At 69.7% G+C, this 42236-nt stretch carries 35 protein-coding genes and 1 riboswitch; of the genes, 6 read left to right on the forward strand and 29 right to left on the reverse strand.

Going from position 1 to position 42236, the window contains the following annotated elements; genetic code table 11:
- The coding region (locus tag VGS97_RS15275; RefSeq protein ID WP_326854177.1) for a penicillin-binding transpeptidase domain-containing protein at positions 1-2507 on the forward strand (2507 nt) is incomplete at its 5' end.
- Positions 2508-2537: 30 nt separating this feature from the next.
- Here VGS97_RS15275 and VGS97_RS15280 read toward each other — a convergent pair.
- Positions 2538-3692, reverse strand: a complete 1155-nt coding sequence (locus VGS97_RS15280) for a PP2C family protein-serine/threonine phosphatase (RefSeq protein WP_326854178.1) — start codon at positions 3690-3692, stop codon at positions 2538-2540.
- A gap of 220 nt (positions 3693-3912) precedes the next feature.
- The gene (locus tag VGS97_RS15285; protein ID WP_326854179.1) at positions 3913-4380 is read right to left on the reverse strand and encodes a ribose-5-phosphate isomerase; all 468 of its coding nucleotides are present in this window, start codon (positions 4378-4380) and stop codon (positions 3913-3915) included.
- Between the two features lie 176 nt (positions 4381-4556).
- Between VGS97_RS15285 and VGS97_RS15290 the strand changes: the two genes are divergently transcribed.
- From VGS97_RS15290 to pepN, 3 genes are all read left to right on the forward strand, one after another.
- Complete coding sequence (locus VGS97_RS15290; protein ID WP_326854180.1) at positions 4557-5339, forward strand: response regulator transcription factor; 783 nt, start codon at positions 4557-4559, stop codon at positions 5337-5339.
- Between the two features lie 3 nt (positions 5340-5342).
- Positions 5343-9281: an MMPL family transporter gene (locus tag VGS97_RS15295; protein WP_326854181.1), complete on the forward strand. Its 3939-nt coding sequence runs from the start codon at positions 5343-5345 to the stop codon at positions 9279-9281.
- A gap of 344 nt (positions 9282-9625) precedes the next feature.
- On the forward strand, positions 9626-12184 hold the full coding sequence (pepN, locus tag VGS97_RS15300; protein ID WP_326854182.1) for an aminopeptidase N: 2559 nt from the start codon (positions 9626-9628) through the stop codon (positions 12182-12184).
- A 97-nt stretch (positions 12185-12281) separates the two neighbouring features.
- Here the strand turns inward: pepN and VGS97_RS15305 are convergent, their stop codons facing one another.
- Positions 12282-13136: a 3-hydroxyacyl-CoA dehydrogenase family protein gene (locus VGS97_RS15305; protein ID WP_326854183.1), complete on the reverse strand. Its 855-nt coding sequence runs from the start codon at positions 13134-13136 to the stop codon at positions 12282-12284.
- Positions 13137-13217: 81 nt separating this feature from the next.
- Here VGS97_RS15305 and VGS97_RS15310 point away from each other — a divergent pair, with 81 nt between their 5' ends.
- On the forward strand, positions 13218-13847 hold the full coding sequence (locus tag VGS97_RS15310; RefSeq protein ID WP_326854184.1) for a cob(I)yrinic acid a,c-diamide adenosyltransferase: 630 nt from the start codon (positions 13218-13220) through the stop codon (positions 13845-13847).
- 204 nt (positions 13848-14051) lie between these two features.
- On the opposite strand, the gene VGS97_RS15315 is transcribed toward VGS97_RS15310, so the two are convergent.
- The 18 genes from VGS97_RS15315 to glyA form a co-directional block, all read right to left on the reverse strand.
- Positions 14052-15875 (reverse strand): ricin-type beta-trefoil lectin domain protein, encoded by a 1824-nt coding sequence (locus VGS97_RS15315; RefSeq protein WP_326854185.1) that lies wholly within the window; start codon positions 15873-15875, stop codon positions 14052-14054.
- Between the two features lie 989 nt (positions 15876-16864).
- Complete coding sequence (locus VGS97_RS15320) at positions 16865-17278, reverse strand: hypothetical protein (protein WP_326854186.1); 414 nt, start codon at positions 17276-17278, stop codon at positions 16865-16867.
- Positions 17279-17523: 245 nt separating this feature from the next.
- Entirely contained in the window at positions 17524-17832 is a 309-nt protein-coding gene (locus VGS97_RS15325) for a DinB family protein (protein ID WP_326854187.1), read from the reverse strand.
- A gap of 15 nt (positions 17833-17847) precedes the next feature.
- Complete coding sequence (locus VGS97_RS15330) at positions 17848-18897, reverse strand: tetratricopeptide repeat protein (RefSeq protein ID WP_326854188.1); 1050 nt, start codon at positions 18895-18897, stop codon at positions 17848-17850.
- Between the two features lie 139 nt (positions 18898-19036).
- Entirely contained in the window at positions 19037-19570 is a 534-nt protein-coding gene (locus tag VGS97_RS15335) for a DUF2550 domain-containing protein (RefSeq protein ID WP_326854189.1), read from the reverse strand.
- Positions 19571-19896: 326 nt separating this feature from the next.
- Positions 19897-20301: a F0F1 ATP synthase subunit epsilon gene (locus VGS97_RS15340; protein ID WP_349262147.1), complete on the reverse strand. Its 405-nt coding sequence runs from the start codon at positions 20299-20301 to the stop codon at positions 19897-19899.
- Between the two features lie 30 nt (positions 20302-20331).
- Complete coding sequence (gene atpD, locus VGS97_RS15345; RefSeq protein WP_326854191.1) at positions 20332-21843, reverse strand: F0F1 ATP synthase subunit beta; 1512 nt, start codon at positions 21841-21843, stop codon at positions 20332-20334.
- Between the two features lie 5 nt (positions 21844-21848).
- Positions 21849-22757 (reverse strand): F0F1 ATP synthase subunit gamma, encoded by a 909-nt coding sequence (locus tag VGS97_RS15350; RefSeq protein ID WP_326854192.1) that lies wholly within the window; start codon positions 22755-22757, stop codon positions 21849-21851.
- A 4-nt stretch (positions 22758-22761) separates the two neighbouring features.
- Positions 22762-22917: a hypothetical protein gene (locus VGS97_RS15355; RefSeq protein WP_326854193.1), complete on the reverse strand. Its 156-nt coding sequence runs from the start codon at positions 22915-22917 to the stop codon at positions 22762-22764.
- 5 nt (positions 22918-22922) lie between these two features.
- A complete protein-coding gene (gene atpA / locus VGS97_RS15360; RefSeq protein ID WP_326854194.1) occupies positions 22923-24563 on the reverse strand; it encodes a F0F1 ATP synthase subunit alpha in 1641 nt (546 codons plus the stop codon).
- Between the two features lie 113 nt (positions 24564-24676).
- Positions 24677-25504, reverse strand: a complete 828-nt coding sequence (locus tag VGS97_RS15365) for a F0F1 ATP synthase subunit delta (RefSeq protein WP_326854195.1) — start codon at positions 25502-25504, stop codon at positions 24677-24679.
- Positions 25504-26070: a F0F1 ATP synthase subunit B gene (locus VGS97_RS15370; protein ID WP_326854196.1), complete on the reverse strand. Its 567-nt coding sequence runs from the start codon at positions 26068-26070 to the stop codon at positions 25504-25506. The genes VGS97_RS15365 and VGS97_RS15370 overlap by 1 nt, the downstream gene beginning before the upstream one ends.
- Before the next feature lie 35 nt (positions 26071-26105).
- Positions 26106-26345 carry an ATP synthase F0 subunit C gene (gene atpE, locus VGS97_RS15375; protein WP_326854197.1) on the reverse strand — a complete coding sequence of 80 codons (240 nt, stop codon included), beginning with the start codon at positions 26343-26345 and terminating at the stop codon, positions 26106-26108.
- A gap of 72 nt (positions 26346-26417) precedes the next feature.
- Positions 26418-27233 carry a F0F1 ATP synthase subunit A gene (gene atpB, locus VGS97_RS15380; RefSeq protein ID WP_326854198.1) on the reverse strand — a complete coding sequence of 272 codons (816 nt, stop codon included), beginning with the start codon at positions 27231-27233 and terminating at the stop codon, positions 26418-26420.
- Positions 27234-27344: 111 nt separating this feature from the next.
- On the reverse strand, positions 27345-27623 hold the full coding sequence (locus VGS97_RS15385; protein ID WP_326854199.1) for a hypothetical protein: 279 nt from the start codon (positions 27621-27623) through the stop codon (positions 27345-27347).
- A gap of 136 nt (positions 27624-27759) precedes the next feature.
- Entirely contained in the window at positions 27760-28212 is a 453-nt protein-coding gene (locus tag VGS97_RS15390; protein ID WP_326854200.1) for a hypothetical protein, read from the reverse strand.
- Between the two features lie 189 nt (positions 28213-28401).
- Positions 28402-29766 (reverse strand): MraY family glycosyltransferase, encoded by a 1365-nt coding sequence (locus VGS97_RS15395; RefSeq protein WP_326854201.1) that lies wholly within the window; start codon positions 29764-29766, stop codon positions 28402-28404.
- Positions 29767-30191: 425 nt separating this feature from the next.
- Positions 30192-31529: a serine hydroxymethyltransferase gene (glyA, locus tag VGS97_RS15400; protein WP_326854211.1), complete on the reverse strand. Its 1338-nt coding sequence runs from the start codon at positions 31527-31529 to the stop codon at positions 30192-30194.
- A 373-nt stretch (positions 31530-31902) separates the two neighbouring features.
- Positions 31903-32095: riboswitch (cyclic di-AMP (ydaO/yuaA leader) on the forward strand.
- Between the two features lie 8 nt (positions 32096-32103).
- Here glyA and VGS97_RS15405 point away from each other — a divergent pair.
- Positions 32104-32832, forward strand: coding sequence for a transglycosylase family protein (locus VGS97_RS15405; RefSeq protein ID WP_326854202.1), 729 nt, complete (start codon positions 32104-32106; stop codon positions 32830-32832).
- 130 nt (positions 32833-32962) lie between these two features.
- Here VGS97_RS15405 and VGS97_RS15410 read toward each other — a convergent pair whose 3' ends face one another.
- The 8 genes from VGS97_RS15410 to VGS97_RS15445 form a co-directional block, all read right to left on the reverse strand.
- Positions 32963-33604 carry an L-threonylcarbamoyladenylate synthase gene (locus tag VGS97_RS15410; RefSeq protein WP_326854203.1) on the reverse strand — a complete coding sequence of 214 codons (642 nt, stop codon included), beginning with the start codon at positions 33602-33604 and terminating at the stop codon, positions 32963-32965.
- A gap of 61 nt (positions 33605-33665) precedes the next feature.
- Positions 33666-34574 (reverse strand): peptide chain release factor N(5)-glutamine methyltransferase, encoded by a 909-nt coding sequence (gene prmC, locus VGS97_RS15415; protein WP_349262148.1) that lies wholly within the window; start codon positions 34572-34574, stop codon positions 33666-33668.
- A gap of 100 nt (positions 34575-34674) precedes the next feature.
- Positions 34675-35748: a peptide chain release factor 1 gene (gene prfA, locus VGS97_RS15420; RefSeq protein WP_326854205.1), complete on the reverse strand. Its 1074-nt coding sequence runs from the start codon at positions 35746-35748 to the stop codon at positions 34675-34677.
- Positions 35749-35874: 126 nt separating this feature from the next.
- The gene (gene rpmE, locus VGS97_RS15425; protein ID WP_326854206.1) at positions 35875-36096 is read right to left on the reverse strand and encodes a 50S ribosomal protein L31; all 222 of its coding nucleotides are present in this window, start codon (positions 36094-36096) and stop codon (positions 35875-35877) included.
- 187 nt (positions 36097-36283) lie between these two features.
- Complete coding sequence (gene rho / locus VGS97_RS15430) at positions 36284-38377, reverse strand: transcription termination factor Rho (RefSeq protein WP_326854207.1); 2094 nt, start codon at positions 38375-38377, stop codon at positions 36284-36286.
- Positions 38378-38786: 409 nt separating this feature from the next.
- Positions 38787-39818: a homoserine kinase gene (gene thrB / locus VGS97_RS15435; RefSeq protein WP_326854208.1), complete on the reverse strand. Its 1032-nt coding sequence runs from the start codon at positions 39816-39818 to the stop codon at positions 38787-38789.
- 4 nt (positions 39819-39822) lie between these two features.
- The gene (gene thrC / locus VGS97_RS15440; RefSeq protein ID WP_326854209.1) at positions 39823-40902 is read right to left on the reverse strand and encodes a threonine synthase; all 1080 of its coding nucleotides are present in this window, start codon (positions 40900-40902) and stop codon (positions 39823-39825) included.
- 40 nt (positions 40903-40942) lie between these two features.
- On the reverse strand, positions 40943-42235 hold the full coding sequence (locus VGS97_RS15445; protein WP_326854210.1) for a homoserine dehydrogenase: 1293 nt from the start codon (positions 42233-42235) through the stop codon (positions 40943-40945).
- Position 42236 lies beyond the last annotated feature (1 nt).

The raw sequence follows: 42236 nt of genomic DNA on the forward strand, positions 1-42236 counted from the left end.
CGAGTGCGGCGAGTGCGGACACACCGGATCAGGCGGAGACACAGGTCGTGTTGCTCCCGGTGGACGATGCGGCGAGTGACGATTCGACGAGCAATGACGTCACCCAGCTCGTTTGGCGCATGCCCGCTGAGCTGATCGATCCGCAACCGGTCAAGGCAGAGCCGGTCAAGGCAGAGCCGGTCAAGACGGAACCGGTCAAGACGGAGCCGCCCAAAGTCGGGTCGTCCAAAGCTGAAGCAGCCAAAGCGGAGCTGGTCGAGGCGGAGTCGGCCGAGTCGGAGTCGGAGTCGAGCAGCGAACGCGATCCGAACCTCGATCTCACTCAGGTGTTCCCGATCGCGCCGCCGCGGCGTGACGATGCCGACGGTAAGCCGTCCGCCGATCCGGCAGCGGGAGCGCCGACGCAGGTGATTCCCCCGGCCGGCAGGCCGTATTCGTGGCCCGCCGAGTCGGACATGGCGGTGCGCGGTGACAGCGCACCACGTGAGGGGACACGCTACGGCGAACCGTCGAACTGGAGTCCGCCGGCGGCTCCAAGTCAGGCCCAAGCGAACCAGGCGCAACCGAATCAGGCCCAGTCAAATCAGGTGCGGCCGAGCCAAGCACCGTCACCGCAGCCGCCACAGACACCGCAGCCGCCGTCCATGCAAGTACGGCCGCAGCAGACACAGCCGTTCCGGCAGGAGCCGCCGGCTCAGTCGTCGTACCAACAGTCGTCGTACCAACAAGCGCAGCCGTTCCAGCAGACGTCACAGTACGAGCCACCGCCGTATATGAAGCAAAGGCCCACCGGTCGGCCCACCGGTCGTTCGTCGACGCTTCCGGTGGGCAGCAGCTATGACGGCTACGACGACTTCGACAATTACGACGCCCCGCCCGGCGAGCGGCCGCCGAGCCGGGCCCGCCGCGCGCTGCTGGCGACCGCAGGCGTCCTCGTGCTGGTCGTCGCGGTGGCTGCCGCGCTGGCCTTCAGCGGCAAGATCCACGTGCTGGGGATCGGGGCCAAGCCGGTGCCGACCGTCGGGTTCTCCCCCAGCGGCACCGACGCCGGGTCGGACGCGACGCAGACCGGCACGGCGTTCCTGACCGACTGGCAGAACGGCAGCCTTCAGACCGCCGCGAACATCACCGACAACCCGTCCGCCGCGCTGGCCCAGCTGACCGCGTACAAGAAGGACCTCAAGGTCAGCGGCCTGACCCTGGAGCCCGGCAGCGCCTCCGCGCAGGGCTGGATGACGTTCAGCGTCACCGCTCAGGTCGGCGCGCCCTCCAGTGCCTGGTCCTACAGTTCCGGCCTGGCCGCGTACTCCGCCAACGTCGACGGCTACACCCGCTGGTTCGTCAAGTGGCAGCCCAGCGTCCTGTTCACCTCGCTCAAGACCGGCCAGAAGCTCGCGCTCGGCCTCATCCCGCCGACCGCGGACAAGGTGACCGACAGCAACGGCACCGAGATCACCAGCGCGAACGCGCCCAGCCTGACCGGCATCGTCAGCGCGCTGAAGAAGGCGGCGCCGGACGTGGCGGGCACGCCCGGCCAGCAGATCCAGATCCAGAACGCCGACGGCTCCGTCGCCTCGACCGTCGACAAGGTCTCCGCCCCGGTGGCCACCAGCGCGTTGAAGACGACCATCGACCTGAAGATCCAGGCGACCGCGCAGTCCGCGGTCAATCAGGCGCCGAACAGCTCGATGGTGGTGATCCAGCCGTCCACCGGCAGCATCCTGGCGATCGCCAACAACCCGCCGACCGGCCTGGACACCGCGATGGTCGGCAGGTACGCGCCAGGCTCCACGTTCAAGACCATCACCACGACGCTGGTGCTGAACAAGGGCGTCATCACCGACCTCGGCCAGACCTGGGACTGCCCCGCGACGCTCAACGCCGACGGCATCACGCTGCACAACAGCGAGCAGGAGGCGGGCGTCGGCAGGTCGTTCCTCTGGGATTTCGCGCAGTCCTGCAACAACGCGTTCAGCCGTTTCGAGAGCAAGGTGAGCCGCACGGACCTGGCGTCCGCCGCGCACGACTACTTCGGGTTCAACCAGAAGTGGGACGTGGGCCTCGGCGTGCCGACGACTTACGGCAACGTGCCGGACACCTCGGCGAACAGCCTCGCGGAGGAACTCGTCGGCCAGGACCAGATCACCGCGTCGCCGCTGTCGATGGCCGCAGTCGCGGCCACCGTGGACAGCGGCTCGTTCAAGCAGCCGATCCTGGTGCCGGGCACGCAGCAGATCTCGGCGACCCCGCTGTCCTCCACCACCGACCAGGACCTCAAGACACTGATGCACGAGGTGGTCGTCAGCGGCACGTTGCAGCCCGTCTTCAACGGCCAGTCCGGGGTGTACGGCAAGACCGGGACGGCCGAGGTGCAGGGCAGGCAGCCGAACAGCTGGACCATCGCGTTCAAGGGCGACTACGCGGTCGCCGCGCTCGCGGTCGGCGGCGGATTCGGCGCCTCGACGGCAGGCCCGGAGGTCAGGTCGGTGCTGAACTCGGTGCCGTAGAGCCGCCGCCAAATCCTAAGACTGATCCGGTCAGTCCGTCGGCCGGGTACGCCAGACGAGCACGAGGGCGCGGTCGTCGTTGGTCTTGCGCGCGACCGCGTCGATGACGCGGGCCGCGCCGCCGGCGAAACCCTTGGTCTGTAGCGTGCCCGCGACGCCGAGCAGCCTGTCGAGCCCCACCGACAGATCCCGGCCGGGCAGCTCGATCAGGCCGTCGGTGAACAGCATCAGGCCGTCGCCGTAGCCGAGGCGGCCGCGAGTGGGCTTGTACTCGGCTTCCGGGAGCACGCCGAGGACCGGCCCCGGGGTCTGCGCCAGCGACCAGGTGCCGGAGCCCGCGTCCAGTTGCGCGATCGGCGGGTGTCCGGCGCTGTAGCACTCGTATTCGCCGGTCGCCAGGTCGATCACGACGTGCACCGCGGTGGCGAAACCCTCGTCCCAGCCCTGGCGCAGCAGATAGCGGTTCGCCGCGGTGAGGAACTGCGGCACCGGGACCGAGCCGAGCAGGCCGCCGAACGCGCCGGAGAGCAGCAGCGCGCGGGTGCCCGCCTGGAGTCCCTTGCCGGAGACGTCCACCAGGCCCAGTTGCAGGCGGCCCGGCTGCTTCTCCTCGTCGGTCAGCGAGACGTCGGTGCGCGCGGCGATGAGGAAGTCTCCGGCGAAGGACTGGCCGCCTGCCGACTTCAACGCCAGTTCGGTATGCCAGTCCGGTGGCAGCCGTGGCACCCGGCCCTGCGCGTACAAGCGCTCGCGCAGGTCGAAGAGCATGGACTCGCCGCGGGTGCCGCGCACGCCGAGCCGTACCCGTTCGCGCGACATGACCAGCACGATCAGCGCAGTCGCGCCGATGAGCAGGATCGTGCCGGGAGTGGGGCGCTCCGGGTGCGTGGTGACCGCGTCGAGGATGACGACGAGCGCCGAGACCACCAGCAGCACCAGCTGAGCGGTGAAGCGCAGCAGGAATCCGCCGAGCAGCAACGGCAGGACGACCATCGACGGCGTCACCCACACGTTGTGGAAATGCGCGAACACGCCGATGACGACGCAGATCGCGATGAGCGCGGGCAGCAGGAAGGCCTCGGACTGCATCGCGATGTGCCGGATCCAGAAGGCCAGCACGGCACGACGGGGACGGCTGCGCGGCCGGTCTCCCGCCGTGCGCTCAACCGGCGCCGTCGCGACCATGCTGGGACGATATCGATTTCACGCGGGCACCGTCACCGTCAGGCTGCAATTCGTCGACAAAGAGCGATTCCCTTGTCACTCGATCAGGTGATGCACTAGGGGGCGTTTGAGCGGTGGGGTCGGATCAGGGCGCGGCGCGCGGCTCGTGTGATACGGCCTGACAACGCGGCGAACGTGCGTGACAGGCAACGCGACCCCGGCCACACAGCTCGAACACCCTCTACGGCAGCGGAGGCAGCTCGCCGGTCTTCTCGTAGTCGGCGAGCATGCCGATCCGCCGCACGTGCCTCGGATCGTCGCTGAACGACGTCGCGACGAAGAGCTCCACGAACCGCACCGCGTCGTCGAGCGGATGCATCCGCCCGCCGATGCTCAGCACGTTCGCATCGTTGTGCTGGCGGGCCAGGCTCGCCGTCTCCTCACTCCAGACCAGGGCGGCACGCACGCCGGGCACCTTGTTGGCCGCGATCACCTCGCCGTTGCCGGAGCCGCCGATCACGATGCCGAGCGAGCCGGGCTCGTCCGCCGCATGCTTCGCCGCACGCAGGACGTAGGGCGGGTAGTCGTCCGAGGGCGCGTACGCGTCGGGGCCGCAGTCGACCGGCTCGTGGCCGAGTTCCTTGAGCCGGCCGAGCAGGCGGGACTTCAGTTCGTAACCGGCGTGGTCCGAGCCGAGGAAGATGCGCATAACCACAGTTTCCCATGGCCGCACGGGCTCGGTGGCGGCGGTCGGCGGCCGAGCACCGCCCACACAGGCGACTCCCAGGAATCCCCCAGGTAAGGCACAGTGGGATCACGTACCTTTTGCCGGACTTCCGCTGTGACCAGCGGCGCGTGTCGGGACGAGAAATGGGGCCGAGCGGGATGACCGAGCGCAGCGTCCACGGTTTCCAGGGCGGCAGTGCCCAATACGGCGGTGTCCAGTACGGCGGCGCGCAGAACGGCGGCGTCCACAGCGGCAAGCCGGAGGCCCGGATCCTGGTCGTCGACGACGAGGCCGCGATCACCGACCTGGTCGGGCTGGCGCTGCGCTACGAGGGCTTCGAGGTGGCCACCGCGGCCACCGGCCGCGACGCGCTCGGCAAGGCCGCCGAGTTCGCGCCCGACCTGGCGATACTCGACGTGATGCTGCCGGACTACACCGGCATCGAGGTGTGCAGCCGACTGCGCTCGCAGGGAGTCAAGCTGCCGGTGGTCTTCCTGACCGCGCGCGACGCCACCGAGGACAAGATCAATGGTCTGACGGTCGGCGGGGACGACTACGTCACCAAGCCGTTCTCGCTGGACGAGCTGATCGCCCGGGTGCGCGCGGTGCTGCGGCGCACCCGGCCCGAACTGGAGGACTCCCGGCTGGAGTTCGCCGACCTGATCCTCGACGAGGACGCGCACGAGGCCCGCCGCGCCGGCCTGCCGCTGGACCTGACGCCGACCGAGTTCAAGCTGCTGCGCTACCTGCTGCTCAACGCGGGCCGGGTGATGTCGAAGGCGCAGATCCTCGACCACGTGTGGCAGTACGACTTCGGCGGCGGCGACAACGTGGTGGAGACGTACATCTCCTACCTGCGCAAGAAGGTGGACCGCGACCGTCCGGCGCTGATCCACACCGTGCGCGGCGTCGGATACTCGCTGCGACTGCCGAAGGAGTAGCCGATGCGACCGGCGTTCCCGCCCATCCGCATCCACCGCGCGCGCACGTTGCGCAAACGGCTCCTGGTCACGCTGCTGACCCGGCTCGCGCTCGGCCTGACGATCGCCGCGGTCGGCACCTTCTTCGCCGTGCACACCGTGTTGCAGAACAAGCTGGACAACCAGCTCAACGGCACCGCCAACGTGATCAACGCGTACGCCGCGTCGCAGCCGGACGGCGCCATCCCGAACTTCCAGGCCGACTCAAGCGACAACTCCACCTGGCATCTGCTCTCGGAGAACGGGCTGATCCCGCTCTACATGCAGCTGCGCCGCCCCGACAACACCCCGGCCTTCACCGCCGGCTCGCCGGCCCCGACCCTGCCGACGCCGCTGAACGTCGGGCCGGTCGGCTCCGGTGCTGAACACGACGGAGCGGTTTTCTTCGGCGCCGGCGCATCGCCCGACACCCACGGCGCACCCGCGTACCGGGTGCGGGTCTCACGGCTGCCCGGGGGCCGGGGCTTCCTGGTGCTGGCCGGCTCCGAGCAGTACGTGAACGAGACGATGGCCGACGTGGCCAAGATCGAGTTCGCCGCCTGGCTGGTCGCCTTCGGCCTGGTCGGCATGCTGGCCAACCGGCGGATCAAACGGGACATGGAGCCCTTCGAGCGGATGGGCCAGCAGATCGTGGCGATCGGCGCCGGCGAGCTCGACCAGCGGGTCGAGCCGGCGGACGCGGTCACCGAGGTCGGCCGGGTCGGCTCGTCGGTGAACGCGATGCTGGCCCGGCTGGAGCGCTCCTTCAGCAGACAGCGCGCCTCCGAGGAGCGGCTGCGCCGCTTCATCGCGGACGCCTCGCACGAGTTGCGCACGCCGCTGGCCTCGATCCGCGGCTACGCGGAGCTGTTTCGGCGCGGGGCCGCGTCGCGGCCGGAGGATCTGGCGCTGGCGATGCGCCGGATCGAGTCGGAATCGGCGCGGATGGGCGTGCTCGTCGACGAGTTGCTCCTGCTGGCCCGGCTCGACTCGGGCCGCCCGCTCGGGCGCGGGATGGTGGACCTCGGCGCGCTGGCCCGGGACGCGGCGCGCGACTCGCAGGCGGCCGGGCCGCAGTGGCCGGTCGACGTGACGGTCGGCGCGGGCGGGGACGCGCGGGAGGTGGACGAGCGGCGGATCGAGGTCTGCGGCGACGGGGACCGGCTCAGGCAACTGCTGGCGAACCTGCTGTCGAACGTGCGCGCACACACGCCGCCGGGCACGCCCGCGTCCATCATGATCCGGCGGGTCGGCGACCGGGCCGTCGTCGAGGTCGCCGACGCCGGGCCGGGTCTGAGCGAGGAGCAGCAGGCGAAGGTCTTCGAGCGCTTCTACCGAGCGGACGCGTCGCGGCGGCGCAGCGACGCGTCCGGCGGCTCGGGTCTGGGCCTGTCCATCGTCGCGTCGGTCGCCGCCGCGCACGGCGGCACCGCCGAGGTCCGCTCGATTCCGGGCTTCGGCACGGTGTTCACGGTGCGGCTGCCGACCGACGGGACGCGCACGACGGCTGACTCGGGCTCAGGTGCCGCGTCGGACCCCGGAACCGGCGCCGAGGAGCAAGCGTTCGTTAACGATTCCGTTTCCACACTCCCAGCACTCTCTCAGGAAGAGCACAGGACCGCGCCAGCCGCGGCTGGTTCTCTCTCGGGTAGTGCGCCGCGATCCGGGTCGGCGCGTGATCACGGGAGTAGGAGGGGGTCGGGCGCTATGGATCGGCTCTCGACGTTCGTGACCACCCACCGTAAGTGGATCTACGCTTTGTGGCTGGTCGTGTTCATCATGGGGATCGCCGCGTCGTCGACGCTGTCGAACCACCTCGACAAGACGTTCTCGATGCCCGGCCAGCCGAGCTACGTCGCCAACCAGGCGATCGTGGCGGAGTACGGCAACGGGGGCATGGCACCGCCGCTGGTGCCGGTCGTGCAGGTACCGGCCGGCATGTCGGCCACCGACCCGCGGGTGACCGCGGCGTTCAGCTCGCTCGACGGCATCCCGCGGGCGCGGGTCGCCGACTACGCGAACACTCGAAACCCCAAGTTCATCGGCACCGACGGCCGCACCACCTTCGCGCTGGTGTACACCCCGGGCGCCGGCGGCTTCAACTCGCAGCAGGCGACGGACCAGATCTCCGCGCAGGCGCAGCAGCGGCTGACCGCGGCGCTGCCGGCCGGTTCGACCGTGCGCATCACCGGTGAGGAGCCGCTACAGACCAACGGCTCGGGCTCCGGCAAGGGCCTGAGCATCCTCAACGAGGTGCTGATCGGCGGCGTCGGCGCGCTGGCGGTGCTGCTGTTCGTCTTCGCCTCGCTGCTGGCCCTGGTGCCGCTGCTGATCGCGGCGGTCTCGGTGCTCACCGCGTTCCTGGGCATCCTCGGCGTCACCGAGATCACCCCGGTCTCGCTGATCGTGCAGTTCCTGGTCGGCCTGATCGGCCTCGGCGTGGCGATCGACTACTCGCTGCTGCTGGTCACCCGGTGGCGCGAGGAACTGGCGCACGGGCACGACAACGACGCGGCGATCCGCCGGGCGATGAACACGGCCGGCCGCGCGGTCGTCTTCTCCGGCGTGACGGTCGCTCTCGGCCTGCTGGCGCTGGTGATCCTGCCGGTGCCGTTCCTGCGCTCGATCGGCTACGGCGGCATGATCATCCCGCTGGTGTCGGTCATCGTGACCCTCACCCTGGTCCCGGCGCTGCTGTCCGGGATCGGCAGGAGGCTGGACTGGCCGCGCATCCGGCACGAGGACAAGGCCTCGCGCGGCTGGACGGCCTGGGCCAGGCTGGTGCAGCGGCGGCGCTGGATCGCCACGATCGGCGCGCTGGTCGTGCTCGGCGCCCTGGCGGTCAACACCTTCAGTCTGAAGATCGGCGACGCGTCCTCCGACGCGCTCTCGCAGAGCGGCCCGGCGCACGAAGGCGTGGTTATGCTGCGCGACGCGGGCATCCCGACCGGCGCGATCACTCCGCTTGAGGTGTACGTGCCGAAGAGCGCCTCGGCGTCCTCGGTGGTCTCCACGGTGTCCGGGGTCTCAGGCGTCAACTTCGCCGTGGCGCCGAGCGGGACCGCGTGGAACCGGCCGGACTCCTCGCTCGTGGTGGCGGTGCCGACCGCCGAGAGCACGAGCACCGCGGGCGAGGGCACCACCCGGGCCCTGCGCGGCGCGCTGGCCGGCGTCTCCGGCGTGATGATCGGCGGCATGGGCGCGGTCGAGATCGACCTGATCCACGCGGTCTACGGCAACTTCCCGCTGATGCTCGGCATCCTGGGCCTGCTCACCTTCGTGCTGCTGGCCCGCGCCTTCCGCTCGGTGGTGCTGCCGATCAAGGCGGTGATCCTGAACCTGCTCTCGCTGGCCGCGGTCTACGGCTCGCTGGTGCTGATCTGGCAGAAGGGCTACGGCTCCAACGCGATCTGGGGCATCCCGGCGACCGGCGCGATCACCGGCTGGATCCCGCTGATGGTCTTCGCGTTCCTCTACGGGCTGTCCATGGACTACGAGGTCTTCATCCTCTCCCGGATGCGCGAGGAGTACGACGCGACCGGCTCGACGCCGAGGGCCGTGGTCACCGGCATCGGCCGGACCGGGCGGCTGGTCACCTCGGCGGCGCTGATCCTGTTCCTGGCGATGGGCGCGCTGGCGTCCGCGCCGGACACCGACGTGAAGATCTTCGCCACCGCGCTGGGCACGGGCATCCTGCTGGACGCGACCATCGTGCGGGCGCTGCTGGTCCCGGCGCTGATCGCGCTGTTCGGCCGGTGGAACTGGTGGATGCCGGTGTGGCTGGCCAGGATCCTGCGTATCGAGCCGTCGCCCGCCCGCATCGAGGCCGACGGTGACGAGGCCGCGGCCGAGGGGGCGGCACTCGCGCTCGGCACCGCTGCCGCAGACGGTGCGCCCGAGCCGGAGCGCACGCGCGTCAGCTGACCTGGCCGGTTCGGAAAACCCATCGAAGAACCCTGATCGGTTACGGCCGATCAGGGTTCTTTTTTTCACCCGGGACGGCTCCCCGCGCCGCGCCGCGACGGCGCCAACAGCACGTCATCGGCATACGTTTGTTCGACACGGGAATCGAACCTGAATTCGGCGACAGCCCTTGCGCCATCATGTCGGGTCACTACAGTCTCCCTCATTATTCCCGTCCACGGGTTCGGCCTCCAACGCCGCGAGGAGATAGCTTCGTCGTCAGATTCCGCGACGCCGGCACGAGCCCGGCCGTGCGAGGATCGATCTACCAGTCAGCGCCTATGCGTAAGGAGCCGTGCAGCAAAGTGCCCGGTACCAATCTCACCCGCGAGGAGGCGGCGGAACGCGCCCGCCTCGTGTCGGTCTCGTCTTACGAAGTCGAGCTCGACCTGACCACCGGACCCGAGACCTTCGCGTCCACGAGCGTCGTGCGATTCGCCGCCGAGCCCGGCTCCGCCACCTTCGCCGACCTGGTCGCCGTGAGCGTCGAGGAGATCGTGCTCAACGGCCGGTCGCTGGACCCGGCCGAGGTGTTCGCCGACTCCCGCATCGCGCTCGACGCACTGGCCGCCGACAACGAGCTGAAGGTCCGGTCGGTCTGCGAGTACAGCCACACCGGCGAGGGCCTGCACCGGATGGTGGACCCGGTGGACGGCGGCGTGTCGCTTTACACCCAGTTCGAGGTCCCCGACGCGCGGCGAGTCTTCGCCAACTTCGAGCAGCCGGACCTCAAGGCGACCTTCCGGTTCACGGTGACCGGCCAGGCGGGCTGGGAGCTGTTCTCCAACTCGCCGACCCCGCAGCGCGAGCTGCTCGGCGACGGGCACGCGGTGTGGCGGTTCGCGCCGACCGAGCGGATGTCGACGTACGTCACGGCGCTGGTCGCCGGCGACTACCACGTGGTGCGCGACACCTACACCTCGTCGGACGGCGCCGTGGTGCCGATGGCGGTGGCCTGCCGCAAGTCGCTGGCCGAGTACCTGGACGTCGAGGAGATCCTCGACGTGACCAAGCGGGGCTTCGACTACTACCAGAACCTGTTCGACCTGCCTTACCCGTTCCCGAAGTACGACCAACTGTTCGTGCCCGAATACAACGTGGGCGCGATGGAGAACGCCGGCTGCGTGACCTTCCGCGAGGACTACGTCTTCCGCTCGAAGGTCACCGACGCGGCCTACGAGCGCCGCGCCGAGACGATCCTGCACGAGCTCGCGCACATGTGGTTCGGCGACCTGGTCACCATGGAGTGGTGGAACGACCTGTGGCTCAACGAGTCGTTCGCCACGTACGCGTCGGTGCGCTGCCTGGCCGAGGCGACACGCTGGACCGGCGCCTGGACGTCGTTCGCCAACGCCCAGAAGACGTGGGCTTACGCGCAGGACCAGCTGCCCTCGACGCACCCGATCGTCGCTGAGATCCGCGACCTGGAGGACGTCTACGTCAACTTCGACGGCATCACCTATGCGAAGGGCGCCTCGGTGCTCAAGCAGTTGGTGGCGTACGTCGGTGACGAGGGCTTCGTCAACGGCCTGCGCACGTACTTCCAGCGGCACGCGTGGGGCAACACCCGGCTGTCGGACCTGCTCGGCGCGCTGGAGGAGGCTTCGGGCCGCGACCTGGGCGCCTGGTCCAAGGCCTGGCTCGAAACCGCCGGGCCGAACACGCTGCGCCCCGTCTTCACCCTCAACGACAACGGCACCTACGCCGAGTTCGCGATCGCACAGGAAGCCCCTGCCGACTACCCGACGCTGCGCCCGCACCGAATCGCGGTCGGACTGTACGACCGCACGCCGCAGGGCCTGGTACGCACGCGCCAGCTGGAACTGGACGTGGACGGCGCGCTGACCGAGGTGCCGGAACTGGTCGGAGTGAAGCAGCCGGACCTGGTGCTGCTCAACGACGACGATCTGTCGTACACCACGATCCGTTTCGACGAGCGCTCGGTGTCGACGCTGGTCGAGTCGATCGGCGAGTTCACCGAGTCGCTGCCGCGCGCGCTGAGCTGGGTCGCCGCCTGGGACATGGTCCGCAACGCGGAACTGCCCGCGCGCGACTACGTGGCACTGATCATCTCCGGCGCGCAGCGCGAGACGGACATCGGCGTGCTCCAGTCCCTCCAGCGGCAAGCGAAGTCGGCGATCGACCTGTACGCGGCCCCGGCGTGGCGTGAGGAGGGGGCGGCGAAGTGGGCCTCGTTCGCACACGCGCAGCTACTCGCCGCGGCACCTGGCAGCGACGTGCAGCTGTGCTGGGTGCGGGCCCTTGCGTCCGTGGCCCGCTCGACCGAGCACCTCGACCTGCTCTCCGGCCTGCTGGCCGGGACGGAGTCGATCGACGGCCTGGAGGTCGACACGGACCTGCGCTGGTCTCTGCTGCACCGCTTGGCGGCGACCGGCCGCGCGCCGGAGAGCCAGATCGCCGCCGAGGAGGAGCGGGACGCGACCGCGGCGGGCAAACGTCACGGCGCCTCCGCGCGCGCCGCGATGCCGACGGTGGAAGCCAAGGCCGCGGCCTGGTCGTCAATGGTCGACTCGGACGAGCTGCCGAACGAGACGCTGCTGGCCGTGATCATGGGCTTCCGGCAGGCCGACCAGCGCGAGCTACAGGCCCCGTACGCGGACCGCTACTTCGCGAAGGTGGCGGACCTGTGGGCGACCCGCACGCCGCACATGGCGCAGCTGCTGGTCAAGGGCCTGTACCCGGTGCTGATCGTCGAACAGCGCATCGTCGATGCCGTAGACGCGGTGCTCGCCGAGGACGAGACCACGATCCCCGCGCCGCTGCGCCGCCTGCTGCTGGAGCAGCGCGACGGCACGTTGCGCACCCTGCGCGGCCAAGCCCTGGACGCCACCGGCCGCGGCTGAGCCACACATACCACATACACGCTGGACACGAACACGCCGGCGGGAACCGGACCCGACAACGCGGCCCGAATCCCGCCGGCGCACCAAACACGCGACATCAGCCCTCGTACTCGTAGAACCCCTTCCCCGCCTTACGCCCCAGTTCCCCCGCGGTCACCATCCGGTTGAGCAGCTCCGGGACCGCGAACTTCGGATCGTGCGTCTCGGTGTAGATGTTGCGCGCCGCGTTGCGGATGATGTCCACGCCGGTCAGGTCGGCCGTGGCCAGCGGCCCCATCGCGTGCCCGAAGCCGAGCTTGCACGCCAGATCGACATCCTCGGCGCTGGCCACGCCGGTCTCCACCAGGTGCGCCGCCTCCACGATCAGCGCGGTGATCAGCCGCGTGGTGACAAAACCGGCGACGTCCCTGTTGACCACGACACACGTCTTGCCGACGGCCTCGGCGAACGCCCGCGCCGCCGCCAGAGTCGAGTCGGACGTCTTGTATCCCCGTACCAGCTCGCACAGCGCCATCATCGGCACCGGCGAGAAGAAGTGCGTCCCGACCACCGCCTCCGGCCGCTCGGTGACCGAGGCGACCAGCGTGATCGGCAGCGCGGACGTGTTCGTGCCGAGGACCGCGCCGTCCTTGCAGATCTTGTCGAGCGAGCGGAAGACCGCGTGCTTGACCTCGATGTCCTCGTACACCGCCTCGACCACGATGTCCGCCGAACCGGCGGCGTCCAGCTCGGTGGTCGCGGTGATCCGGCTCAGCGCGGCGTCGGCGTCCTCGCGGGAGATCTTCCCCTTGGACACGAACCTTCCGAGCGAGGCCTCGATCGCGGCCACCCCGCGCGCGGTCGCCTCCGTCGTCACGTCGCGCAGGATCACGTCGTAGCCGGCCACCGCCGACACCTGGGCGATCCCCGCCCCCATCAGGCCCGCGCCGATCACGGCGAGCTGTCTGGCCACCCTGCCACGCTCCCTCACACTCGTATCTACCCGGCGGTAACCGGCTCTGGCAGCCTACCCGGACCCGGGTACCCTTCGGACATGGTGAATCTGACCCGGATCTACACCCGTACCGGAGACGACGGCACAACCCGCCTCGGCGACATGAGCAAGACGACCAAGAACGACCCGCGCCTGATCGCCTACGCCGACGTCGACGAAGCCAACTGCGCCATCGGCGCCGCCATCGCCCTCGGCGGCCTGCCAGAACAGATCAGCGGCGCGTTGAGCCGGATCCAGAACGAACTGTTCGACGTAGGCGCCGACCTGTGCAACCCGGTCGTCGACGACCCGGAAATCCCACCCCTGCGCATCGAGCAGCGCGACATCGACCGCCTGGAGCGCGACTGCGACCACTTCAACGACGACCTGCCCGCGCTACGTTCGTTCATCCTCCCCGGCGGCACCCCCGGCTCAGCCCTCCTGCACGTCGCCCGCACAGTCACCCGCCGCGCCGAACGCGCGACCTGGGCCGCCCTCGACGCCCACGGCGACACGATGAACGCCCTGACCGCCAAGTACCTCAACCGACTGTCCGACCTACTGTTCATCCTCGCCCGAGCAGCCAACCACAGCACCGTGACAGGTGAAGGCGAAGGCGAAGCCGTCGGCGACGTCCTCTGGCAGCCCGGAGCATCACGCGACGGTGACTCGTCGCGCGACCCTGACTGAGCCGGGCAACGCCGGATAGTTTCAGCTGGTGGATCCGGCTAAGGCCGAATGGCTTCGAGGTACGACGCCGTCGTATCGCGCGCCTTCACCAAACGCGACAGCGAGTGCTGGATAAAGGATGTGGGCCGGCAGCGAATGCCACCGGCCCACACGAACGGGGAAACACAACACCTAACGGTTCACGGCCAACTCAGCTCACAGCGCTCACGGCAGGTTCCAGTGCTGCGCCGACGTACCGTTGCAGTCCCAGATCTGGAGCTGGGTGCCCGCGCTGGTCGAGGAGTTCGGGTCGTCCAAGCACCTGCCGGACTGCGGGTTGAGCAGCGACCCGTTGGACTGGGGCACGAAGACCTGGGAGCCGGTGCCGTTGCAGTCGTAGAGGTCGATCTTCGTGCCGTCGCTCGTGCCTCCGCTGTTGACGTCCATGCACTTGCCGAGGACATGCAGCGTGTTGCTGGCCGGGACAACGGTCCAGGCCTGTGCGGCGGTGCCGTTGCAGGTCCAGATCTGGATCGGGTTGAAGTTGGTGGTGTTCGAGGACTGATCATCCACGCACAGGCCGGACGAGACGCCCGAGACGATCGGGCCGGGGACGTTCCAGGCCTGCGCGACGGTGCCGTTGCAGTCCCAGATCTGGAGCTGGGTGCCCGCGGTCGTCGAGGAGTTCGGGTCGTCCAGGCACCTGCCGGACTGCGGATTGAGCAGCGACCCGTTGGACTGGGGCACCCACACCTGTGCGCCGGTGCCGTTGCAGTCATAGAGATCCACGGTCGTGCCGTTAGTCGTACCGGCGGCGTAGATGTCCATGCACTTGCCAAGCGCTTGCAGGGTGTTGCCGGTCTGCACGGTCCACTGCTGCGCGTTGGTGCCGTTGCAGGTGTAGATCTGGACTGGCGTGAAGTTGGCGGTGTTGGCTGCCCGCACGTCGACGCACATCCCGGCGTTGCCGATGATCGCGCCCCCGACAGTGCTGGTGGTGCCTCCGCCACCCCCACCGCTTCCGCCGGTGAAGCCGTTGAAGGCGCTGGTGAACTGACCGGTGCTCTGACTGACGCCGCTACAGGTCGAGGACGCGCTCGTCTGGCCGGGGCAGCCGCCGTTGTCCCGGCCCTCGGACCAGAACGTCAGCAACGCGATGCCCTTGGACGCGGCGTAGGACTCGACCATCGAGGCGTCGGAGAGCGTGAATATCTCGCCGGCGGAGTCGTTCTGACCGATCATCGGCGTCAGGCCCATCATCGCGTAAGCGGACGCGCTGGAGAGCCCGTAGGCGGAGGCCACCTGGCTCGCGGTGGAGTCCAGAGCCTGCTCGGCGGCGGTGCCCATCTCGGTGCCCGAGCTGCCGTAGTCCATAGCCATGATGTTGACCACGTCCGGCCGGAATCCGTGCGATGACCCGTTGCTGAGCACGAACAAGCCGTCCGAGGTCAGTCCGCCGGGAAGCACCGGGAGCGTGTACGAGATCGACAGTGCCCGTCCGCTGCCGGACGCCCAGGAGCGCACCAGCGCCAGGGCCTGGTTCGTCAGGTCCACGTCGTTGTGGTTCGACAGCGCGATCGACTCGATGTCGAAGTCGATGCGCGTGGCGTTGAAGTAGCTGACGACCCCTTCGATCTGCGCGGCCGCCGCAGCCGCCGAGGAACAGGCAGCGCCGAGGTCGGTGCCGCCGCTGTCCGCGGTCCATCCGCCGAAGGAGATGATCGCGTCCCCGCCGGCCGAACGCAGATCGTTCACCTCGCTCTGATACGTCGCGGCGTTGTACATGCTCCACGCGCAGCCCGAGCCGTTGACGAACGCCAGAGTGAAGTACTTGTCGCCGTAGTTGGTGGCGATATTGCTCAGCGTCGAGCCGGACAGCGCCGCGTTGACGCTGGAGAACCCGGTGTCAACGTACGGCGCCATCACGTGCGCCGGCCACGAGGTGGCCGCGGAGGCAGAGTCAGCTGAGACGAACGTGACGCCGACTGCCGCAGTCGTGGCCAGTGCGCAGCTGGAAGCCAGGATCGTGAAACGTCTGTGCGGGGACATGTGCACCTTCCTGTCGAGTAACCGATCAGGCCGTGCCGCTCCCGTGGCCATGGGTACCGGGTGTCGCCTCCCCGCCTCTTGGGCGCCGACTGATCTCAAAGTGGACTACACCAATCGATGCGTCAATGGTCTAGACCAAGATTTTCCAGAACTTCACTCGCGAATTCGGGCCGCGACCGACCGCCCGATCCCCACCCGCGACCTGCGGCAACAGCAGCCCGTAGCAATCAGCAGAGTCAGGACGGACTCCCTTGACGCCTGCACAACCGCAGCCGCATACTCACAACCGCCACCCCGCCACCCAATCAGCACGTCGCCGACAGCAGCCCGTAAACGTTTCCGACCTCAAGACTCGGGGCGCGGCACTGACAGAACTGGCAGGTCAGAACGCATAGCCAACCGAACGGCTCGGCACACCGTACGGGCAACAAACATCCATCGTGAAAAACCGCTCCGCTCCCAGTGGCTCCGCCAGCCCCGCCTCATCCGCCGCCGCGATATCGGCTGCGCATATCCGCGCGTTCCTCAGAAGACACCGCACCTGCCGATGTTTGCGCAGGCAAGTGCCCGTTCTCATCCTGCCCAGAACTTGTTGAGGCGCGCGATCGCTTCGTCACGGGTGAGCTCCGCCAGTTCGGCTTCGGAGAGACCGACTCGATGGATGAGCAGTTGAACGACTTCCAGAGGGATAGATTCCTCCGCCGGCTCAACTTTCCCACGTCTCGGCCTGACACCGTCTCTGACGCACGCCCAGAACTCGGCCTCAGACACGTCGATCTGATCACGAAGGATATGCCGCCATACTCCCGGCCCGAATACGGACCTGTCCGGAGGGTGTGAGATCCGAGTCCTCAGAATCCTGCCATCAGCGAGTGCGAACTCGTAGGTGACGTGGTGCGTGCCCGTGCTCCCTCGTGCATTGCGCACCTCGCGCCAACCTTCATTGACACAGAATCGCTGAAGGTCCGCACGCGTGGGTGCCGGCCATTTCATGAGGGCGTGCCGCAAAGCCACGTGCGCAACTGCGCGTCCGTGCTAAGCCCGACAAGCTGGACGAGGCCCCAGTTGCCGGCATGGTTCGGTGCGGTCGAGAGGTGATCTTGCCAGTCTTCCGCATATTCGCGCAGCGCGGCGACCGTCTCGTCCAGGGCTTCGTCCAGAGTCGACCCGTCAGCCGAGATGGGGAGGCCCGTGATGAAGACCCACCAGCTACCGGACTCTGACACCACAGTCGCATTAGGACAGATCTTGGCAAGAAAGTAACGGAGCCGATCCGCGTCCACGACTGCGGCTGTTTGATCATCACGGCGCACCGTCGCAGGTCGGCCGTGGCTGGCGGCGTCGAGGAGTGCTTTGAAGTTATCGCGAGCGTCCGAGACCTTTTCGTAATGCAACGTGGCCATGATGCCCTCCCGTCCTCTCTGGCATCATTACCCACGTACATGATGTACGTCAAGTACATGCACGCGACCACAGCAGCGGACGGGACGGGGCATCGGCGCGCCTCTGGCAGTCGCACGGGAAGACAGCCGAGGCAGGCGCAACCTGACCGGAGCGGTCTGCTCCGCCGGGCACACTTTGCTGATCAGGAGCGGGTGTATCCGGGCGGCGGGGCGAGTGAAATCCGCATAGTCACGCCTGCCTCCGCTCAACTGCCTTGCAGCAGGCGGCGGATGTCGAAGTGGTGGTGGTGCGCTTCGTGCACGGTGTGCAGCGCGACCCAAGAGATGGTGCGGGTGGCCGGTTCCGGATACGGGTAGAGCATTTCGCGCTTCCAGGCCTCGGCGTCGAGGCGGTCGAGCACGTTGGCCAGCATGAGCGCCGCGTCGGTCAGTTGGCGGGCGACGTCTTCGGGCTCCTGCTCGGCCCAGCCGTCATACTCGACCCGCTCTGGACCCATCGACACGCACACGAAACCGTCGAGGCGCCGCGTGCTGAGGATTCGCTCGCGCTGCACCAGAAATACGTCGCGTCACAGCGCTTCAGGGTTGCGGGCCACTCGGCGCGCCATGGCTCTGAGCTGGAACAGGATCAGCACCACGGCCAGTTCCGCGGCGAGCCACACGCCGACGTAGATGCCGCTGTTCGTGATGGACGGCGCGATGGCGCAGGCGGCGATCAGGAGCACGGCGCCAACGACGACGGATTCGCAGGCCAGTGCTCTGCGGTCGGTGCGCACCAGGCGCCAGCCGAATACGCCCAGGTCTCGGCGGTTCGGCCACAGCAGGGCCCAGGTTGCCGCGACGAGCACCGCGTCTGCGACCACGGCTGTGACGCGCACTTCGTGGCCGCTGGAGGACTCTGCGCTTCCGCTGACTATCTGCATTCCGATCACGGCCAGCCAGCCGAGGCGCCACAGGCGTCGCAAGATGACTGATTCGAGGTTGAGTCGGAGGGTGCGCTGCTGCGGATCTATGCTCAGCGCCCTGCGGAAGCCTCGCAACGAACCGCCCCAGCCCCACCTGGACTGATCGAGTATCGCGAGGGCGCCATGCGCCTGCGCGTGCTGGGGGTTGATCGCCAGCGCTTGTCGGTAGGCGGCTCGGGCTTCCTCCTTCTTGCGCAGCGTTCTGAGAATCGCGCCGCGGACGTAGTGGGTGTCCGCGCTTTGCGGGGCCAGTTCGCAGGCGCGTTCGGCGGCTTTGAGCGCGGCGTTGGGGTCCACGCGCAGGAGGCACTGTGCTTGCGTCAGGTGCGCGCGCCACTCCTCGGGAGCCAGGCGCACCGCCTCGGCCGCCGCCTCGGCCGCGGCCTTGTGACTCTTCGTGCGGCGCAACACCTCCGCGAGAATGCGGTAGCCGTGCTCGGAATGCGGATCAGCGGCGACCGCTGCTTTCGCGGTACGCAGCGCTTCCGCGTTGCTGCCCAGGGCCGACTGGCAACGTGCGGCCAGGCGCAGCGCGGCCGGGTCGTCGGGCTGCGACGAGAGCACGACGGTCACTATTGCGAGGGCTTCGCCGGTCCGCTTGAGAGCGAGGAGGCGTTGGGCGCGGGCCAGATCCGCGCCGTGGGTTGCGCTCACCGGCCGCTCCTCGCGTGTGGCTACTGCTTCACAATAGTCTGACTTGTGTGGGCGGTATACGGCTCGGGAAGCACGTGGGGTCGGTGCGGGATGGGGGCGGGGACCGAGGGGGATCGAGGCGGGGGCCAGGTCAGGTTCGTCAGGAGACTCTGCTGACGTTCTGGCCGGGCGGGGCGCCCTCGATCCAGGACAGGAAGCCGGTCAGCGCGTCGGGGGACATCGCCAGTTCCACCAGGCCGGCACCGAATCTGCACTCGACGATGGTCCAACCGGGGAAGAGCGCGAGTTCCTCATGGCCTTCGGCGTCTCTGCGGCCGATCACTTCCAGGTTGGGGCGGGTGAGCACCGCGGCCGGGCGGAAGGCGTAGGAGAAGATGCGGAACCAGTCGATCCGGTCGTTCTCGTACTGGGCCACCCCGTAGGACCAGCCGCGTCCGGCGCGCACTCCGGCCGCGCTGAGCGGGGTGCTGGTACCGCGCTGCGCCACGGCCGTTTGGTGCGAGGTTCCGAAATGCACCGCAGCCTGCGCCGACCCGGGGGTCAGGCGCAGGCTGCAATCGAACGTGCCGCCGCGTCGGCGGATCACCACCCGCCGGGCGAATAGGACGCCTATGCCGAGTAGCAGCACCAGCACCGTGGTGACGAGGCCATCCAGCAGGTCGGTGAGAACCATCGGCTACACCGCCCGCGCCTGTCCGTGTCCATCCGGACAGCCGGACGCCGCAGCGCACGGATGCGCACGGCTCGGGCGTTTCGCCCTCGCCCTGCCCGGCCCCCTTCGGCCCCGGCCCCTCACCGTCACCGTCGCATGCACGGATGCTCCTGCTCCGTCGCCTTAGGGGGTGTTTGAGAAGTGGGGTCGGACAAGGGCGCGACGCATGGCGCGTGCGACCGCAAGGCGGAGGGCCGTTCCCATACCGGCAGTACGGGCACGGCCCGACAGCGCGGCGAGCGCGCGTGACAGGCGACGCGACCCCGACACCACTTCTCAAACACCCCCTAGTGCACGGCGCGGCCCGCGGCGCGCAGGCGTACCTCGGCACGCAGCGCGGCGGCTTCCGAGTCCCTGTCGAACTCGCCGGCCCGGGCACGGGTCAGCGCTTCCTGGGCCCTGGCGACGTCGATCTCGTCGGACAACTCGGCCGCCTCGCTCAGCAGCGAGACCCGGTTGTCGTCCACCGCGATGAAGCCGCCGTGCACCGCCACCTTCAGGGTCTCCCCCGGCACACCGTCCACCACGGTCCTGATCGTCGCCACCGACGGGGACAGCACGGACAGGATCGGCTGGTGACCGTGCATCACGCCGACATCGCCGTCCGCGGTCTTGGCGATCACCAGCGACGCCCTGCCGGACCAGACCTCGCGGTCCGCCGCGACGAGCGTCACTTCGAGTTCAGCCACGATGCGGCTCCTCCACTCCTCGTGCGGGAAAGCCTAGCGGACCCGCCGGGGGCGGCTGACCGGTTCCGGTGAGCCGGTCAGCGCCGCCGTCCGGCGGGGCCGCCCGGCCCACTTGGTCAGTTCCTTGGCTTTGCGTTCGAGGTCTTCGAGCCCACCACACATGAAGAACGCCTGCTCGGGCACGTGGTCGTACTTGCCGTCGGCGATCGCCGTGAACGCGGCGATGGTCTCGTCCAGCGGCACGAACGAGCCGTCGACGCCGGTGAAGATCCGGGCCACGTACGTGTTCTGGGACAGGAAGCGCTCGATCCGCCGTGCGCGCTGCACGGTGATCTTGTCCTCTTCGGACAGCTCGTCCACGCCCAGGATCGCGATGATGTCCTGAAGATCCTTGTACTTCTGCAGGATCGCCTTGACCCGGGTCGCGGTCTCGTAGTGGTCCTTGGAGATGTACCGCGGGTCGAGGATGCGGCTGGTCGAGTCCAGCGGGTCCACGGCCGGGTAGATGCCCTTCTGGGTGATCGGACGGCTCAGCACCGTCGTCGCGTCCAGGTGGGCGAAGGTGGTGTGCGGCGCCGGGTCGGTGATGTCGTCCGCGGGCACGTAGATCGCCTGCACCGAGGTGATGGAGTGGCCTCGGGTCGAGGTGATGCGCTCCTGGAGCTGGCCCATCTCGTCGGCCAGGGTCGGCTGGTAGCCCACCGCGGACGGCATGCGGCCGAGCAGGGTCGAGACTTCGGAGCCCGCCTGGGTGAAGCGGAAGATGTTGTCGATGAACAGCAGCACGTCCTGCTTCTGCACGTCGCGGAAGTACTCGGCCATGGTCAGCGCCGAGAGCGCGACGCGCAGACGGGTGCCCGGCGGCTCGTCCATCTGGCCGTAGACCAGCGCGGTCTTCTCGATGACACCGGTCTCGGTCATCTCCGCGATCAGGTCGTTGCCCTCGCGGGTGCGCTCGCCGACGCCGGCGAAGACGGAGACGCCGCCGAAGTTCTCCGCGACCCGGTAGATCAGTTCCTGGATCAGCACCGTCTTGCCCACGCCCGCGCCGCCGAACAGGCCGATCTTGCCGCCGTTGACGTACGGGGTGAGCAGGTCGATGACCTTGATGCCGGTGACGAACATCTCGGTCTTCGAGTCCAGCTGGTCGAAGCTCGGCGCCTTGCGGTGGATGCCCCAGCGCTCGCCGGCCTCGAACTGCTCGCCGTCCTTGAGGTTGAGGACGTCGCCGGTCACGTTGAACACGTGCCCCAGGGTGATGTTGCCGACCGGCACCGAGATCGGGCCGCCGCTGTCCTTCACCTCGGAGCCGCGCACGAGGCCGTCGGTGGGCTTCATCGCGATGGCGCGGACCATGTTGTCGCCGATGTGCTGGGCGACCTCAAGGGTCAGCGTGCGGCTCTCGCCCTGGAAGTCGTAGTCGATGGTCAGCGCGTTGTTCAGCTCCGGCATCGCGTCGACGGGGAATTCCACGTCGACGACGGGACCGATGATCCGCGAGACGCGGCCGACGCCGGTCGTGGTCGCCTGGTCAGTGGTCGTCATGGTTCCTATTCGCTTCCCGCGGACGTTTCGGCCAGCGCGTTCGCGCCGCCCACGATCTCGCTGATCTCCTGGGTGATCTCGGCCTGGCGAGCCGAGTTGGCCAGCCGGGTGAGCTGGCGGATGAGGTCCGTGGCGTTGTCCGTCGCCGACTTCATCGCCCGCCGCCGGGCGGCGTGCTCGGAGGCGGCCGACTGGAGCAGGGCGTTGTAGAGCCGCGCCTTGATGTAGTTCGGCAGCAGCGCGTCGAGCACCTCGGCGGGCGAGGGCTCGAACTCGTAGAGCGGGAAGACCCCGCCGGGCGGCGCCTCGGTGCTCTCCTCGATCTCCAGCGGCAGGAAGCGCGCCGCCGTCGGGTTCTGGCTCAGCATCGTGACGAACTCGGTGGAGACCACGTGCAGCTCGTCGACGCCGCCGTCCTCGCCGCCCTTGAGGAAGGACTCGATCAGCGCGTCGCCGATCGCCGCCGCGTCGCCGTACTGCGGGTTGTCGGAGAACCCGGTCCACGTCCCGGCCGGCGTGACGCCCCGGAAGGTGTAGAACGTGACGCCCTTGCGGCCGATCACGTACCGGTCGATCTCCTTGCCCTGCTCGCGCAGCAGCGCCGCGAGCTGCTCGGCCTGCTTGATCGCCGCGGTGTTGTACGCCCCGGCGAAGCCGCGGTCCGCGGTGATCAGCACGATCGCCGCGCGCCGCAGCTGCGGGCGCTCGCCGATCAGCGGGTGCTTCGCGTTGGAGTGCGAGGCCACCGCGGAGACGGCGCGGGTGATCTCCCGTGCGTAAGGGGTCGACTGCGCGACACGCTGCTGCGCCTTGACGATGCGCGCGGTGGCGATCAGCTCCTGCGCCCGGGTGATCTTCTTGGTCGCGGAGACGGACGCGATGCGCCGCCGGTAGACCCGGAGTTGCCCGCCCATGGCCTCAGCCCTCCTTCCCGGAGCGGTCGGTCTGGTCGGCCGTCCTCGAACTCGACCGTGGCCGGCGGCGCAGGGTCGGCCGACGCGCAGCGGCGGTCGAGCCCACAGCCGCCGACGAGGCCGCGGTCAAGTTCGAAGAGCCCTGATAGGTCGTCGTCACGACGCTCAGCCCTTCGTGTGCCGGGTGATCGTCTCCTGGCCCACCTCGGACGGGTCCAGGGCGCCGACCGACACGTCGCCGCGCAGCAGTTGCCCGTCGCTCTTCTCGAAGGTGTTCTTGAAGGAGTCGATCGCGGAGCGCAGCAGGGCGAGGTCGTCGTCGGAGAGCTTCTCGTTCTTCGCGGCGATGCTGCTCAGGATCTCCGGGTGCGCGGAGCGCAGGTGGTCGAGGAACTCGGCCTCGAACCGCCGGATGTCCTCGACCGGGACCTCGTCCAACTCGCCGGAGGTGCCGGACCAGATCGAGACGACCTGCTCCTGCACCGGGAACGGGCTGTACTGCGGCTGCTTGAGCAGCTCGACGATGCGCTGGCCGCGGGCCAGCTGCGCCTTGGATGCGTCGTCGAGGTCCGACGCGAAGGCGGCGAACGCCTCCAGGTCGCGGAACTGGGCCAGATCCACCCGCAGCGAGCCGGAGACCTGGCGCATCGACTTGACCTGCGCCGCGCCGCCGACCCGGGAGACCGAGGTGCCGACGTTCACCGCGGGACGCACGCCCGAGTTGAACAGGTCGGTCTCCAGGAAGCACTGGCCGTCGGTGATGGAGATGACGTTGGTCGGGATGAACGCCGAGATGTCGTTCGCCTTGGTCTCGACGATCGGCAGGCCGGTCATCGAGCCCGCGCCCATGTCGTCGGACAGCTTCGCGCAGCGCTCCAGCAGCCGGGAGTGCAAGTAGAACACGTCGCCGGGGTACGCCTCGCGGCCCGGCGGGCGGCGCAGCAGCAGCGACATGGCGCGGTACGCCTCGGCCTGCTTGGAAAGGTCGTCGAAGATGATCAGCACGTGCTTGCCGGCGTACATCCAGTGCTGGCCGAGGGCCGAGCCGGTGTACGGGGCCAGGTACTTGAAGCCGGCCGGGTCGGAGGCCGGGGCGGCGACGATGGTCGTGTACTCCAGCGCACCGTTGTCCTCAAGCGCCTGGCGCACCGCGGCGATCGTCGAGCCCTTCTGGCCGACCGCGACGTAGATGCAGCGCACCTGCTTCTTCGGGTCGCCGGAGTCCCAGTTCGCCTTCTGGTTCAGGATGGTGTCGATGCAGACCGCGGTCTTGCCGGTCTGCCGGTCGCCGATGATCAGCTGGCGCTGGCCGCGGCCGATCGGGGTCATCGAGTCGATGGCCTTGATGCCGGTTTGCAGCGGCTCGTTGACCGACTGGCGCTGCATGACCGTGGGGGCCTGGAGTTCCAGCACGCGCCGGGTCTCCGCCTCGATCGGGCCGAGGCCGTCGATCGGGTTGCCCAGCGGGTCCACCACCCGGCCGAGGAAGTTGTCGCCGACCGGCGCGGACAGGATGTCCCCGGTGCGGCGGACCGCCTGCCCCTCCTCGATGCCGGTGTAGTCGCCCATGACGACCACACCGATCTCGCGCACGTCCAGGTTCAGCGCGATGCCGAGCGTGCCGTCCTCGAACTTGAGCAGTTCGTTGGTCATGGCCGAGGGCAGGCCCTCGACCTTGGCGATACCGTCACCGACCTCGGTGACCGTACCGATCTCGTCGACGTTCGCGGCCGAAGGCTCGTACGACGAGACGAAGCGCTCCAGCGCGTCCCGAATCTCCTCGGGACGGATCGTGAGCTCCGTCATGAGTCTTTCTTACTCCCTAGTTCTCCCGGGCCTTCGGCCCTCGATGTCACCGCATCCGGGCCTTCGCCCGCGCGTTGGTACTGCCACCCTCCGGCCCGGAGGGTCACGTCGTGTCAGTGCGAGACCCGGCGCGAGGCTTCGGCCAGGCGTCCCGCGATCGAGCCGTCGATGATGTCGTCGCCGATCCGGATGGTCATGCCGCCGATCAGCTCCTGGTCGAGCTCCACGTTCAGCCGGATGTCGCGTCCATAAGCTCGGGCCAGGATGCCGGAGAGCCGGGCGCGCTGCGCCTCGGTCAGCGGTACCGCGGCGGTCACCAGGGCGGTGATGCGCTCGCGGCGCGCCGCCGCGATCCGGCTGAGCTCCTCGACCCCGGTCACCACGGACCGCCCGCGCGGGGCGGCCACCAGCCGGCGGATCAGCCGCAGCGCGGACGGGCTCGCCTTGCCCGCGAGCAGCGAGTCCACCAGCGCGGTGCGCTGCGCGGCGGCACCGTGTCGGCTGAAACCGTGCTCGGACAGGCCGGCGGCCAGTTCGGGCTCGGCCGCCAGGATCCTGCCGAAGCGGAACAGGTCGTCCTCGACCGCGTCGAGGGCACCGGCCCGCTCGGCCAGGGCCAGCTCGGCCTCGGTGGCCAGCACGTCGACCGCGTCGGCCAGGTCGCGCGGCTGCGACCAGCGGCCGCGCACCATGCCCGCCACCAGGTCCACGACCGGCTCGCCGAGCTTGCCGGTCAACAGCGCGGCGACCAGCGCCGCGCGCTGCTGCGGATCGCGGGAGGGGTCGGTGAGCAGCCGGCGCAGCGACACGTCGCCGTCGAGCGCCGCGCCGACGGCCGCGAGGCCGTCGGACAACGCCGTGACGTCCGTCGACGGCATGCCGGTCAGCGCGGCCAGCGACTCCTGGGCCTGCTTGAGCGAATCCCGACTCGCGCCGCGCATCAGCCCGCCTGTCCCGGCGCGGAAGCCGCACCGGCCGGGGCGCCGAGACGGGCGTCGAGCTCGTCGAGGAACCGGTCGATGATCCGCTCCTGTAGGGCGCTGTCGGCGGCCCGCTCGCCGACGATCTTGTCCGCCAGCTCCACCGCGAGCTTGCCGAGGTCGGCCTTGAGGACGGAGACCGCGGAGTTGCGGTCCGCGGTCAGTTGGGCGTGCCCGGCGGCGACGATGGCCTCGCGCTGCCTGACCCCCTCCTCGCGGGCCTTGTCCACCAGCGCGGCGCCCTCGGCCTGGGCCTTGGCCCGCACCTCGGCCGCCTCGTGCCGCGACTCGGCCAGCTTCGCGGTGAACTCGGCCCTGATCCGCTCGGCTTCGGCCTGGGCGACCTCGGCCTTCTGTAGGCCGCCCTCGATCGCCTCGGTACGCTCGGCCAGCACCTTGCGCACGCCGGGCAGCACCTTGATGTAGAGGAAGAAGAAGACGATCGCGAACGAGACGATGCCGAGGATCAGCTCCGTCGTGTCGGGCACGATCGGGTTCTGGTCGGCGAGGATCGTGAGCTGTGCCACGGTGGTGCCTCCTTACCTGCCTGGCTCCGCGTCGGTCACTTGCCGAAGACGAACGGCATGACGATGCCGATGAGCGCCAGCGCCTCGGTCAGCGCGAAGCCGATCCACGCGGTGGACATGATCGTGCCGCGGGCCTCGGGCTGGCGGGCGATGGCCTCCACCGAGTGGCCGAAGATCAGGCCGATGCCGATGCCCGGGCCGATGGCGGCCAGGCCGTAGGCGACGGCGCCGAGGGAGCCGGTGACACCGGTGGCGGCGAGGTCAACTGCGGACATGTTGTGTCAGTTCCTTCGAGTCGAACCGGCGGGCTGTCCACCGGTTGGCTTGTGGTGCTGGGGCGGGGCGGATCAGTGGCCTTCGGTGGCGAGCGACTCGCCGATGTACTGCGAGGTGAGCATGATGAAGATGTAGGCCTGAAGGGCCTGGATCAGCATCTCGAAGCCGGTGAGCACGATCACCATGGCCAGCGAGCCCGCGGCGAAGAGCGCTCCGATCGACGCGCTGGTCAGGTACCAGGTGGCCGCCATGAAGGTGGCCAGCAGCATGTGCCCGGCGAACATGTTGGCGAACAGCCGCACCATCAGGGTGAAGGGCTGCACGATCAGCACCCGCGCCCACTCGACCGGGACGAGGATCGCCAGCACCCACAGCGGCACGCCGGTGGGGATCGTGCCGCGCAGGAAGCCCCACAGCCCCTTGCGCCTGATCGCCAGCGTCCAGTAGGTGAGGTAGACCATCGCCATGATGGAGGCCGGGAAGGCGATCTTCGAGGTCGCCGGGAAGCTGGCGACCGGGATGATCTCCATCAGGTTCATGATCCAGACGAAGAAGAACAGCGAGAAGAGGAACGGCACGTACCGGTCCGCCTCCTTGCCGATCATCGGCCTGGCCACCTGGTCGCGCACGAACAGGTATCCGAGCTCGCCGACGTTCTGCGCGCCGCGCGGCACCAGCTTCGGCGCGCGGAAGGCGTAGTAGAAGAACCCGCACACGAGCAGCGAGCTGACCAGCGCGAGCAGCATCGGCTTGGTGAAATGGAAGGACCCGATCGAGAAGATCGGTGCGAAGTTGAAGTTGTCCAGGGACGGCGCGGGGAACCCGCACCCAGAGCCCAGGTGGCAGCCGGAGGCGAGCAGGCTGCTCGCGGTTGCCGTGGTACTCACCGGTTCACTCCTTCGGCCTGGCGCATCATGTGCCGATATATCAATAGGCTAATTGACTTGGGATGGTCGCTTCGCCGACGCGGCCGCACCGGTGCCCGGGGTGCCGCGCGGTCACTTCCGGCGCTGCTCCCGCAGGGCGAGGTGCACGGTGTACCAGAGGGACACCGCCGCGCCGAACAGCACACCGAAGAGCAGCAGGATCGGATGACCGGTCCACCGGCCGATGAGATAAGCCAGTCCCCCGTAGACGGCGATCGCCGAGGCCATGTGCCCGACGATGGACCATCCAAAGGATTCCTGCCTGCGCCTCTCGGCCCGGTCCGCATCCTCGCCGGCTTCCTGTGGCTGCCGTGCGGGTGGGTCAGCGGGCGGTCGGGTCGTCGGGCTCATCGCCGGCTCCGGTGCGCGCTCCGGCGTGCTCCCGGCACAACTCGGCTCCGTGGCGCCTGCGCAGCGAATGGCCGGGACGCGCGCGATGACTGATGCGGGCGGCGGCTCGTCGGAGCGTGGCGGCGGTCATGGCGGCTCACGAATCCCCGGCGGCGCCGTGCATGGACGACGGCTCGACGATCAGGGTCTTGGCCGTGACGAAGGCACGGATCTGGCCGGCGCTCCACGCCAGGACGCAGGCGATCGCGGTGACCCCGAAGACCCGGCCGCTGAACAGCGTGGTGTCCTTGAACTGCGAGGAGAGGACCGCCAAGGCCAGGATCTCGACGGTGTAGGTGCCGACGGCCGCGATCATCATGAACTGCGGGCTCACCCGCGCGGCGCGCATGACGGCGATCTGTGAGATCACGAAGAAGAGGCTCACGACGAGGATCGCGATCACGGCGCCCAGCACGCCCTTCCCGCCTGACACGACTCCCCCGACGACGGCGCCGAGCACGCCGACGGCCACGGTGGCTACGGCAGACTGCCGTAGCGCGCGGACGTCGTCGGCCTGCATGGTGTGTGGCTCCAGTTTGTTCGATGTCACTGCGCTCGTGATGTCACAGTGCTCGTGGGGTCACGGGTTCGCGGGGCACGGGCCATCGGCTGCGGGCGTATTCTCGATGGGCTCCTTGCTCGTGAAACCTATCACAAACGACTGAGCGCGTCTTTACCGAGTCTGGGTGGCCTCGATCACGTCCCCCGCACCGGAGCTGTCATGTCGTCACACGCCTGCTCAACCGGTGGGTGGACGCGTGGTGTGAACCAGGTCGGGCAGCGGCGGGGGCGGCTGTGCGTTCGCTTCCGCGGCGGGCGCTGTAGTAGACGGCACGGTAGTAGAGGGTGCTGAACTGTCGGTAGCAGTACCGGTAGCGGGGGACATCCAAGCCGGCGCCAAGGCAGGCGTCGTTGCGGCCGCGGCGGCGCGGCGGGCGTGCAGGGCGGCATGGCGCGCAGTGCGTACCGCGTGGTCGTCGATGTGCTTGCGGGCGCGTGGCAGCAGCAGGAACAGCAGCGCGGCGCCGAAGCCGCCGATCGCGACGAGGATCGGCGGGCGGTGCTGCGGGGTGACGGTGACCAGGATCACCACGGCGGAGATCAGCGCTGCCCACAGGTACATGATCAGGACCGCGCGTTGCTTCGAATGGCCGATCTGCAACAGCCGGTGGTGCAGGTGCTCCTTGTCCGCGGAGAACGGCGAGCGCCCGGCCTTGGTGCGCCGGACCACCGCCATGATCATGTCCGCCATCGGCAGGGCGAGGGCCGAGAACGGCAGCACCAGCGGGATGTAGACGGCCAGGCTCTTGTGCGTCGCCGCGGTCTGCGAGTGCGCGGCCTGGATCACCTGGTCCGGGTCGACCTGCCCGATGGCCAGGATGGTGGTGGCGGCCAGCAGCAGGCCGAGCAGCATCGAGCCGGAGTCGCCCATGAAGATGCGCGCAGGGGACCAGTTGTGGCACAGGAAGCCGAAGCACATCCCGGCCACGATCGCGGCGATCATCACGGCGGGGGTCGCGGCGGTGATGAAGTAGCCGACCTGGAGCCGGTAGGCGTAGGCGAAGAACGCCAGGGCGGCGATGGCGCACATCCCGCCGGCCAGGCCGTCGAGGCCGTCCACGAAGTTCACCGCGTTGATCATGATGACCACGATGAGGATGGACAGCACCGCGGCGCTGGTCGGGTCGAGGCCGACGGTGCCGTATCCGGGGATCGGCAGCCAGTTGATCTGCACGCCGCTGAGCACCATGACCGAGGCGGCGAAGACCTGCCCGGCCAGTTTGATCAGCGCGTCCACGCCCCAGCGGTCGTCAACGATGCCGAGCAGGGTCAGCAGGCCGGAGCCCCACAGCAGCCCGGGGATGGCCAGCGACTGCGTGTAGACCCACTGATGCAACATCGGCATGTGCGCGGCGAAGACCAGCGCGGCCAGGAAGCCGAGGTACATGCCCAGGCCGCCGAGCCGGGGGGTGGGGACGGTGTGCACGTCGCGCGCGCGCAGTTCGGTCAGAGCGCCGAAGCGGATCGCCGCCACGCGGATCGGCCCGGTGGTCAGGTAGGTGACCACCCAGGCGACCGCCATGACGACCAGATACTCGCGCATCTAGCTCCGCCCGCCGCCTTCCGACCCCGTGTCAGGGGGTGTTTGAGCTGTGAAGCAGCAGTCGCGTCGCCTGTCACGCACGCTCGCCGCGTCGTCGGGTCGCGCCCAAACCTCCAGTGTGGGCACGGCCCGACGCCTTGCGATCGCACGCGCCATACGACGCTCCCCGATCCGGCTCCACATCTCAAACACCCCCCTCAGCCCTCGTCGGTGATCAGGGTACGCCGGGCCGCTGAGCCTCGCCCGCACCTTCAGGAACGTGCGTCACGGTAGTACGTGGTCTGCCGGTGGTACTTGTCGACGGATTCACGCCGGGACGCTTGACAAGGAAGACGCCCGGCGGGGCGCTCCGGTTGCCGGAAACACGCCGCCGGGCGGCCATTCGGATGACGGTCGCGGTGACTGCGGGTGCTGATTTCACCGGTTCAGCGGGGTCGGTACAGCGGAAATTCACCCACCAGCTCGGCGACCTCCTTCTCCACGGCCGGGACCGCGACGCCGTCGGCGTCACGGACCGCCCGGCCGATCAGGGTGGCGATCCGGCGCATCTCAGGCTCCTTCATCCGCTGGGCGGTGACGGTGGCGGTGCCGACGCGCAGTCCCGAGGTGACCATCGGCTTGGCCGAGTCGTAGGGCACGCAGCTGCGGTTGAGCATGATGCCGGCCCGCTCGCAGCGCATCTCCGCCTCGCGGCCGGTGACCTTCGCGCCGACGGCCGTGCGCACGCCGGCCCCGTCCCTGCCGCGCAGGTCCAATACGGCCAAATGGGTGTCCGTGCCGCCGGAGACGGCGCGCATCCCCTCCTGTTCGAGGGCTTCGGTCAGCGCGCGGGCGTTCGCCACGATCTGCGCGGCGTACTCGCGGAACTCCGGCTTGGCCGCCTCGGCGAAGGCGACCGCCTTGGCGGCGATCGCGTGCATCAGCGGCCCGCCCTGCGTGAAGGGGAAGACCGCGCGGTCGATCGCGGAGGCGAGTTCGGCGCGGCACAGGATCGCGCCGCCGCGCGGGCCGCGCAGCGTCTTGTGCGTCGTCAGGGTGACCACGTCCGCGTACGGGACCGGCGAGGGGATCACGCCGCCCGCGACGAGGCCGGCGAAGTGCGCGGCGTCGACCAGCAGGTGCGCGCCGACCTCGTCGGCGATCGCGCGGAACGCGGCGAAGTCGATCAGCCGGGCATAGGCGGTGGCCCCGCAGATGATCAGCTTCGGCCGGTGCTCGCGGGCCAGGTCGCGCACGCGGTCGTAGTCGATCAGCTCGGTCTGCTCGCTGACCGGATATCCCACGGTCTCGAACCAGGTGCCGGAGAAGTTGCCCTGCGCGCCGTGGGTGAGGTGGCCGCCGTGCGGCAGCGCCATGGCCAGGACCTTCTCGCCCGGGGTGAGCAGCGCGGCGAAGACGGCGAGGTTGGCGGCGGCGCCGGTGTGCGGCTGCACGTTGACATGGTCCGCGCCGAAGAGCGCGACGGCGCGGTCGACGGCCAGCCGTTCGGCCGCGTCCACTTGGGCGCAGCCGCCGTAGTAGCGGCGCCCGGGATAGCCCTCGGCGTACTTGTTGGACAGCACCGAGCCGAGCGCCGCCAGGACGGCCGGTGAGGCGGGGTTCTCGCTGGCGATCAGTTGCAGCGAGCTGCGCTGGCGTTCGAGCTCATCCAGCAGCACGCCCGCGATCTGCGGATCGGTGCGCACCAGCGCGCCGTAGTCGGGTCCGTAGAACGGGGCGATCGGGTCGGCGGTGTGGAGTCGGGGAGCGGCGATGGGGGACATGATCACGCTCCAAGTGTCAATGCCTCTGAGGGGAGCCCGCGCGATTTGCGGGCAGTTGCGGACTTTTCCCTCACACACTAGGACGAGAGGCACCGTCCGGCACGGGCAACAAGCCGCAATCCGACGCTCGTGTCGGCTCGGGCGCGCAGTAGTGCGTCGCTCACCGTTCGTCACGACGGTGACGCAGAGCACTAGTAAGACTTCGTACAGTGCGGAGAAAGCCGTTGCCGGTCAACGGAAAGTCGCGAATCAAGGACTGACTGTCCATGTGAGATCTGCCACACCTGCGCGAAGTTGAGTTTCCGCGGCGGATTTGCTTACGGTCGTTGCCGTCCGCCTACGCGGACACCGTGGTCGGTACGCCGAATCCTGCCCGCCGCCCACGCCGTACCCGAAACCCGACGGGCAGGAGCGGAGGAACCACTTTTCCGCCGGTGCAACGGGCGCCGCCCACCAGTGGCGGCCCGTGCGACACCGGCTCGGGGTGAATCCGCGCGACTCGCGGTAGGGCCATTTCTCCGGTCCGAATCCGACAGCTCACTTCGCAGGCGTGGGAGAGGAACGCTTTTCTTTCATGGCCATCAGTCGTGCTTTCCACGTGCCCGCGTCCGCCGGGCGCCATCGCAAGCCCTCCTACGCCCGCCGGGTGATCGCCACCGCCGCAGCCGCGGGCGCCGGCGTGACCATCCCGTTCATGGCCGCCGGCGCGGCCCACGCGTCCTCGATCAACTGGGACGCGGTCGCGCAGTGTGAGTCCGGTGGCAACTGGGCGATCAACACCGGCAACGGCTTCTACGGTGGGCTCCAGTTCACCGAGCAGACCTGGCTCGGCTACGGCGGCGGCGCCTACGCGTCGTACGCCAACCAGGCCAGCCGCACCGCGCAGATCGCGATCGCCGAGAAGGTGCTCGCCGGGCAGGGCATCGGCGCCTGGCCGGTATGCGGCCCGCACGGCTACACCTCAGGCGGCAGCTACACGACCACCAACGCGAACGGCGCGGGCTCGGGCTCCAACTCGGGCTCCAGCTCAAGCTCCGGCAGCTCGCACCAGTCGACCTACTCGGCCCCGTCGCACTCCACCTCGACGCCGAGCACCGGCTCGACCTACAGCGCCCCGGTGACCAGCGCCCCGTCGACCACCGCGACCGGCGGTCACAGCTACACCGTCGTGCCGGGCGACACGCTCTCCGGCATCGCGCAGAGCAAGGGGCTGTCGGGCTGGCAGAACCTGTACCAGGAGAACGAGTCGGTCGTCGGCTCGAACCCGAACCTGATCTTCCCGGGCCAGGTCCTGCACTTCTGAGTCGGCGCCGCAACGCTCAGGCGCTGCGCCGCCCAAACGCGAACCGCGCCCGGACCCTCGAACGGGGTCCGGGCGCGGCTAGTCCGTCACACAGCCGTATCTGTGCCAGCACGTCTGACGTGACGGTATGTCAGCGCGTGATGTTCGGCACCACCTTGGCGATTTCCTCGAAGCTCAGCGCGCCCTCGCGCAACAGCTTCGGAACGTCCCCGGTCAAATCGACGATCGACGACGGCACGCTGTCCGCCGTCGGCCCGCCGTCCAGGTAGATCTCCACGGACGTGCCGAGCTGGTCCTGCGCGGCGGACGCCGTCTGCGCCGGGGGCTGCCCGGAGCGGTTGGCCGAGGAAACGCCCATCGGGCCGACCTCGGTGAGCAGCTCGATGGCGACCGGGTGCAGCGGCATCCGCAGCGCGACGGTGCCGCGGGCGTCGCCCAGGTCCCACTGCAACGAGGGCTGGTGGCGGGTGACGATCGTCAGCGCGCCGGGCCAGTAGGCGTCGACCAGGTCCCAGCCGCCCTCCGGGAACTGCGCGACCAGGCCGTGCAGCGTGGCCGGCGCGCCGACCAACACCGGCACCGGCATGTCCCGGCCGCGGCCCTTCGCGGCCAGCAGCGAGGCGACCCCGCCCGCCGAGAACGCGTCCGCGCCGATGCCGTACACCGTGTCGGTGGGCAGCACGACCAGTTCCCCGCGGCGTACCGACGCCGCGGCCTCGCGCAGCCCGGCGGCGCGCTGGTCGGGGTCGGAGCAGTCGTAGCGGCGGCTCATCGGCCCTCACGGCTCCCTGTACACATACTCGCCGTGTACATACTCCCCGGGCGCACACTGCTCATGCGCTGCGTCCCTCCTTGCGAGCGGTCACGAATCGCGGGCGGCCGGTCAGGTCGCGGTGGTCGGCGGCCTCGGCCCAGCCCAGTTCCTCCAGGAAGATCCGCTGCACCGCCCCGCCCTGCTCGTCAGAGTGTTCCACAGCCACCCAGCTGCCCGGACGCAGCAGCCGGAACGCGGTCCGTTCGAGCGAGCGGATCATATCCAGGCCGTCCGGCCCGGCGTACAGCGCCAGCTGCGGATCGTAGTCCCGCGCCTCGGCCGAGACGCGGTCGCGGTCCAGCAGCGGGACGTAGGGCGGGTTCGAGATGACCAGGTCCACGGTGCCGTCCAGCTCGGGCAGCGCGGTGAGCGCGTCGGCGTGGTGCAGCGTGACCCGCCGGCCTTCGGGCGTGCGTGCCAGGTTGCGCCGGCTCCACGCGAGGGCATCGGCAGACAGCTCCACCGCGTGCACCCGCGAGCGCGGCACCTCCTGCGCTATGGCCAGCGCCACAGCTCCGGAGCCGCTGCACAGGTCCACGATCAGCGGTTCGGCGATGTCCAGATCGCGCAGCCGGTCGATCGCCCAGCCGACCATGACCTCGGTCTCCGGGCGCGGCACGAAGACCCCCGGGCCGACCTCAAGCTCCAGGTAGCGGAAGAAGGCGCGGCCGGTGATGTGCTGGAGCGGCTCGCGGTTCTCCCGGCGCGCGACGGCCTCCCAGAAACGCGCGTCGAAATCACCGTCCCGGACCGTGTGCAGCTCGCCGCGGCGCACGCCGTGCACCCAGGCGGCCAGTTCCTCGGCGTCGGCGCGCGGCGAGTCGACCCCGGCCTCGGCCAGCCGGACCGCCGCGAGCGCCACCTCGGACAGCAGCAGGTTGAGCGGCGCGGTGTTGACGGACGCAGCGTTGAGCGGCGCGGTGTTGATCGGCGCAGTACCGACGCCGCCCGCCGCTCCGGCGAGGCCGGGCAGGGCGGTCGGCGCCGGTCCGGCGTCCGAATCTGCGGGGTCCGCGTCGCTCACGGCTTCAGAGCTCCTGGCCGGCCAGCTTGGCGGCCAGGTCGGCGTCCACGCAGGACTGGATCACCGGGTCGAGCTCGCCGTCGAGCACCTGGTCCAGGTTGTAGGCCTTGAACCCGGTGCGGTGGTCCGAGATCCGGTTCTCCGGGAAGTTGTAGGTCCGGATGCGCTCGGAGCGGTCCACCGTGCGCACCTGGCTGCGGCGCGCGTCGGAGGCCTCCTTGTCCGCCTCCTCCTGCGCGGCGGCCAGCAGCCGGGCGCGCAGGATGCGCATCGCCGACTCCTTGTTCTGCAACTGCGACTTCTCGTTCTGGCAGGAGACGACGATGCCGGTCGGCAGATGGGTGATGCGCACCGCGGAGTCCGTCGTGTTGACCGACTGGCCGCCGGGCCCGGAGGAGCGGAAGACGTCGATACGCAGGTCGTTCGGGTTGATCTCGACCTCGACCTCCTCCGCCTCGGGCATGACCAGCACCCCGGCCGCTGAGGTGTGGATGCGGCCCTGCGATTCGGTGACCGGCACGCGCTGCACCCGGTGCACGCCGCCCTCGTACTTCAGCCGCGCCCAGATGCCGTCACCGGGCTGCGGGACGCCGCGGGTCTTCACCGCGAGCGAGACGTCCTTGTAGCCGCCGAGGTCGGAGTCGGTGGCCTCGATGACCTCGGTCTTCCAGCCCTGCCGCTCGGCGTAACGCAGATACATCCGCAGCAGATCGCCGGCGAACAGCATCGACTCCTGACCGCCCTCGCCGGCCTTGATCTCGACGATGACGTCCTTGTCGTCGTTCGGGTCGCGCGGGATCAGCAGATGCTGCAACCGCAGCTCCAGTTCACCGCGCCGCTCCTGTAGGGGCTCGATCTCGTCGGCGAAGGCGGGATCCTCGCGGGCCAGCTCGCGCGCGGTCTCGATGTCGCCGGCGTTCGCCTGGTAGGCGCGGTAGGTCTCCGCGATCGGCGTCAGCTCGGCGTAACGCTTACCCAGCTTGCGGGCCAGCGCCTGGTCGGTGTGCACCTGCGGGTCGGCGAGGCGCCGCTCCAGCTCGGCGTGCTCGACCATCAGGTCGTCGATCGCCTCGAACACGGTGCCACGCTCTCTCTCGACTCGGTCTCGGGCCCGGCGGCCGGCGCGACGCGGGCAACCCGCGGCCGCCAACACGAAACGGCGCCGACGCCGGGGTTCCCCCAGGCGCCGACGCCGTCGTACGCGCTACTTGCCGGACTTCTTCTTGCCGCCGAAGCGGGCCTCGAACTTGGCCACCCGGCCGCCGGTGTCCAGGATCTTCTGCTTGCCGGTGTAGAAGGGGTGGCACTGCGAGCAGACGTCGGCGTGGATCTCGCCGCGGGTCGCGGTGGACCGCGTGGTGAAGGTGTTGCCGCAGGTACACGTCACCTGCGTGACGACGTATTCGGGGTGGATCCCGGACTTCACGATGTGCTCCTCATGGTCGAAAGGGCCGCCGGATCGCCACTCGGTCATCCCGTGCCGTGGCGTGAACCGGGACCGACGTACCAGTCTGCCAGGCCAGGGCCGCCGACTCCAAAACACGCTCGGAGTGCGGCGGCCCCTGCCGGGCTCGGTGCCTCAACGGAACCGAGCGGGTGTGCTATTCCCGCTGCTACTCGCCGTCGCGCGCGGGGGTGTTCTTCTGGATCTGCATCAGCAGCTCGACGTTCGACTTCGTCTTGCGCATCTGCGTGATCAGCAGCTCGATGGCCTGCTGCTGCTCCATGTTGTGCAGCAGCCGGCGCAGCCGCCACATGACCGCCAGTTCCTCGCCGCCGAGCAGGATCTCCTCGCGCCGGGTGCCGGACTGGTCGATGTCCACGGCCGGGAAGATGCGCTTGTCGGCCAGCCGCCGGTCCAGCTTGAGCTCCAGGTTCCCGGTGCCCTTGAACTCCTCGAAGATGACCTCGTCGGCCTTCGAGCCGGTCTCCACCAGCGCGGTGGCCAGGATGGTCAGCGAGCCGCCGTTCTCGATGTTGCGCGCGGCGCCGAAGAAGCGCTTCGGCGGGTAGAGCGCGGTCGAGTCGACACCGCCGGACATGATGCGGCCGGAGGCCGGGGCGGAGAGGTTGTACGCGCGGCCGAGGCGGGTCATCGAGTCGAGCAGCACGACCACGTCGTGGCCCAGCTCCACCAGCCGCTTCGCCCGCTCGATGGCCAGCTCGGCGACCGTGGTGTGGTCCTCGGCCGGACGGTCGAAGGTGGAGGCGATGACCTCGCCCTTGACCGAGCGCTGCATGTCGGTCACCTCTTCCGGCCGCTCGTCGACGAGCACGACCATGAGGTGGACCTCGGGGTTGTTGACGGTGATCGCGTTGGCGATCGCCTGGAGCACGAGGGTCTTGCCGGCCTTCGGCGGGGAGACGATCAGGCCGCGCTGGCCCTTGCCGATCGGGGCGACCAGGTCGATGATCCGGGTGGTCAGCCCGCTGGCCTCGGTCTCCAGGCGCAGCCGCTCCTGCGGGTAGAGGGGGGTCAGCTTGTTGAACTCGGCGCGGTGGTTCGGGCTGCGCGGGTCGCGCGACTCGCGGGTCTCCTCGGGGGTGACGCCGTTGACGCTGTCCAGCTTGACCAGCGCGTTGAACTTCTCCCGGCGCTCGCCCTCACGCGGCTGGCGCACCGCGCCGACCACCGCGTCGCCCTTGCGCAGGTTGTACTTGCGCACCTGCGCCAGCGAGACGTACACGTCGTTCGGGCCGGGCAGGTAGCCGGAAGTGCGCACGAAGGCGTAGCTGTCGAGCACGTCCAGGATGCCGGCGACCGGGATCAGGACGTCGTCCTCGGTGAGGGTGGACTCAGGCGAGCCGCCACCCTCGTAGCCCTCGCGGCCGCGCCGGTTACGGTTGCCGCCGCGGTCACGGTCCCGATCGCGGTCACGGTAGCGGCTGCGCCGCCCGCGGCCCTCGAAGTCCTCGTCACCGCCGCCGGTGCTCTGGCTCTGGCCCTGGCCCTGACCGTCGCGGTTGCCGGCGGGGCGCTCGTTGGCCTGCCCCTGGCTTTGGCTCTGGCCTTGCCCTTGATGCTGCTGCTGACGGTCGCCGCGGTCACGGTCCCGGTTGCGGTTGTTGTTGCGGTCCCGGTTGCGCTCACGCCGCGACGGCTGCACGCCCTCGCCGGTGCTGCCGCCCTGCTGAGCGGTGCCCTGCGCGGTGCCGGCGGTCGCGGTGCCGGCGGTCGCAGTGGGCGTGCCGCTGCCCTGCGCGGACGCGGCGGGGACGGCCTCGGCGGTGCGGCTCTGCGCCTGCGCCACGGGCGCGGTCTCGGCCGCGACCTCTTCCTTGCGGGCGGGCTGCTCCGGGATGCGCTGCTGCGCCGAGATGGCGCGACGACGGCCGTTGGCGCGCTCCTCCCGCGCGGGCGCGGCGGCCTCGGGGGCCTGCTGGACGGTCGCGGCACCGTTCGTGCTGGTGCGCCGGGTCGTCGCGCCACCGTTCGAGCCGGTGTCCTGCGCACCACCGGCACGCGTTCCGGTCGAGGCGGCGGCCGGGGCGCCGGCGGACGCGGTCCCCGCGCCCGACCCGCCCTGGCGCAGCTGGATCGCCTCGATCAACTGACCCTTGGGCATCCGGGTTACGCCCTTGATGCCCAGCTCTGCGGCCTTGAGTCGCAGTTCAGGCAGCAGCAGCCCGGACAGCCCGGTGCCGGTGCGGCGCCTGCCGCGGCTCGCAGACTCGTCGGCGGAGGTCAGTTCGGTGGTATCGCTCACGAAGGGTCCTTCCCTGGAGCGGGCGCCGTCGCCGGGATGGCCCGGCACGGCGACCGGTCGTGCCCCTGTCCGGCCGGCGGTGTCCGATTTCCGGCACCGCGACGACCGCAGGGGCGGGGGTTCATTACCGGACGGCGGTGGTCCACCGTGTCCGGCGGCGTGCATAAATACGCCTGAGAAAGGGGGCCGTCAGGGCCACCGCCGGCATGTGCACACAGGATGAAAGAATCCCGGAGGGGGATGCGACGTGGTCCGTCAGGTGGGAGCACTGTCCGTGGCCGCGCTGTCGGCGCCCGAGATGGGTCGCCGGGCCACCGCGTACAACGGGTGCGGTTACGAGGTTAACACTCTTGAGGCGTTGTGGCATTCCCCAACTCTCGGCGAGATCTTGCGTGTCGGTCGCACGGGGCTACCCGACGTCGGCCGTCACCCCCGCAGCGGCGACGGTCAGGACTGCGACGTCCCATCCGCCGGGCGCATAGGAGGCGGCCTTCTGCGGCCAACCTGGGCCGACGGTCAGCACGAGCACGCTCGGGCCGGCGCCGGAGACGGCGGCGGCGAACCCGGCCGCGCGCAGCCGCCGGATCAGGGCCGCGCTTTCCGGCATCGCCGGGGCGCGATAGTCCTGATGCAACCGGTCACGCGTCGCGGCGTGCAACAGTACAGCCCGATGATGGTGCGTCAGCTCCGGAGTCGTCAACGCGGCCGTGAGCAGTGCCGCGCGGCCGGCGTTGGCCGCCGCGTCGCGGTGCGCCACCAGCTGCGGCAGCAGTCCGCGCGCGACCTCGGTGGCCAGCCGGTTCTGCGGGATGAGGACGACTGCTGAGACGTCCGGATCAGGAGTCAGCCGCAGCGCAAAGGCACGCATGTCCCGCGGTTGAGAGCTTGAAGCACCCTGCGCTTCACCGGGATCAGGGTGCCTGTCGTCCTCATCGTCCTCAGGAGCCTGTGTCCAGGCGACGGTCAGTCCTCCGCGCAGTGCGGGCGCGACGTTGTCGGGGTGCCCCTCGATCCTCGTCGCCAGGTCGAGCAGCGTATCGTCATCGAGCACTGATGCGCCACCCACGGCCAACTCGCGGGCGGCCACCAGGCCGGCGCAAATCGCCGCGGAGGAGGAGCCGAGCCCTCGACCGTGCGGGATCCGGTTGTGACACCGCACGCGTAACCCGGCCGGCTGCCCGCCGAGCGCGTCGAACCCCACACGTGCCGAGCGCACGAGCAGATGCCCCTCGTCCAGCGGGACCTCCCCCGCGCCCTCGCCGGTGACTTCCACGTGCAGACCCGGCTCGTCCAGCGCCTCGACGACGACCTCGTCGCGCAGTTCGAGCGCCAGGCCAAAGCAGTCGAAGCCGGGACCGAGGTTGGCGCTGGTGGCCGGCGGGCGGACGGTGACCGGTCCCGGACGGAAGCGCGGCTGAGCCGGCTGGGCCAAATGACTCACCCGATCAGCCGAGCCCGAGGATGCCGGCCGCGGCCGCGGCGTCGACCGGGATCTTCGGCGGGGTCGGCGCGCCGTTGATCGCCCAGTCCGGGTCCTTGAGCCCGTTGCCGGTCACGGTCACCGTGATCCGCTGCCCGCGCTCCAGCCTGCCCTGCTGCGCGAGGTGCAGCAGCCCGGCGATGCCCGCCGCGCTGGCAGGCTCCACGAACACGCCCTCACCTGCGGCCAGCAACCGGTACGCGGACAGAATCTGACGGTCCGTCACGGCCTCGATCAGGCCGCCGGACTCGTCACGTGCCGCGGTCGCCAGCTCCCACGACGCAGGGTTGCCAATCCGGATGGCCGTTGCGATGGTCTGCGGACTGGCAACGGGCGCCCCGCCGACGATAGGTGCCGCGCCCGCCGCCTGGAAGCCGAACATCCGCGGGCGGTGCGTGGCCAACCCGCCCTTCTCGTACTCCGTGTAGCCCATCCAGTAAGCCGAGATGTTCCCGGCGTTGCCGACCGGCAGGACGTGCACGTCCGGCGCGTCGCCGAGGGCGTCCACGATCTCGAAGGCGGCGGTCATCTGCCCGGCCAGCCGCGCCGGGTTGACCGAGTTGACCAGCGCGACCGGGTAGTCCTCCGCGAGATCGCGCGCCAGCCGCAGACAGTCGTCGAAGTTCCCGGCCACTTGCAGGATCCTGGCGCCGTGCGCGAGGGCCTGGCTCATCTTGCCCAGCGCGATCTTGCCGTCCGGGATGAGCACCGCACAGACCATACCGGCGCGTACGGCGTAGGCGGCGGCCGAGGCGCTGGTGTTGCCGGTCGACGCGCAGATGACCGCTTCGGCCCCCTCTTCGGCGGCCTTGGAGATGGCCACGGTCATGCCGCGGTCCTTGAACGAGCCGGTCGGGTTCATGCCCTCGACCTTGAGGTACACGTCGCAGCCGGTCCGCTCGGAGACGAGCTTCGCGCGCACCAGCGGCGTGCCGCCCTCGCCGAGGGTGACGACCGGCGTGCCGGCGCGAACCGGAAGCCACTCGCGGTACTCCTCGATGACGCCGCGCCAGCCGCCGCGCGATCGTGCCACGGTCTCCACCATCAGGACTCCAGTATTCCCACTCGGCCTCGGCCTGCTCGGCCTACTCGCCCTCGACTCGCATCACGGAAGTCACGTCGCGCACCGTGTCCAGGGCCCGCAGGCTCTCGACGGTGGCGGCGAGCGCGGCGTCGGTGGCCGCGTGCGTCGAGACGACGAGCCGCGCGTCGTCTCCCTGGCCGGACTGGCGCACCGTCTGAATCGACACCTCATGGTCGGCGAACACCAAGGCCACCTGCGCGAGCACGCCGGCCTTGTCGTCCACATCCAACGAGATGTGATAGCGCGTGCGCGCTTCACCCATCGAGCCGACACGCAGGTCGGCATATAAAGTCACCGCGGGCGCCCGCCCACCGTTGACCTTGTTGCGGCACACGGCCACAAGATCCCCGAGCACCGCACTGGCGGTCGGCGCCCCACCGGCCCCGGGTCCGTAGAACATCAGCTGCCCCGCGGCCTCGGACTCCACGAACACCGCGTTGTACGCCTCGCGGACCCCGGCCAGCGGATGCGAGCGCGGGATCATCGCCGGATGCACGCGGGCGGTGACCGACTCGCGCACCGGGTCGAGCTCGCAGATGGCCAGCAACTTGACCACGAAACCCATCTCGCGGGCCGAAACGACATCGGCGGCCGTGACCTCGGTGATGCCCTCGCGGTACACATCCGCCGCGGTCACCCTCGTGTGAAACGCCAGCCCCGCGAGAATCGCGGTCTTGGCCGCCGCGTCGAAGCCTTCGACGTCCGCCGTCGGATCCGCTTCCGCGTACCCCAGCGCGGTCGCCTCGTCCAGCGCGTCCGCGAAACCCGCGCCGGTCGAATCCATCCGGTCGAGGATGAAGTTGGTCGTCCCGTTCACAATGCCGAGCACCCGCTTGACCTTGTCGCCGACCAGCGACTCGCGCAGCGACCGCAGCAGCGGAATGGCGCCGGCCACAGCGGCCTCGTAGTAGAGGTCGGCGCCGTGCTTCTCGGCGGCGGCGTGCAACGTCGCGCCGTCCTCGGCCAGCAGCGCCTTGTTCGCGGTCACCACGCTCGCGCCGTTCGCCAGCGCGCCGAGCATCAGCGCGCGCGCCGGCTCTATGCCGCCGATGACCTCCACCACGACGTCCACATCCCGGCGCGTCGCCAACGCGAGCGCATCGGTCGTGAACAGCGCCGGGTCGACCGGCAGGTCCCGCACCCGGTTGGGCCGACGCACCGCGATGCCCGCGAGTTCGAGCGGGGCGCCGATCCGGGCGGCCAGGTCACCGGCGGTGGTCGTCATGAGCCGGGCGACCTCGGAGCCGACGACCCCGCAGCCCAGCAGCGCGACCTTCAGCGGGCGCTCGCTCATG

It is taken from the genome of Actinocrinis sp., assembly GCF_035946395.1.
In the GTDB taxonomy this organism is placed as follows: domain Bacteria; phylum Actinomycetota; class Actinomycetes; order Streptomycetales; family Catenulisporaceae; genus Actinocrinis.

Bases quoted from the DNA above. Each gene is read 5' to 3' on its own strand.
- VGS97_RS15280 (WP_326854178.1), bottom strand. From the start codon at position 3,692: ATGGTCGCGACGGCGCCGGTTGAGCGCACGGCGGGAGACCGGCCGCGC.
- VGS97_RS15285 (WP_326854179.1), bottom strand. From the start codon at position 4,380: ATGCGCATCTTCCTCGGCTCGGACCACGCCGGTTACGAACTGAAGTCC.
- VGS97_RS15290 (WP_326854180.1), top strand. From the start codon at position 4,557: ATGACCGAGCGCAGCGTCCACGGTTTCCAGGGCGGCAGTGCCCAATAC.
- VGS97_RS15295 (WP_326854181.1), top strand. From the start codon at position 5,343: ATGCGACCGGCGTTCCCGCCCATCCGCATCCACCGCGCGCGCACGTTG.
- VGS97_RS15310 (WP_326854184.1), top strand. From the start codon at position 13,218: ATGGTGAATCTGACCCGGATCTACACCCGTACCGGAGACGACGGCACA.
- VGS97_RS15315 (WP_326854185.1), bottom strand. From the start codon at position 15,875: ATGTCCCCGCACAGACGTTTCACGATCCTGGCTTCCAGCTGCGCACTG.
- VGS97_RS15320 (WP_326854186.1), bottom strand. From the start codon at position 17,278: ATGGCCACGTTGCATTACGAAAAGGTCTCGGACGCTCGCGATAACTTC.
- VGS97_RS15335 (WP_326854189.1), bottom strand. From the start codon at position 19,570: ATGGTTCTCACCGACCTGCTGGATGGCCTCGTCACCACGGTGCTGGTG.
- atpD (WP_326854191.1), bottom strand. From the start codon at position 21,843: ATGACGACCACTGACCAGGCGACCACGACCGGCGTCGGCCGCGTCTCG.
- VGS97_RS15350 (WP_326854192.1), bottom strand. From the start codon at position 22,757: ATGGGCGGGCAACTCCGGGTCTACCGGCGGCGCATCGCGTCCGTCTCC.
- atpA (WP_326854194.1), bottom strand. From the start codon at position 24,563: ATGACGGAGCTCACGATCCGTCCCGAGGAGATTCGGGACGCGCTGGAG.
- VGS97_RS15365 (WP_326854195.1), bottom strand. From the start codon at position 25,504: ATGCGCGGCGCGAGTCGGGATTCGCTCAAGCAGGCCCAGGAGTCGCTG.
- atpE (WP_326854197.1), bottom strand. From the start codon at position 26,345: ATGTCCGCAGTTGACCTCGCCGCCACCGGTGTCACCGGCTCCCTCGGC.
- VGS97_RS15385 (WP_326854199.1), bottom strand. From the start codon at position 27,623: ATGAGCCCGACGACCCGACCGCCCGCTGACCCACCCGCACGGCAGCCA.
- VGS97_RS15395 (WP_326854201.1), bottom strand. From the start codon at position 29,766: ATGCGCGAGTATCTGGTCGTCATGGCGGTCGCCTGGGTGGTCACCTAC.
- glyA (WP_326854211.1), bottom strand. From the start codon at position 31,529: ATGTCCCCCATCGCCGCTCCCCGACTCCACACCGCCGACCCGATCGCC.
- VGS97_RS15405 (WP_326854202.1), top strand. From the start codon at position 32,104: ATGGCCATCAGTCGTGCTTTCCACGTGCCCGCGTCCGCCGGGCGCCAT.
- VGS97_RS15410 (WP_326854203.1), bottom strand. From the start codon at position 33,604: ATGAGCCGCCGCTACGACTGCTCCGACCCCGACCAGCGCGCCGCCGGG.
- thrC (WP_326854209.1), bottom strand. From the start codon at position 40,902: ATGGTGGAGACCGTGGCACGATCGCGCGGCGGCTGGCGCGGCGTCATC.
- VGS97_RS15445 (WP_326854210.1), bottom strand. From the start codon at position 42,235: ATGAGCGAGCGCCCGCTGAAGGTCGCGCTGCTGGGCTGCGGGGTCGTC.